Source organism: Amycolatopsis sp. NPDC052450 (assembly GCF_044547565.1).
Classification (GTDB): Bacteria; Actinomycetota; Actinomycetes; order Mycobacteriales; family Pseudonocardiaceae; genus Amycolatopsis.
Genome location: NZ_JBIUAQ010000001.1, coordinates 853,167 through 909,044, shown reverse-complemented (window position 1 = coordinate 909,044; position 55,878 = coordinate 853,167). Strand labels below are relative to the sequence as shown.

The 55,878-nt window shown below is 69.3% G+C and carries 54 protein-coding genes and 1 tRNA gene (2 of these 55 running past the window's edge); 30 read left to right on the top strand and 25 right to left on the bottom strand.

The annotated features are described in order from the left end of the window. A protein-coding gene (locus tag ACIHAO_RS04465; RefSeq protein ID WP_396554804.1) for a thiamine pyrophosphate-binding protein crosses the window boundary here: on the bottom strand, positions 1-190 show its start. It extends 1,472 nt beyond the left edge of the window; only the first 190 of its 1,662 coding nucleotides appear in the window; the start codon lies at positions 188-190; its stop codon lies off the left edge, out of view. Between the two features lie 171 nt (positions 191-361). Between ACIHAO_RS04465 and ACIHAO_RS04460 the strand changes: the two genes are divergently transcribed. Both ACIHAO_RS04460 and ACIHAO_RS04455 read left to right on the top strand, forming a co-directional pair. Next, entirely contained in the window at positions 362-1,594 is a 1,233-nt protein-coding gene (locus tag ACIHAO_RS04460) for a hydroxyacid-oxoacid transhydrogenase (RefSeq protein ID WP_396554697.1), read from the top strand. Continuing rightward, on the top strand, positions 1,588-2,007 hold the full coding sequence (locus ACIHAO_RS04455) for an acyl-CoA thioesterase (RefSeq protein ID WP_396554696.1): 420 nt from the start codon (positions 1,588-1,590) through the stop codon (positions 2,005-2,007). The genes ACIHAO_RS04460 and ACIHAO_RS04455 overlap by 7 nt, the downstream gene beginning before the upstream one ends. Here the strand turns inward: ACIHAO_RS04455 and ACIHAO_RS04450 are convergent. From ACIHAO_RS04450 to lanKC, 4 genes are all read right to left on the bottom strand, one after another. After that, on the bottom strand, positions 1,963-3,699 hold the full coding sequence (locus ACIHAO_RS04450) for an ABC transporter ATP-binding protein (protein WP_396554695.1): 1,737 nt from the start codon (positions 3,697-3,699) through the stop codon (positions 1,963-1,965). The two genes, ACIHAO_RS04455 and ACIHAO_RS04450, sit on opposite strands and share 45 nt — an antisense overlap. Continuing rightward, complete coding sequence (locus tag ACIHAO_RS04445) at positions 3,696-5,363, bottom strand: ABC transporter ATP-binding protein (RefSeq protein WP_396554694.1); 1,668 nt, start codon at positions 5,361-5,363, stop codon at positions 3,696-3,698. Before ACIHAO_RS04445 ends, ACIHAO_RS04450 begins: the two co-directional genes overlap by 4 nt. A gap of 150 nt (positions 5,364-5,513) precedes the next feature. Continuing rightward, complete coding sequence (locus tag ACIHAO_RS04440) at positions 5,514-5,657, bottom strand: SapB/AmfS family lanthipeptide (RefSeq protein ID WP_396554693.1); 144 nt, start codon at positions 5,655-5,657, stop codon at positions 5,514-5,516. A gap of 40 nt (positions 5,658-5,697) precedes the next feature. After that, the gene (gene lanKC, locus ACIHAO_RS04435) at positions 5,698-8,253 is read right to left on the bottom strand and encodes a class III lanthionine synthetase LanKC (RefSeq protein ID WP_396554692.1); all 2,556 of its coding nucleotides are present in this window, start codon (positions 8,251-8,253) and stop codon (positions 5,698-5,700) included. A gap of 425 nt (positions 8,254-8,678) precedes the next feature. Between lanKC and ACIHAO_RS04430 the strand changes: the two genes are divergently transcribed. Next, a complete protein-coding gene (locus ACIHAO_RS04430) occupies positions 8,679-9,044 on the top strand; it encodes a hypothetical protein (RefSeq protein ID WP_396554691.1) in 366 nt (121 codons plus the stop codon). Continuing rightward, on the top strand, positions 9,037-9,459 hold the full coding sequence (locus ACIHAO_RS04425; protein WP_396554803.1) for a hypothetical protein: 423 nt from the start codon (positions 9,037-9,039) through the stop codon (positions 9,457-9,459). Before ACIHAO_RS04430 ends, ACIHAO_RS04425 begins: the two co-directional genes overlap by 8 nt. 289 nt (positions 9,460-9,748) lie before the next feature. On the opposite strand, the gene ACIHAO_RS04420 is transcribed toward ACIHAO_RS04425, so the two are convergent. Together ACIHAO_RS04420 and ACIHAO_RS04415 are read right to left on the bottom strand one after the other, a co-directional pair. Next, positions 9,749-10,735 carry an MCE family protein gene (locus tag ACIHAO_RS04420; protein WP_396554690.1) on the bottom strand — a complete coding sequence of 329 codons (987 nt, stop codon included), beginning with the start codon at positions 10,733-10,735 and terminating at the stop codon, positions 9,749-9,751. Positions 10,736-11,013: 278 nt separating this feature from the next. Further along, on the bottom strand, positions 11,014-12,102 hold the full coding sequence (locus tag ACIHAO_RS04415) for an alpha/beta hydrolase family protein (protein ID WP_396554689.1): 1,089 nt from the start codon (positions 12,100-12,102) through the stop codon (positions 11,014-11,016). A 139-nt stretch (positions 12,103-12,241) separates the two neighbouring features. Between ACIHAO_RS04415 and ACIHAO_RS04410 the strand changes: the two genes are divergently transcribed. Next, positions 12,242-13,444, top strand: coding sequence for a sensor histidine kinase (locus ACIHAO_RS04410; RefSeq protein ID WP_396554688.1), 1,203 nt, complete (start codon positions 12,242-12,244; stop codon positions 13,442-13,444). Further along, positions 13,441-14,088: a response regulator gene (locus ACIHAO_RS04405; RefSeq protein ID WP_396554687.1), complete on the top strand. Its 648-nt coding sequence runs from the start codon at positions 13,441-13,443 to the stop codon at positions 14,086-14,088. The genes ACIHAO_RS04410 and ACIHAO_RS04405 overlap by 4 nt, the downstream gene beginning before the upstream one ends. On the opposite strand, the gene ACIHAO_RS04400 is transcribed toward ACIHAO_RS04405, so the two are convergent. Together ACIHAO_RS04400 and ACIHAO_RS04395 are read right to left on the bottom strand one after the other, a co-directional pair. Further along, entirely contained in the window at positions 14,078-14,722 is a 645-nt protein-coding gene (locus ACIHAO_RS04400; protein WP_396554686.1) for a GNAT family N-acetyltransferase, read from the bottom strand. The genes ACIHAO_RS04405 and ACIHAO_RS04400 overlap by 11 nt on opposite strands. A 102-nt stretch (positions 14,723-14,824) precedes the next feature. Then, positions 14,825-15,028, bottom strand: a complete 204-nt coding sequence (locus ACIHAO_RS04395; RefSeq protein WP_005149851.1) for a cold-shock protein — start codon at positions 15,026-15,028, stop codon at positions 14,825-14,827. A 222-nt stretch (positions 15,029-15,250) separates the two neighbouring features. Here ACIHAO_RS04395 and ACIHAO_RS04390 point away from each other — a divergent pair, with 222 nt between their 5' ends. Together ACIHAO_RS04390 and ACIHAO_RS04385 are read left to right on the top strand one after the other, a co-directional pair. Beyond that, a complete protein-coding gene (locus ACIHAO_RS04390) occupies positions 15,251-16,099 on the top strand; it encodes an alpha/beta fold hydrolase (protein WP_396554685.1) in 849 nt (282 codons plus the stop codon). A gap of 282 nt (positions 16,100-16,381) precedes the next feature. Continuing rightward, complete coding sequence (locus ACIHAO_RS04385) at positions 16,382-17,128, top strand: MerR family transcriptional regulator (protein WP_396554684.1); 747 nt, start codon at positions 16,382-16,384, stop codon at positions 17,126-17,128. Here the strand turns inward: ACIHAO_RS04385 and ACIHAO_RS04380 are convergent. After that, the gene (locus ACIHAO_RS04380) at positions 17,095-18,615 is read right to left on the bottom strand and encodes a nucleobase:cation symporter-2 family protein (protein WP_396554683.1); all 1,521 of its coding nucleotides are present in this window, start codon (positions 18,613-18,615) and stop codon (positions 17,095-17,097) included. The genes ACIHAO_RS04385 and ACIHAO_RS04380 overlap by 34 nt on opposite strands. A gap of 213 nt (positions 18,616-18,828) precedes the next feature. Here ACIHAO_RS04380 and ACIHAO_RS04375 point away from each other — a divergent pair, with 213 nt between their 5' ends. The 4 genes from ACIHAO_RS04375 to ACIHAO_RS04360 all read left to right on the top strand — a co-directional run bounded on the left by ACIHAO_RS04375 (position 18,829) and on the right by ACIHAO_RS04360 (position 26,410). Further along, entirely contained in the window at positions 18,829-23,295 is a 4,467-nt protein-coding gene (locus ACIHAO_RS04375) for a DUF6531 domain-containing protein (protein ID WP_396554682.1), read from the top strand. Between the two features lie 70 nt (positions 23,296-23,365). Continuing rightward, on the top strand, positions 23,366-24,574 hold the full coding sequence (locus tag ACIHAO_RS04370; RefSeq protein ID WP_396554681.1) for an amidohydrolase family protein: 1,209 nt from the start codon (positions 23,366-23,368) through the stop codon (positions 24,572-24,574). Positions 24,575-24,740: 166 nt separating this feature from the next. After that, a complete protein-coding gene (locus tag ACIHAO_RS04365) occupies positions 24,741-25,472 on the top strand; it encodes a dienelactone hydrolase family protein (protein ID WP_396554680.1) in 732 nt (243 codons plus the stop codon). A 134-nt stretch (positions 25,473-25,606) separates the two neighbouring features. Then, complete coding sequence (locus tag ACIHAO_RS04360; protein WP_396554802.1) at positions 25,607-26,410, top strand: MarR family transcriptional regulator; 804 nt, start codon at positions 25,607-25,609, stop codon at positions 26,408-26,410. Here the strand turns inward: ACIHAO_RS04360 and ACIHAO_RS04355 are convergent. After that, positions 26,378-26,965 carry a dihydrofolate reductase family protein gene (locus ACIHAO_RS04355; RefSeq protein ID WP_396554679.1) on the bottom strand — a complete coding sequence of 196 codons (588 nt, stop codon included), beginning with the start codon at positions 26,963-26,965 and terminating at the stop codon, positions 26,378-26,380. The genes ACIHAO_RS04360 and ACIHAO_RS04355 overlap by 33 nt on opposite strands. A 133-nt stretch (positions 26,966-27,098) precedes the next feature. Then, positions 27,099-27,431 carry a MerR family transcriptional regulator gene (locus ACIHAO_RS04350; RefSeq protein ID WP_396554678.1) on the bottom strand — a complete coding sequence of 111 codons (333 nt, stop codon included), beginning with the start codon at positions 27,429-27,431 and terminating at the stop codon, positions 27,099-27,101. 812 nt (positions 27,432-28,243) lie between these two features. Between ACIHAO_RS04350 and ACIHAO_RS04345 the strand changes: the two genes are divergently transcribed. Beyond that, positions 28,244-28,504, top strand: a complete 261-nt coding sequence (locus tag ACIHAO_RS04345; RefSeq protein ID WP_396554677.1) for a hypothetical protein — start codon at positions 28,244-28,246, stop codon at positions 28,502-28,504. Here ACIHAO_RS04345 and ACIHAO_RS04340 read toward each other — a convergent pair whose 3' ends face one another. After that, positions 28,505-29,383 carry an RNA polymerase sigma-70 factor gene (locus ACIHAO_RS04340; protein ID WP_396554801.1) on the bottom strand — a complete coding sequence of 293 codons (879 nt, stop codon included), beginning with the start codon at positions 29,381-29,383 and terminating at the stop codon, positions 28,505-28,507. 169 nt (positions 29,384-29,552) lie between these two features. On the opposite strand from ACIHAO_RS04340, the gene ACIHAO_RS04335 reads away from it, so the two are divergent. From ACIHAO_RS04335 to ACIHAO_RS04320, 4 genes are read left to right on the top strand one after another with little or no spacing between them, the layout of a single operon-like run. Next, positions 29,553-30,032, top strand: coding sequence for a carboxymuconolactone decarboxylase family protein (locus tag ACIHAO_RS04335; protein WP_396554676.1), 480 nt, complete (start codon positions 29,553-29,555; stop codon positions 30,030-30,032). A gap of 30 nt (positions 30,033-30,062) precedes the next feature. Further along, positions 30,063-30,809: an SDR family oxidoreductase gene (locus ACIHAO_RS04330; RefSeq protein ID WP_396554675.1), complete on the top strand. Its 747-nt coding sequence runs from the start codon at positions 30,063-30,065 to the stop codon at positions 30,807-30,809. 38 nt (positions 30,810-30,847) lie between these two features. Then, positions 30,848-31,981, top strand: a complete 1,134-nt coding sequence (locus ACIHAO_RS04325) for a cytochrome P450 (protein ID WP_396554674.1) — start codon at positions 30,848-30,850, stop codon at positions 31,979-31,981. Continuing rightward, positions 31,978-32,343, top strand: coding sequence for a hypothetical protein (locus ACIHAO_RS04320; RefSeq protein ID WP_396554673.1), 366 nt, complete (start codon positions 31,978-31,980; stop codon positions 32,341-32,343). The genes ACIHAO_RS04325 and ACIHAO_RS04320 overlap by 4 nt, the downstream gene beginning before the upstream one ends. A 351-nt stretch (positions 32,344-32,694) precedes the next feature. Here ACIHAO_RS04320 and ACIHAO_RS04315 read toward each other — a convergent pair whose 3' ends face one another. The 3 genes from ACIHAO_RS04315 to ACIHAO_RS04305 are packed head-to-tail and all read right to left on the bottom strand — an operon-like array spanning position 32,695 to position 34,269. Then, a complete protein-coding gene (locus ACIHAO_RS04315; RefSeq protein WP_396554672.1) occupies positions 32,695-33,879 on the bottom strand; it encodes an MFS transporter in 1,185 nt (394 codons plus the stop codon). A 47-nt stretch (positions 33,880-33,926) separates the two neighbouring features. After that, the gene (locus ACIHAO_RS04310) at positions 33,927-34,094 is read right to left on the bottom strand and encodes a hypothetical protein (protein WP_396554810.1); all 168 of its coding nucleotides are present in this window, start codon (positions 34,092-34,094) and stop codon (positions 33,927-33,929) included. Next, the gene (locus tag ACIHAO_RS04305; RefSeq protein ID WP_396554671.1) at positions 34,033-34,269 is read right to left on the bottom strand and encodes a hypothetical protein; all 237 of its coding nucleotides are present in this window, start codon (positions 34,267-34,269) and stop codon (positions 34,033-34,035) included. Before ACIHAO_RS04305 ends, ACIHAO_RS04310 begins: the two co-directional genes overlap by 62 nt. A gap of 198 nt (positions 34,270-34,467) precedes the next feature. Between ACIHAO_RS04305 and ACIHAO_RS04300 the strand changes: the two genes are divergently transcribed. Beyond that, a complete protein-coding gene (locus ACIHAO_RS04300; protein ID WP_396554670.1) occupies positions 34,468-35,346 on the top strand; it encodes a LysR family transcriptional regulator in 879 nt (292 codons plus the stop codon). A gap of 141 nt (positions 35,347-35,487) precedes the next feature. Here ACIHAO_RS04300 and ACIHAO_RS04295 read toward each other — a convergent pair. After that, positions 35,488-35,560: transfer RNA gene (locus ACIHAO_RS04295), tRNA-Lys, on the bottom strand. Positions 35,561-35,658: 98 nt separating this feature from the next. Here ACIHAO_RS04295 and ACIHAO_RS04290 point away from each other — a divergent pair. The 3 genes from ACIHAO_RS04290 to ACIHAO_RS04280 all read left to right on the top strand — a co-directional run bounded on the left by ACIHAO_RS04290 (position 35,659) and on the right by ACIHAO_RS04280 (position 38,678). Next, positions 35,659-36,198, top strand: coding sequence for a DinB family protein (locus tag ACIHAO_RS04290; protein ID WP_396554669.1), 540 nt, complete (start codon positions 35,659-35,661; stop codon positions 36,196-36,198). Between the two features lie 25 nt (positions 36,199-36,223). Beyond that, on the top strand, positions 36,224-37,597 hold the full coding sequence (locus ACIHAO_RS04285; protein ID WP_396554668.1) for an adenylosuccinate lyase family protein: 1,374 nt from the start codon (positions 36,224-36,226) through the stop codon (positions 37,595-37,597). A gap of 82 nt (positions 37,598-37,679) precedes the next feature. After that, the gene (locus ACIHAO_RS04280; protein WP_396554667.1) at positions 37,680-38,678 is read left to right on the top strand and encodes a hypothetical protein; all 999 of its coding nucleotides are present in this window, start codon (positions 37,680-37,682) and stop codon (positions 38,676-38,678) included. A gap of 3 nt (positions 38,679-38,681) precedes the next feature. Here the strand turns inward: ACIHAO_RS04280 and ACIHAO_RS04275 are convergent, their stop codons facing one another. Next, positions 38,682-39,278 carry a DUF4383 domain-containing protein gene (locus ACIHAO_RS04275; protein WP_396554666.1) on the bottom strand — a complete coding sequence of 199 codons (597 nt, stop codon included), beginning with the start codon at positions 39,276-39,278 and terminating at the stop codon, positions 38,682-38,684. A gap of 131 nt (positions 39,279-39,409) precedes the next feature. Here ACIHAO_RS04275 and ACIHAO_RS04270 point away from each other — a divergent pair, with 131 nt between their 5' ends. Further along, positions 39,410-40,300, top strand: a complete 891-nt coding sequence (locus tag ACIHAO_RS04270; RefSeq protein ID WP_396554665.1) for a hypothetical protein — start codon at positions 39,410-39,412, stop codon at positions 40,298-40,300. Between the two features lie 45 nt (positions 40,301-40,345). Then, positions 40,346-41,185: an oxygenase MpaB family protein gene (locus ACIHAO_RS04265; protein WP_396554664.1), complete on the top strand. Its 840-nt coding sequence runs from the start codon at positions 40,346-40,348 to the stop codon at positions 41,183-41,185. Here ACIHAO_RS04265 and ACIHAO_RS04260 read toward each other — a convergent pair whose 3' ends face one another. Further along, positions 41,186-42,403 carry an alpha/beta hydrolase gene (locus tag ACIHAO_RS04260; RefSeq protein WP_396554663.1) on the bottom strand — a complete coding sequence of 406 codons (1,218 nt, stop codon included), beginning with the start codon at positions 42,401-42,403 and terminating at the stop codon, positions 41,186-41,188. A 124-nt stretch (positions 42,404-42,527) separates the two neighbouring features. Continuing rightward, positions 42,528-43,475 carry an alpha/beta hydrolase gene (locus ACIHAO_RS04255; RefSeq protein ID WP_396554662.1) on the bottom strand — a complete coding sequence of 316 codons (948 nt, stop codon included), beginning with the start codon at positions 43,473-43,475 and terminating at the stop codon, positions 42,528-42,530. A 142-nt stretch (positions 43,476-43,617) separates the two neighbouring features. On the opposite strand from ACIHAO_RS04255, the gene ACIHAO_RS04250 reads away from it, so the two are divergent. The 5 genes from ACIHAO_RS04250 (at position 43,618) to ACIHAO_RS04230 (ending at position 48,709) form a co-directional block, all read left to right on the top strand. Continuing rightward, positions 43,618-44,085 carry a MarR family winged helix-turn-helix transcriptional regulator gene (locus ACIHAO_RS04250; RefSeq protein ID WP_396554661.1) on the top strand — a complete coding sequence of 156 codons (468 nt, stop codon included), beginning with the start codon at positions 43,618-43,620 and terminating at the stop codon, positions 44,083-44,085. 27 nt (positions 44,086-44,112) lie between these two features. Further along, positions 44,113-44,961: an SAM-dependent methyltransferase gene (locus ACIHAO_RS04245; RefSeq protein ID WP_396554660.1), complete on the top strand. Its 849-nt coding sequence runs from the start codon at positions 44,113-44,115 to the stop codon at positions 44,959-44,961. Between the two features lie 122 nt (positions 44,962-45,083). Continuing rightward, entirely contained in the window at positions 45,084-45,620 is a 537-nt protein-coding gene (locus ACIHAO_RS04240; protein WP_396554659.1) for a PadR family transcriptional regulator, read from the top strand. 9 nt (positions 45,621-45,629) lie between these two features. After that, positions 45,630-47,642, top strand: coding sequence for an FAD-dependent oxidoreductase (locus tag ACIHAO_RS04235; protein WP_396554658.1), 2,013 nt, complete (start codon positions 45,630-45,632; stop codon positions 47,640-47,642). 113 nt (positions 47,643-47,755) lie between these two features. Continuing rightward, entirely contained in the window at positions 47,756-48,709 is a 954-nt protein-coding gene (locus tag ACIHAO_RS04230; RefSeq protein ID WP_125791504.1) for a prephenate dehydrogenase, read from the top strand. Positions 48,710-48,778: 69 nt separating this feature from the next. Here the strand turns inward: ACIHAO_RS04230 and ACIHAO_RS04225 are convergent, their stop codons facing one another. From ACIHAO_RS04225 to ACIHAO_RS04215, 3 genes are all read right to left on the bottom strand, one after another. After that, positions 48,779-49,015 carry an antitoxin gene (locus tag ACIHAO_RS04225; RefSeq protein WP_396554657.1) on the bottom strand — a complete coding sequence of 79 codons (237 nt, stop codon included), beginning with the start codon at positions 49,013-49,015 and terminating at the stop codon, positions 48,779-48,781. 61 nt (positions 49,016-49,076) lie between these two features. Next, a complete protein-coding gene (locus ACIHAO_RS04220) occupies positions 49,077-50,009 on the bottom strand; it encodes a TauD/TfdA dioxygenase family protein (RefSeq protein ID WP_396554656.1) in 933 nt (310 codons plus the stop codon). Between the two features lie 202 nt (positions 50,010-50,211). Beyond that, positions 50,212-50,550: a hypothetical protein gene (locus tag ACIHAO_RS04215; protein ID WP_396554655.1), complete on the bottom strand. Its 339-nt coding sequence runs from the start codon at positions 50,548-50,550 to the stop codon at positions 50,212-50,214. 89 nt (positions 50,551-50,639) lie between these two features. Here ACIHAO_RS04215 and ACIHAO_RS04210 point away from each other — a divergent pair, with 89 nt between their 5' ends. Beyond that, complete coding sequence (locus tag ACIHAO_RS04210) at positions 50,640-51,263, top strand: AAA family ATPase (RefSeq protein WP_396554654.1); 624 nt, start codon at positions 50,640-50,642, stop codon at positions 51,261-51,263. Between the two features lie 3 nt (positions 51,264-51,266). Here ACIHAO_RS04210 and ACIHAO_RS04205 read toward each other — a convergent pair whose 3' ends face one another. Next, positions 51,267-53,231: an FUSC family protein gene (locus ACIHAO_RS04205; protein ID WP_396554653.1), complete on the bottom strand. Its 1,965-nt coding sequence runs from the start codon at positions 53,229-53,231 to the stop codon at positions 51,267-51,269. Between the two features lie 49 nt (positions 53,232-53,280). Here ACIHAO_RS04205 and ACIHAO_RS04200 point away from each other — a divergent pair, with 49 nt between their 5' ends. Next, entirely contained in the window at positions 53,281-53,721 is a 441-nt protein-coding gene (locus ACIHAO_RS04200) for an SRPBCC family protein (protein WP_125790412.1), read from the top strand. A 516-nt stretch (positions 53,722-54,237) separates the two neighbouring features. Here the strand turns inward: ACIHAO_RS04200 and ACIHAO_RS04195 are convergent. Further along, positions 54,238-55,878: the 3' portion of a CHAT domain-containing protein gene (locus ACIHAO_RS04195; RefSeq protein ID WP_396554652.1), read on the bottom strand. It continues 963 nt past the right edge of the window; only the last 1,641 of its 2,604 coding nucleotides appear in the window; the start codon falls outside the window, past its right edge; the stop codon is at positions 54,238-54,240.

Sequence of the window (55,878 nt, the reverse complement as noted above, 5' to 3'; positions counted from 1 at the left end):
CGGCCTCGGCCATGAACGCCGCGCCTGAGTCGTGCCTCGCCGAAACGAAGGTGATCGACCGCTCGCGTTGCAGCGCGTCGAGCAGATCCAGGAAGGACTCACCCACCACCGCGTACACGCGGTGGATCTGCGCCTCGGTCAGGATCCTCACGGCCGTCTGGGCGACGGACGCTCCCGGTTGGTATCTAATGAGAGAAGCTTAGGCGGGCGGTGATCGGTGCCGTCAAGCGATCTTTCGATCCGGCAACCCCGGAGCGGGGAGAATGTCCGAAATTCGGAACGTGTTCGAGCAAGGGAGCACGAAAACGTGACTTCAGCCACCGCCGGACGTGAAACTGTTTTCACTTACGGTGCACCGGCCTTGAAATACGGCGCCGGGTCGAGCGATGAGATCGGCTACGACCTCACCCAGTACGGCGCCCGGCGGGTGCTCGTCCTGACCGACGCGGGCGTCGCCGCGACGGGCTGGCCACAACGGATCGCCGAAGGCATCGAAACCTATGGCATCGAAGCCGTCGTCTTCGACGGCGTGCACGTCGAGCCGACCGACGTCAGCATGCGCAAGGCCGTCGACTTCGCCCGCGGACAGGGCGAGTGGGACGCCTTCGTCGCCGTCGGCGGCGGTTCGGCCATCGACACCGCGAAGGCGGTGAACCTGTTGACCAGCAACGACGGCGACCTGATGGACTACGTCAACGCCCCGGTCGGCGGCGGCCGGGCGCCCGCTTCGCCGCTGAAACCGCTGGTCGCGGTGCCGACCACCACCGGGACCGGCTCGGAGAGCACCACCGTCTGCGTACTGGACGTGTTGTCACTGCGGGTGAAGAGCGGCATCAGCCATCTCCGGATGCGGCCGAGCCTCGCCGTTGTCGACCCGCGGCTGACGGTCTCGCAGCCGCCCGAGGTCACCGCCGCGAGCGGGATGGACATCCTCTGCCACGCCGCCGAAAGTTACACGGCCAAGCCGTACACCGAGTTCGACCGGAAGCGCCCGGAGGACCGGGTTCCTTACTGTGGCTCGAATCCGCTGGCCGACATGTTCGCCGAGCAGTCGCTGCGGCTGCTGTCGTGGGCGCTGCCCGCGGCCGTGCGGGACGGCTCCGACATGAAGGCACGCGAAGCGATGGCGCTCGCGGCGACGTTCGCCGGCCTCGGCTTCGGCAACGCCGGGGTGCACATCCCGCACGCCAACGCGTATCCGATCGCCGGGCAGGTCCGGGAGTTCCATCCGTCCGGGTATCCGGGCGACGAAGCGATGGTGCCGCACGGGATGGCCGTCTCGCTGACGGCGCCCGCGGCGTTCCGGTTCACCTTCGACGCCGCCCCGGACCGGCACCTGCGGGTGGCACGGCTGCTCGCGCCGGACTACGAATGGCCGGGTGATCTGCGGGATCACCTGCCCGCGGTGCTGCGGCAGATCATGCGGGAGATCGGGATTCCCAACGGGATCGGCGCCGTCGGCTACACGGAGTCCGATGTGGACTCGCTGGTTTCCGGCACGGTGAAACAACAACGGCTGCTGGCGACGGCGCCACGCGAGGCGTCCGAAGCGGATCTCGCCGTCATCCTGCGGGAGTCGGTGACGCTGTGGTGAACGACCAGTACCCGCACTGGCAGACGGTTCCGTTGCGGTGGAAGGACAACGACGTCTACGGGCACGTCAACAACGTCGTCCACTATTCGGTGATGGACACCGTGATCAACACACTCTTGATCGAACGCGGCGGTCTCGACATCGAGACCGGCGGCATCATCGGGTTGTGCGTGGAATCGCAGTGCAAGTACCACGCTTCGGTGTCGTTCCCGGGAGAGCTCGAAGTCGGCCTGCGGGTGGGGCATCTCGGCCGGTCCAGTGTCCGCTACGAGGTCGGGATGTACTCGAAGGAGACGGTGATCGCAGAGGGGCACTTCGTGCACGTCTTCGTCGATCGCGAGTCCCGGCGCCCGGTCCCCGTCGAAGGTCTACTCAGGAGCGCGCTGGAAGAACTGGGCACTGGGCTGGGGTAGCCGCGGCGCCCACGCGTGCATGAGCTGGGCGTAGCGCGTGGACCGGTCCATGAGTTCGAGATGGGTGCCCAGCGCGGTCTCCTTCCCGTCCATCACCAGGACCCGGTCCGCGCGCAACGCCGACGTCAGCCGGTGCGCGATCACCACCAGCACCCCGCCCCGCTCGGCGAACGCCCGCTCCGCGCGGGCTTCGGCGGGCGGGTCGAGGTGCGAGGTCGCCTCGTCGAGGACGACGACGCCCGCGTCGCTCGCGTACACCCGCGCGAGCGCGATCAGCTGCGCCTCACCGGCGGACAGCATTCCGTGCCCGATCTCGCCGTCGAGTCCGCCCAGCCGCGTCACCAGCGGTTCCGCGCCGACGGCGGCCACCGCCGCGGCCAGTTCGCCGTCCGTCGCGGTCTGCGCGAACAGGCCGACGTTGTCCCGCACGGTCCCGGCGAAGACGTAGGCCTCCTGTGGGATCAACGCCACCATCCGGTGCCGCAGCGCCGCCGGGATCTCCCGGACCGGTGCCCCGCCCAGCAGCACGCGACCGGCCTGCGGTTCGAGCATCCCGGTCAGGAGCCCGGCCAAGGTCGACTTGCCGATCCCGCTCGGCCCCACCACCGCGAGCCGTTCACCCGGCCGCAGGTGCAGGTCGAGGCCGCGCACCACCGGTTGCGCCGCCGCTCCCCAGCTGAAAGTCAGGTCGCGCACGTAGATCGCGGTCCCGTCGGGTTCGGCCGTGCCGTCGGGTTCCGGTTCGGCCTGCGCGGTCTCCGCCAGCCGCCGCAGCGCGACGATCAGCCGCAGCACCACGGTGCTCGCCGTCGCGGCCAGCCCGCGCAACGCCGGCTGCATCGTCGTCGCCAGGTAGACGAGCGCGCCGAGCGCGGCGCCGGCGGTGAGCGTGCCGTCCTTGACCATGCCCGGCGCCACCAGCAACGCCAGGAGCAGCGGCACGAAACCGCCGGTCGCGATCACCACCGTCCTGGCCGCCCCGGACCGCGCCACCCGCACGGCGGCATCCGCCTGCGTGTCGACGGCGTCGTAGAGTTCGAGCGCTGCCAAGGGTTCCGCGCCGCACGCGACGACGTCACGCATACCGGACAGCGACGCGCCCGCGACCTCGGCGGTCCGCTCGTCGGCCAGCGCGAGCGCGCGCTGACGGCGGGCCAGCGACGGGAGCAGGCAGGCGAACACCCCGACCGCGACCACCACCGGGATCGAGACGATCAGCGCGAGCGAACCGGCGACGGTGAACAGGCCCGCCAGCGCCGCCACCGTCGTCACGATCATCCCGCGTGCCTGCACCAGTAGCCCGGCCGTGGCGTCGCGGACCACTTCGACGTGCTGGGTGATGCGGGCGACGCCGCTGGCGTCCGGCTGGTTCCGCGGCGGCGAGGGATCGTGCAGGACCCCGCGGACGACGGCGGTCACCAGCGCGTCGCGCAACGGCTCGACGACCTTGCCGAGCTGATGCCACACCAGCCGCGAACCCAGCGCGCCGATCACGGCGACCAGCCCGAAGACCGCGAGCCAACGCAGTCCGGTGCCCGGCCGATCCGCGGCAAACCCCTCGTCAACCGCGAGTTCGACCAGGCGACCGGACAAGAACGCGGGCGCGCTTTCCAGTACGGAGCACGCCAGCAGGACCAGGCCGCCCTTCCACTGCCCGGCCAGCGTCGAGCGGTAGAGCCCCCAGACGCTCATTGCGCAGCCTCGGTGAAAACGGCCTGATAAGCAGGATTCCGCCACAGCTCGTCATGCGTGCCGACCGCGCGGACCCGCCCGTCTTCCAGCCACACCACGGCGTCCGCCCGCGACGCGGTGGCCGCGCGATGCGTCACCACCACCCGCGTCCGGCCGGGCAGGGTGCGTTCGATCGCTTCTTCCACGGCGGCTTCGGTGACCGTGTCGAGGCTGGCCGTGGCGTCGTCGAGGATGAGCACCCTCGGCGCGTGCGCGATCGCGCGCGCCAGCCCGATCCGCTGTGCCTCACCGCCGGAAAGCGGCGTCTTCGAAAGCGGCGTCCGGTAGCCGTCCGGCAGCCGGACGATCAGGTCGTCGACCTGGGCGGACCGGCAGGCGGCGCGCACCGCCGCCTCGCCTGCCCACGAGCCGTAGCCGACGGCGTCGCCGATGGTCGCGCCGAGCAGTGCCGGCCGTTCGAAGGCGAACCCGACGACCGCGCGGAGTTCGTGCGGCCGCAGCCGCTCCAGCGGACGGCCGTCGAGCGTCGCCGTCCCCTCGTCCGGGGTCAGCAGCCCGCCGAGGACGTTGACCAGCACGGACTTCCCCGAACCGGACCGGCCGACGACCGCGGTGAACCGGCCACCCGCTACGACCAGGTCGACGTCCCGCAACGCCCCTTCGACCGTGACACCGCGCAGTTCGAGCGTGCCCTGCCCGGCGACGACACCGAGGTCACCCGGTTCGGGGACCGGCGAGTCGAGCACCTCGTTGATCCGCCGCGCACACGAGCGCGCGCGGGAAAGTGTGGTGAGCAACGGAATCTGGGTGATCAGGCCCATGCCGAGCGCGACGTAGCCGAGCGCCGCGAGGACCTGCCCGACGGACAGTCTGCCTTCCATCACACCGAAACCGGCGGCGGCGAGCACGGCGAGTTCCACCGCGGGCAGCAGCAGACCGGAACGCCACACCATCTTGGCCTGGGTGCGCCACATCCCGCGGCCGGCGAGGCTCAGTTTCGGCAGCGGCCGCAGCACCCGTTCGGCCTCGCGGTCGGCGGTGCCCGACGCGGCGATCGTGCGGAGCCCGGCGACCGCGTCGACCATTCTCGCCGCCAGTTCGCCGGAAACCTCTTGATAGGTGAGGACGTCGTCGGCGGTGTTCCTCAGGTGGGTGCGCGCGAGCATCAGGCCGAACGGGATGCTGCCGAGGAAGACGAGCGCGAGCCGCCAGTCCATCAGCGCGAGCAGGACGACGGCCCCGCCGGAGATCAGGGTGGTCGATCCGAGCTGGACGACGACCGAGGCGACCATTCCCGCGCCGGTGCAGTCACCGGTGAGCCTGCTGATCGCGTCGCCGTCGGCGAAGGTCGATCGGGTGCCGAGGGCGAGGTGGCCGTCGGTGAGCTTGCGGCGCAGCCAGGCTGTCGCGGAGGAGGTCATCCGCGCGGTGAGGATCCCGCCGATCAGGCCGACGGCGATCTCGGTGACGCCGAGGACGATGAGCCAGGAGACTTCGGGAAGGCTGGGACGGCCCGCCACGACGGCGTCGACCGCCGCCGCCAGCGCGCCGGGCAGGAGCAGTCCCGCCGCCGTCCCGGCGAGCGCGCTGAGGATCAGCGCGATCAGGCGGGGGCGATCGAGCAAGGTCACGGTGACCAGCAGGCGATCGGCGGAACCCGCCATTCCACTCCTTTCGTCGAGCCGGAGTTGAGGGGCTCACGTCCCACTTCGTGATCCGTGATCCCAACGAGATGAACCGGAAGGCAAAATGAAGGCGCGGGAGCGGCGCACTTGGCCTGTGCCGCTCCCGCACCCTCAGTGATCAGCCGGTGATCAGTGGCAGGTCAGCAGGCTGATCGTGCTGTTGGCGCAGGAGGCCAGCAGGCTCAGGTTGCTCGCGCCGCCGTGGGAGCCGCCGCCGCCACCCTCGAGAACCTCGGGGGTTTCCAGGGCCTGCAGGTCGAGAACCATCTCCATGATCATGTTCCCTTTCGTTGTTTTTCTCTTCCGCCGATCGTCAACGACCGGCAGTTCGGGAGGACAGGAAAGGCAGCGCGGCCTTCCCGTCCAGAGTGGCGGCGAGGGCGAGCAGAACGCCCGCGCCACCGGTGACGACGTCCATCGACAGCCGCAGCAGCTGGTTGCCGGGGAACGCCAGGCCGCCCTTGTACGGCACCGCGTACCAGGCCAGCCGGGAAAGGTGCAGGTCGATGGCGTCACGGACGCGCCGGTCCGGTTCGGCACCCATGGCCAGCGCGGTCATCAGCCCGCCCCGTCCGAACAGCAGACCGGGGTGGATGACGAACTCGCCGCGGCACGCTTCACGCAGGCCGGGAAGGCTCTTCAACGCCTTCGCGTCGGGACGGTGCTTCGCCAGCTCCTCGGCGACCATGAGGATGCCGGCGCTGCCGACACCCGCGTAGGGCAGCGTCCGGGTCTCGCCGTCGCGGACCTGCAGCGAGCCGTCGTCGGACTCGGTGCACTCCTCGATGTCCCGCTCCAGCGCCTGGTCGGCGAAGGACAGCCAGCCCTGTTCGCGAGTGCGCTCGAACAGCCGGATGAACAGCAGCGCCGGACCGGACCAGCCGTTGAGCAGCCCGGCCCTGGCGAAGTCGCCCGGCGGGTCGGCGGTTTCGAGTGCTTCGGCGAGCCGGACGGCGGTGGCGAGCGCCTGCCTGCCGAATTCGTTGTCCTTGCGGGCCACCGCGAAGTGCAGCTGGGTGAGCCCGATGCCGGACAGGCCGCCTTCCAGGCCGTGGTCGGTGGTCTGCTCGACCAGCGTCGCCGACGCCGACAGCAGTTTGGTGGCCTCGTCCCGGTATCCGAGCTCTTCGAGGACGTACGCGATGCCGTAGGAGCCGTCGTAGAACCCCGGGCGTCCCGGCGGATCGCGGCGGATCGAGTCCAGCAGCCAGCGTTCGTGCTCCTGGTGACGCTCGCCGCCGACCGCTTTCAGCGCGTGGAGGACGCCGGCCGCGCCGTAGCCGAAGCACGCTCCGCCGACGCGGAACTGTTCGATGTCGCCGGGGAAGAGCCGGTCGGTGCGGTCAGGGGTCGCGCTGGCGAGGATCGCCTCGATGATCTGCTTGCGGACCAGCGCCCAGTCCGGCTTGTCCTGGTCGAGCTCGGTCGCGCTCGACAGCGAAGGGCCGTTCCGGGGCGCGAGCTCGGCGACGATCGAGTCGGCGTAGCCCTCCGGGACGTCGAAGCGCTGCTGGACGAAGTCCGCGAGCCCGCGCAGCTTCGCCGGGGCGAGCTCGAGGAGCGTCGTGAGCGGCAAGAAGATCCAGAGCTTCAGGACGGCGAGCGCGTACTCGTCGACCTCGAACCCGTTCCGGTCCCGCGGGGCGCGGAAACCGGGGGCGCCGAGAGCGGGCCGCGTGCCGGCTTCGACGTCGGACGCCATCTCGAAGTCGATCAGCGAGACGGCGTCGTCCTTCCCGTCGTCGTCGCCGTCGATCAGGATGTTCTGGGAGTGCAGGTCGCCGAAGACGATGCCGCGGCCGTGCACCTCGCCGACCATCGCCTCCACCCGCCGGACCAGCGCCAGCGCGCGTTCGGTGTACGCGGCGATGTCGGCCTCGGTGGTGTCGCGCCGGGTGAGCGGGTAGTTGCGGGCGAGCCAGTTGCCGAGCGAGACGCCCGGCATGTACTCCATCGCCAGGAAGTGGTGCTCCCAGACGGTGAAGCGGTCGAAGGCGGTGGGGATGCCGTCGATGCCCTTCAGCCGGTCCAGCACCTCGTGCTCGCGGCGGAGGCGTTCGACGGCGTCGACCTCGTCGCGGTCCAGGCCGGCGAACGGCCTGGCCTCCTTGAGGACCACCCGCTCGTCATCGGCCTTCCGGTCGGCGAGGTACACGCCGCCGCCGTTGGAGAAGTGCAGCGAGCTTTTCACCTGATAGGGGAACCGATCCGCGCCGCCGCCCTTGCGAGCCGCGAGATGAGGGGCGAGGAACTCCGGAATCGTCACCCAGTCAGGTACGGAGAAGGTCGGCTCGCGCTTATCCGGCACCAGCGTGCCGTCCGGTTTACGGATCGCGAGGACCCGCTTGCCGTCGAGTTCGACCCATTGCTCGGCGAATCCGCCGTAGCGGACGTAGAGCGGCCCGGCACCGTACCGGAGATCACTGAGAATGTATGCCCCTGCTTCACCGTCGAGCTTGGCGGACAACTCGGCGAGAACGCGCTCGAGCTCGTTGTTGTCAGCTGGATAAAGAGTGAGCAACTTTCCGCTTCCGTCACGCGGAGCGTATTTCGAATTCCTTGCCAGCAGGGTGCCCCGCGAACGCAGATGCTTGTAGGACACCTCGTGCTCGACACAATGCTCGTGCACCTTCACGAGCACGCGCTCGGCGTTGTCCAAACCTGCGGAAACGTGGATTTTCCAGCCCTGCAAGGGAAGGTTTCGAGCAACAGGGTGCAGCAGCCGCCACACTCCACGCACTCCGGTGCGCCAGCCCGGCCCGGGAGCGGGCAGCAGGGAGGCGAAATCGTCGGCGGCGTCCCCGTTTTCCCGCTGCTCATCGAAGAACAGAGGATCGGCGAAGCAATACGCTTCGTACCGGACGTCCATCGAGCGCCCCCTCCTTGGCACCAATCGGATGGGCCATGTGCACCATCGCGATGAAGAATATTCCACCCGCCGGATAGCGAACGGCCAATCCGCCATACCGGGGGTTCGGATGGGCTGTTCAGGGACGTGAATTCGAAACCTACCGAAAGGTAGGGGTACCCAGGGTGAGATCAACTCGGATTTCAACCACCCGGTCGGTGTGTAACAGGAACGGACCGACGTCGTAATCCCTGGTCGCAGCGTCGAAAACAATAACCGCGGCCGAATTGGCCGAACGCCAACTCAACGCGCTTCGTGATCTATTCACCCGAGGTCTGGACCACTTCCGCGCCTCGTGGTGCCCGCCACGCGGGCCACCGGTCGCCCGTCGGCGGAGATCAGCCCGGAGGTACGTTGTCGCCGGTGGAGCAGTCAAGGAGGCGGACGTGATCACAGGCTTCGCGGTGACCGTCGCGATCTGCGCGACGCTGGTCGCGATATGGAGTTTCGTGCAGTCCGCGCGCAAGAAGCTGCCGGACAACGCACTGCTCGGCGGCCTCGCCGTGGTCGAGCTCCTCCTGCTGGCGCAGCTCGTGATCGGCGTCGTACAGCTGATCGGCGGCGGCCGCCCCGGCAGCATGGCCACCTACCTCGCGTACCTGATCGGCTGCCTGGTCGTGCTCCCGCTCGGGACCTTCTGGGCGCTGGCCGAGCGCACCCGGTCGAGCACCGCGATCCTCGGCATCGCCTGCCTCGCCATCCCGGTGATGGTGCTCCGGCTGCACGAGGTCTGGGCGGGTGCCAGTGCCTGAAGAAACCGAGGAGAAGACGGTGGACACCGCAGCGGACAAGGCGTCCGGCCCGGGACGGATCCTGGTCGCCGTGTACGCGATCTTCGCGCTGGCGGCGACCTCACGCGCCGCCGTGCAGATCAGCACCAAATTCCACGAGGCCCCGCTGGCCTACGCGCTCTCCGCGTTCGCGGCCGTCGTCTACCTCCTGGCCACCGTGGCACTGGCCCGCCGCGGCGCGGGATGGTGGCGGATCGCGCTGGTCGCCTGCGGCGTCGAACTGCTCGGCGTGCTGACCGTCGGCACGTTCAGCCTCTTCGACCGCGAGGCCTTCCCGCACGCCACCGTGTGGTCGGTGTACGGACAGGGCTACCTCTTCATCCCGCTGGTGCTGCCGGTGATCGGGCTCTTCTGGCTGCGGCGGACGAAGCCCTGACGGGTCCGGGGCTCGTGAGTGGCCGCGTTCGTGGCATGTCGTGCTCAACGCCGGGCCATCGGAAGCACTGAAGGAGCCGCCCGCTCATCCTCGCGTCTCGTGTACCGGCGATATCACGTGACTGAACGGACGACACACGTGATCCAGCGGACGACACACGTGACTGGATGGACGACACGACCGCGGCCGGGTTCCCCCACGAGTCGTCCGTTCAGTCACGCGAAACCGCCACCCGCGCACCCGGCAGTACGTACCTAAGGCACCCTTGGCTCTAACCGTCCTCGAACCCTCACTTGTCGAAGCAGCCCTTTTCGTTGAGCGGGCCGAAGGTGGGCAGGACGAGCCCGCACAGGTAGCCGTCGATCCAGCGCCCGTTGCCCGCGACGTTGGTCAGCACCCGGATCGCCGGCGCGAACGCGGCGATCCCCTTGGCCAGCGAATCCTGGTTGCGCTGCAGCATCGACGTCAGCCGGTCGAGTTGTTCGAGCACCGGCCCGAGCTGCCCGTCGTTGTCGGCGACGATGCCGTCGAGCGCGGTCGCGAGCCGTTTCGAGCCGTCGAGCAGGTCTTTGATCGCCTGCTGCCGGGTGGCGATGGCGCGCAGCAGCGCGTTGCCGTCCTGGAGCAGCCGCTGGACCTCGGCGTCGCGGTCGACGAGGGTCTGCGAGACCTGCCGCGTGTTCGCGACCAGCGTCCGGAGTTGCCGGTCGCGGGAGGCGATGGTGCCGGAAAGTTTCGAGATCCCGTCGAGCGCGGCGCGGACGTCGGACGGCGTATCGGCGAAGGTCGCCGAAATCGTGTCGAAGCTTTTCGCGAGCTGGTCGACGTCGATCGCGTCGACGGTTTTCGACAAATCCCGAAACGCTTCAAGGACGTCGTACGGCGCGGTGGTCCGCCGTAGCGGGATCGGGTCGCCCGGATCGAGGATCACTTCGCCGCGCGGATCGAGCGCCAAATACTTCTGCCCCAGGACGTTCTTGATCTGAATGGACGCGCTTGTCGCGTCGCCGACCCACGCGTCCTTCACCCGGAAGGAGATGAGCACGCGATCGCCTTCGAGGTCGATCTCGGACACCTTGCCGACCTTCACCCCGGCGATCCGGACGTCGTTGTCCACGCGCAACCCGCCCGCGTCGGAGAATTCGGCGGAATAGGTGACGCCGCCGCCGATCACGGGCAGGGCGTCGGCATTCAGTGCCGCCGCCATCCCGAGGGCCATCGTGGCGAGACCGGCGATCGCCGTCTTGACCGGATCCATCGCGCCGAAGGACCTCATCGCCTCACCTCGCAGGTCACGAGCGGCAAAGCTTAGGGGTCGCTCCTGCCCGTCGCCAGGCGAAACGTTGCACCGATCGGGTAAGAACGTCCGTCCATTGTGGACTGGGACGGAGCCGCCGCACGAAACGTGACGGCTACCGCCAGAGCTCGTTCGCGCTGAAGTCGCCGAAGTCGCCGCCGAAGAGGGCGAGTGGGTGGGCGCCCGTACGCGATCGACGCCGGTGAGGCCGCGCGTCTCTGGGAGCTCTCCGAAAACCTCACCGGCGCCTCCCGTGCCTAGTTCCAGAACTTGATCTCGGGGTTGCCCGCCACCGGTCCGTCGAGCAGCGGCTGATGCCCGCCGCGCAGGTTCTTGTCGAAGAACGCGGAGACGTACGCCCTGGTCAGCTCCATGCCGCGCTCGCCACCGAGCAGACCGGGCCAGCCGAGGCCGAGCTGCTCACCGAGTACGCCGACGTCGGTGAAGGACGCGTGCCCGGCCGCCGCGACGCTGATCCAGCGCTTCCAGCCGGTGAGGTTCGGCCAGCTGCCCGCCCACGTCGTGTCCGGGCCGGCCGGGGTGTACTCACTCTCGCGGCCGAGCAGCAGGAACGGCCGGTCGATCCCGGACGAGGGGATCGGCGACCACAGCCTGCCGTCCAGGTCGGCGCCCGCGCGGATCCGCTGGTCGCCGATCATCGCGGCCGGCGTGCTGTACCCGCCGATGGAATGGCCCGCCATGCCGATGCGGGTCCGGTCGATCAGCCGCGACCAGGGGGACGAAGTCCTGGTCAGCGTGTCGAGGACGAAGGAGACGTCCGCGGAGCGGATCGGCGGGAGCAGTTTCGAGTCGGAGCCGCACGCTGCGCATTCGGTGACGTGGCCGTCCGGAAACGCCGTGCCGTGAGACTCGTAGTTGTGGCCGATGAGCGCGACGACGAACCCCTTGCTCGCCAGCTCTTCCGCGAGCCCGGTGAGCGTCGTGCGCGGTTTGCCGAATCCCGGCGACAGGACGACGAGCGCGCGCTTTCCGGGCCGGGCCGGGGCGTCGACCCTGGCGCTGGTCCGGATCCCGGAGACCAGGCCGGGGTCGATGTCGGGCAGACCCGATTCGGTCAGGAACGCCTTGGCCTCGGCGAAGGTGAGGTACGGCCGCTTCGGGCCGATCGGCAGCAGCGCCGGATAGAACATCGACACCATCAGCTCGCGCGGCCCGGACGGCACCCACGGGTCCTTGCGCGAAGTGTCGACGAGGTGCAGGTCGGTGGAACCGAGGGGATGCGAGCCGGTCGGCGGTGGCAACGTCAGTCGCGGGGCCGCCGCGGCCGGGATCGCCATGGCCGCCATGCCGGCGAGGGCGAGCAGTGCGACGAGAAGCCTTCTCATGAGGGTTCCGTTTCTGTCGAGGATCTTCCTTCCCCCAGCCTGGAGCCCGGCGACGTATTCGCGCGTCTGTCGTAAGACATACCCCGGGGTCTGCCGTAAGAGGGATCCGCGCCGCCCGACGCGGGATTACGCTCGACTGGTGCCGGCCTTCCTCAGAAATCACCCGAGAGCCGTCGACCACGGCCTGACCCTCCTCATCGGACTGTCCACTGTGGTCACCGCCGATGACCCGGAGGGCTTCGAGTGGTGGCTGGCCTCCTTGGTGGCCTTGGCTTCTTTGCTCGTCCGGCACCGGAATCCCACGATCACCTTCGCGGCCGGGGGCACGGTCTCGCTGCTTCATCTGGCGATGGGCAACGATCTCAAACCCGTCGACGTCGTGGCGTTGATCGGCCTCTTCTCCGTCGCGGCCTGGGGATCGCGCCGGCTTTCACTAGGCCTGCTGGCGGCCGGACTGTTCGTCGCTGGAGCTTGGTCGTTCTATGCCTCCGAAGCGAACACGCGGACCCCGGGCCCGACGCCACCGCGACTCATCATCATCGACCGCCTGGCACCGGCCGACACCGACGCCGAAGACCACCAAGTGCAGGACTGGGGCGGTTTTCCGGCTATCGGCCTGTCTCTTGGCGTGGCATGGCTGGCCGGGCTGAACACGCGGCAGCGCCGGATCCGGCTGTCGGTGCTGGAACAGCGGGCCGCCGATCTCGAACGCGAGCGCGACACCCAGGCCGCGCTGGCCGTGGCGGCCGAACGCGGCCGGATCAGCCGCGAACTGCACGACGTCGTCGCGCACGCGCTTTCCGTCGTGGTCCTGCAGGCGCAGGGTGCCCAGGCCGAACTGGACCGGCGGCCCGAGCGATCGCGGGAGGCGCTGGACGCCATCGTCGACACCGGGCGGACCGCGTTGAGCGAGATCCGGCGGCTGCTGGGCGCGCTCGGCCAGGAAGAGCCGGACTGGGAACCCCGGCCCGGTGCGGAACGCCTGCCGCGGCTGGCCGCCGACATCCGGGCCGCGGGCACGCCGGTCGAGTTCCGCGTCGAAGGGGATCCCCGGCCACTTCCGTCCACAGTGGACCTCGCGGCCTACCGGATCGTGCAGGAGTCGCTGACGAACGTGCTGAAACACGCCGGTCCGGAGGCGGCGGTGACTATCGTGATGCGATACGAGCCCGGGACACTGGAGATCGAGGTGACCGACGACGGCGTCGCGGCGGAAGCGCCGTCCGGCACCGGGCACGGCCTCGAAGGGATGCGGGAGCGAGTGAACGTACTGGGCGGCACCTTCGACGCGGGACCACGGGCGGAGCGCGGCTTCGCCGTCCGCGCGTCCCTGCCGTCATGACGATCCGGGTGGTCATCGCCGACGACCAGGCGCTCGTGCGCACCGGCCTGCGGATGATCCTGGACAACGCCGACGACATCGACGTCGTCGGCGAGGCGGGTGACGGCGCGGAGGCCGTCGCGCTGGTGGCGGAGCTCGATCCCGACGTCGTGCTCATGGACATCCGGATGCCCGAAATGGACGGCGTCGAGGCCACCGCCGCGATCGCCGCGGCCTATCGCGCCCGCGTGCTGGTGCTGACCACCTTCGACCTGGACGAATACGTCTACGCCGCGCTCCAGGCGGGCGCGAGCGGCTTCCTGCTCAAGGACTCGCTGGCACCGGATCTGCTCGCCGGCGTCCGCGTGGTCGCCGGCGGCGAGGCCACCCTCGCGCCCACCGTCACCCGGCGGCTGCTCGACCGCGTCGTCACCGGCCTGCCCACGTCGCCACCGGACGACCGGCTCGCGCTGCTCACCGGACGCGAACACGAGGTGCTCCAGCAGCTGGCGCGCGGCCTGTCCAACGCCGAGATCGCCGGACTGCTGTATCTCTCGCCGGGGACGGTGAAGACGCACGTCGGCCGGATCCTCACGAAACTGGGCCTCCGCGACCGCGTCCAGGCCGTCGTCTTCGCCTACGAGTCCGGGATGATCAGCCGCTGACCGCGGCGGGCGTGCGCCAGTGCTTGCCGCGACGGGGCCGCCGGTGCTGGCCGCGCCCGCGGAGTTCACGCAGGTCGTCCGAAGGGCGGGCGGCGAACTCCTCGGCGGTGATGCCCATCCGCACGAGGTACTTGATCTCGCCGCGCACCACCTCGGTGTCGCGCAGCCTGCCTTCCTCGCGGAAGCCGAGCCCGCCGTGCAGCGAAAGCGACGCGAGGTTGCCGCCGTACACGGTGACCTCGCATTTGCGGAAGCCGCGCCGGCCGAACATATGCGCCAACAGGACGGTGATGGCGTCCGTGGCGTAGCCGCAGCGCTGGTGGCGAGGGGCGATCCCGATGCCGTAGCCGAACCGGCCGGTCACCGGGTCGGCGCCGATGGTGCAGACCGACCCGACCAGCATCCGGCCGCGCACCGTCTCGATGCCGAAGTGGATGTCGTCGCCCGAGGATCCCGAACGGTGTGAGGCCCAGTGCCGGTGTCCGCCGCCGATCAGCGGCGTCGCCTCGCGGGCCATGTCACGGTCGAACCCCATCAGGACCCGGCGGTCGCGGAGACCGACCTCGCGCAACCGCACCTTCCGCCCGACCTGCTCGGGCTCCAGGGCGGTGCGGCTCACCGCGTCCGGCCGCACGACTGCTCACGAACGATCACAAGCATGCTTGGACGATATCGGTACCCGAAACGCCCGAAGGCCCCCACCCGGTACGGATGGAGGCCTTCGGCGTGAAGAAAGTCAGATGGCGACGACGCGCTGGGCCTGCGGGCCCTTCTGACCTTGGCCGATCTCGAACTCGACGCGCTGCCCTTCGTCCAGGGACTTGAAACCGCTGCCCTGGATCTCCGAGTAGTGCACGAAAACGTCCGGTCCGCCGTCGTCCTGAGCGATGAAGCCGAAGCCCTTTTCGCCGTTGAACCACTTAACGCTGCCCTGAGCCATACTTTTCTACCTGCTCTTCATAGCGAGTCTGAGCCCATTCGATGCCCCGATCTCGCCGTCTATTGTCGCAGGTCTTGCCGAGATGCACACGTCGCCGTCCCAAATTAATACAGATCGCCTGGTCAACGGCACCCTCGGCGGGTCGCCCGGCGGGTCGGATCGCCGATTTTCGCCGTCTTCGGGCTTGACCTTGACCCTGCGTCAGGGTCGGAGCCTTGCCGCATGACGACCACACCCCCGCTCGGAGAGTTCCAGGAGATCGACGGCCGCCGCCTGTTCGTGCACCGGTCGGGCCACGGCGGGCCCGCCGTCGTGTTCTTGCCGGGGGCGAGCGCGGTCGGCTTGGACTACTTCGGTGTCCACCAGGAGGTCGCGCGGTTCACCACCGCCGTGCTGTACGACCGCGGCGGCACGGGCTACAGCGACGCGCTCCCCCTGCCCCGCGGCGCCACCGCGGTCGCCACGGAACTGCGCGAGCTGCTCCTCGCCCAGGGCGTCGCCGCCCCGTATGTGCTGGCAGCGCACTCCCTCGGCGGCCTCTACGCGCATCGGTTCGCGCAGCTGTACCCCCGAGAGGTGGCCGGACTGGTCTTCCTGGACGCCCTCCACCCCGGCTGGGACGACTTCATGCCGCCCGCGGCGAGCCTGGCCGAGGCCGAGCGGCCGGGACCCGAGCCGGACCGCCAGGCGCTCCGCGCGATGCACGCCGAGCTGCGCGCGGGCTACCCGGACGACGTGGGCCTGCCGCTGATCGAGGCCAAGGTGAGCGACGAATGGCTCCGTGCCGGTGCCGCTGAACGCACCGGGCTGGTCGCGCTCGCCGACGAACTGCGAGGCGGGCCGGACCTCCCCGACGTCCCGGCGATCGCGCTCACCGTCGTCGGTACCGACCTCGGGCATCCGTCGCAGGAGATCAACGAGGCCAAGACGAAGATGGACGCCGCGAGGATGAGCGGGTTCTCCCGCGGGGAGCAGCGAGTGATCTTCGACACGCTCCACCACCGGCTCTGCTTCGACCGCCCCGATGCCGTGGTCCAGGCGATCCGCGACGTCGTCGACCGCTCCCGCTGAGGGGAAGCGGGTGGTCCGGCGCCGGTGCGGTGGGCTTGAGCGTCTCCGATGCGACCGGTATTTGCTTACCTACACTTGGCCAGGGCGAAGGGGAAGCGTCAGCGGCGGCTCGGATCACACGACCACCTGGCCTGCACGAGGGTGACGGCTCAGCGTGTGCCGGGTGCTGACGATGTGAGAATTGGGACGTTGAGTGTCCCAATTCCCACATCGTCGAGGAGGTTCGTCGCCACCAATGCGCCATTGGGGGCACTGGAGCCCGGGGTATGGACAGGAGGACGGGTGCTCACGATCGGCAGGCTCGCGGCGACCGCCGGGGTGACCGTGCGTGCCGTTCGTCACTACCACCACATCGGCCTGCTGCCCGAGCCCGAACGCGACGCCTCCGGTTACCGCCGCTACAGCGCCCAGGCGGCGGTGGACCTCATCCGGATCAAGACGCTCGCGGACGCGGGGGTGCCCTTGGCCCGCGTCGACGCGCTGCTGCACGCGGAGCCTGCCGGGTTCGCCACCGCCATCGCCGACATCGACGCCGAACTGCGGCGCAAGATCGACCGGCTCACCGAAAACCGCCACCGGATCGCCGAACTGACCGGCGGCGAACGGCTCATCCTGCCGCCTGGCGTGGTCGCCCTCCTGGAGCGGATGCGTGGCCTCGGCGTCAGCGAGCAGCGGGTGCTGCTCGAACGTGACGCGTGGATCCTGATGCAGGCGCTGGATCCGCGCGCCATGCCGGAGCGGCTGCGGGACAAGAACGCCGCCTTCGACGATCCCGAGACGCTGCGTGTTCACCTGGCCTGCGATCAGGCGGTCGGCTGGGATCCGCGCGATCCCCGTCTCGACCGGCTCATCGAAGACCTGGACGCCTGGGAGATCGAACACGAACGGGACGGCGGGCGGCCGGGACACCGCGAACTGGTGGTGTCCCGGATCTCCGAGGCGTCACCGGCGTGGCAACGCATCGTCGGCGAACTCGCCCACCGCGCCCGGTCGCGTCAGTGCCCTTCGGGTTCGGAGCCGATCCGGTAGGGCACGGGCTTGCCGTCCGCGTCCCGCACCGGCACCGGATTGCCGTCGGCGTCCACGATCTTGCCGTCGACGATCCGGTCGCCGTCCTTGAGCCGCGAGAAGGCCTTGAGATCGGAGTAGTCGATCACCCTGGTCGCCGTCGCGAACACCGACGGGTCGCGGCCCTTGCCCGGCTTCAGGTGGTTGAACAGCAGGTTCAGCACGACGGCCATGAGCGCGGCGGAGCTGATCCCCGAGTGGAAGATGGTGCCGACCCACGCCGGGAAGTGGTGGTAGAACTCCGGCGCCGCGATCGGGACCATGCCCAGCCCGACGGAGGCCGCGACGATCACCAGGTTCATGTTCCCGTTGTAGTCCACTTTGGACAGTGTCCTGATCCCGGAGGCCGCGACCGTGCCGAACAGCACGAGGCCTGCCCCGCCCAGCACCGGGTACGGGATCGCGGCGACCACCCTGCCGAGTACCGGGAGCATGCCGAGGACCAGCAGGATCACGCCGCCCGCGGTCACCACGAACCGGCTCCGGACCCCGGTGATCGCGACGAGGCCGACGTTCTGGGCGAACGCGCTCTGCATGAACCCGTTGAAGACCGGCGCGATCGCCGAGGACGCCATGTCGGCGCGCAGCCCGTCGCCGATCCGGCGTTTGCCGACCCGCGTGCCGACGATCTCCCCCACCGCGAGCATGTCGGCCGTGGTCTCGGTGAGGGTCACGAGCACGACGATGAACATCGACACGATCGCGGCGACGTCGAAGGTCGGCGCGCCGAAACCGAACGGGGCCGGCACGGCGAAGATCGGGCCGTCCCAGACCTGCGAGAAGTCGGCCTTGCCCAGCACCGCGGCCAGCACGGTGCCCACCACGATCGACAGGAGGATCGAGAGCCGGGAGATGGCCGGGACGGCGACCTTGCTGAGCAGCAGCACGATCGCCAGCGTCATCGCGGCCAGCCCGACGTTGGAGACCGAGCCGAACTCCGGCGACTTGGTGTTGTTGCCCATCGCCCACTGGGCCGCGACCGGCATCAGGCTGAGCCCGATCACGGTGATCACCGTCCCGGTGACGACCGGCGGGAAGTACTTCACCAGCCGGGAGAACACCGGCGTGACGAGCAGGCCGAGCAGCGCGGACGCGATCACGGAGCCGAACACGGCCGGCAGCCCGCCGTCGGCCACGATCGCGGTCATCGTCGCCACGCCCGCGAAGGAGGTGCCCTGGACCAGCGGCAGCCGGGAGCCGAAGAAGGGGACGCCGAACGACTGCAGGATCGTCGCCAAACCGCCGATGAACAGGCATGACGCCACGAGCAGCCCGATCTCGGCCGTCGAAACACCCGCGGCGCCGCCGATGATCAGGGGCGGCGCGATGATCCCGCCGTACATCGTCAGGACGTGCTGGATGCCGTAAGTGAAACTCTTGCCGATCCCGAGCCGTTCGTCCTCGGGCCTGCCACTTGCCGCCCGTTCGGCCTGCGTCCTCTTCACCATGGATCCGCCTCTCCGTCGAAGCGAGCGATGCGGGGCAATTTCAATCTGCGGAGGTTAACTTCCACATCGCAGAACTTGCAAGACCCTGCCTGTAGGGGTCGTCCTCCCGGCGGGCGGACAAAGATCCTTTCCGCACAGGGGCACCGGAACGCGGCGATGGTAGAAATCAGCTGCCCTGTCGGCGAGGGTCCCGAGGCAGAAAGACGGCAACACATGGCGAATCCGCTGGTCGCTGAACGTCAGGACTCCACCAAGGGCCACTCCGGTGTCCCGCTGCTGGAATCGGCGATCGACCTCAAAGAGGGCATCGAAAAGGGCGACTGGGCCGCGGTCGCGATGGGTGCCGTCGGGACCGCTCTCGACGCGCTGTCGATGGCCATGGATCCGTTCGGTTCGATCCTCGCCGCGGGCGTCGGCTGGCTGCTGGAACACGTCGGCCCGCTGTCCGACGCGCTCGACGCCCTGACCGGCGACGCGGATCAGATCAAGGCGCAAGCCGAAACCTGGTCCAACATCGCCAAGGAACTCGGCGCCATCGGCACGGATCTGTCCGATCTGGTCGAGGCCGACCTGAAGACGTGGGCGGGCGACGCCGCCGACCGTTACCGCGAACGGTCCCAGGACACGGTCACCGTGCTCACCGCCGCGCAGAAGGGCTGCGAAGGCGCCTCGAGCGGAGTCAAGACCGCGGGCGAGGTCGTCGCCGCCGTCCGCACGCTCGTCCGCGACATCATCGCCGAACTCGTCGGCCACCTCATCAGCTGGGCGCTGCAGGTGCTGTTCACCCTCGGCATCGGCCTGACCTGGGTGGTGCCGCAGGTCGTGACCGCGGTCGCCAAGACCGCCTCGAAGATCGCCGACCTCACCACCAAACTCGTCAAGGCGCTCAAGGGCCTGATGCCGCTGCTGAAGAAGGCCGACACGCTCTTCGACGACGCCGCCAAAGCCCTGCGCAAGCTTCAGGGCGGCAAGGTGGACGCTCCGCCGCCGCCCAAGACCAAGGGCGGGAACGACCGCGGGATCGACCCCAAGAAGGACAAGGACGACGAAAGCACCACCACCTCCAGCACCGACGGCAACGGCGGTGGTGGCGGCGGCAAGGGCGGCGACAGCGGCACCAACGACAAGGGCAACAACAGCAAGAACGACAACGACCAGACGAACACCAGCGGCACCGGGAACGGCGGCACCCGCGACCGGGGCGGCAACAACGACTCCACGAAGAAGGACGGCAACGGCGACCGGTCGACGTCGTCGGATTCCAAGAACTACTGCGGTGACCCCGTCGACGTCGCGACCGGCGAGGTCGTGATGACCCAGGTCGACGTGACGCTGCCCGGTGACGCGGCGGATCTGGAGCTTTCCCGCACGCATCTGTCGTCCTACGGCGCCGGCCGGTGGTTCGGTCCATCTTGGACGTCCACAATGGACCAAAGATTGGTCTTCGCGGGAAACCGGATCCGGTTCCACGCCGAAGACGGGATGGTGCTGGATTACCCCATCCCGGCCCACGAACCCGTTTTGCCGCGGCAAGGCCCGCGCCATCGGCTGCGCCGCGCTCCGGACGGCTACCGGCTGTCGATCGGCGATCGCGAGCTGCTCTTCGCCGGTGACCGCGGCGTCCTGCCGCTCAGGGCCATCGAACAGAACGGAAGCCGCACGGAGTTCGGCTACGCGGCCGACGGCACGCCCGCGAGCATCCGCCGTGACGACGGCGTCGAACTCGCGATCGGCACCGCGAAGGGGCGGATCGTCGCGCTCGGGGCTCCGGGGCAGCCGCCGCTGGTGAGTTTCTCGTACAACCGGCTCGGCCAGCTGAGCACGGTCACCGACTACGCCGGTCGCCCCATGGCACTCGACTACGACTTCAGCCACCGCCTCGTCGGCTGGCGTGACCGCACGGGCACTTGGTACCGCTACGTCTACGACGACGCCGGCCGCTGCGTCCGCGCCGTGGGCGCGAACGGCTACTACAACGCGACGTTCGTCTACGAGCCCGGCGCGACCCGGCACACCGACGCCCTCGGCCACACGTGGACGTATCGCCTCAATGACGCCAAGCAGCTGATCGAACGCGTCGACCCGCTGGGCAACTCCCGGCGCTACAGCTGGAACCGGCGCGACGAGCTTCTGTCCCAAGTGGACGAACTCGGCCACGAGACCGGCTACGAGTACGGCGACGACGGTGAACTGGTGGCCGTCCACCGTCCCGCGGGCTCCACCGTGCGGCTGACCCACGCCGCCGACGGCGAGGTCCGGCTGTCGGCGGGCGAAGCCCAGCGGGTGGTCCCCGAATTCGACCCGGCCACCACCCTGGCGGGCACCGGGCTGCCGGTGCACATCCCGGACGCGCCGAATCCGCTCGACGACGAACCCGTGACGGACCGCCCCGGCGACCGCGACCTGTTCGGCCGCCCGCGTCTCACGTACACGGCTTCCGGCGGCGAAGCGCGGCTCGGCTGGACGGCCGACGGCCGCCGTGCCTGGCGGCTCGGCCCGCACGGCGGTCGCGAGACGTGGGTGCACGACGCGGAAGGTCACGTCGTCGAGCACCGTGACGCGACGGGTGCCGCGCGGCGGCGCAAGTACGGCCCGTTCGGTCTCGTCATGGAGGAGACCGACGCCGCGGGCGCGCGCACGCTGTACGCCTACGACGGCGAGCTGCGGCTCACCTCGGTGACCAACCCGAACGGCCTCACCTGGCACTACGTCCGCGACGCGGCGGGCAGGCTCGTCGAGGAGGTCGACTACGACGGCCGCCGGATCGGTTACGCCTACGACGCGGCGGGCCGGCTGCTCCGCATGACCAACGGCACGGGTGACGCGACCGAGTACGACTACGACCTTCAGGGCAACATCGTGGCCCGCCGTACCCCGGACGACGTCACGCGGTACGAATACGACGCGCTCGGCAGGATGACCGTCGCCGAGAACGCCGAGTCGCGGGTCGAACTGGTCCACGACGGCGATCAGGTCGTCATCGACACGATCAACGGGCTCGGCGTGTGCCTGCGCCACGACGGCGAAACGCTCGTCCGCCGCACATCGTCCGGTGTGGACAGTGAGTGGCGCTTCACCGAAGCGGGACTGCCGAGTTCCCTGCGGATCGCCGGTCACGAGGTCGGCTTCGCCTACGACGCCGCCGGACGCGAGATCACGCGCAGCGTCGACGGCGCCGTGGTGCTCCAGCGGCGATTCGACGCGGAAGACCGGCTCGCCGAAGAGGACATCGTGGGTGTCGGGCGGCGCGTCTACCGCTACCGCCCGGACGGCAGGCTCGCCGCCGTCGACGACGCGATCCGGCCCTGGCAGCTCTCCTTCGACCCCGCGGGCCGGGTCAGCGAGGCACGCGGGCCCGCCGGGGTCGAACGGTTCAAACATGACGCGGCGGGCAACCTCGCCGTCGACGAGACCCACTACAGCGATGACGAGCGGGGCAGAGTCACCGCCGACCGGTCGTGCGCCTACGAATGGGACCACCTCGACCGGCTGCGTTCCGCGCGCACACCCGACGGCGCGTTCTGGACCTACCACTACGACCCGCTCGGACGGCGGTTCGCCAAACGCCGCTGGCTGCTCGGCCCGGAAGGGGAAGCAGAGCTCACCTTCGACGTCCGGTTCCTGTGGAGCGGGATGAACGTCGTCGAGCGGATGGATTACGACCCCGCCGACGAGTCCTACCGGCTCTTCACCTGGGAGCGCTACGACGACGACCGTCCCGTCGTCCAGGTCGAGCGCACCGGCGCCCTCGAAGACGCCGCCTTCCGTGCCGTGATCACGTCGCCCGCCGGAACGCCGACCGAGTTGCTCGACGAGCACGGCGCGCTGGTCTGGCAGGACCGCAGCAGTTTCTGGGGCGTGCCGTTGCCCGGCGCGGACACCGCGGCGATGCCGCTGGCGTTCCCCGGCCAGCATCGCGACGAGGAAACCGGGCTGCACTACAACGTTTTCCGGTACTACGACCCGCGAACCTCGCGATACCTCAGCCAGGACCCGCTCGGACTCGCCGCCGCGGCCAACCCCGTCGGCTATGTCGAGCAGCCGCTGCTCATCGGCGATCCGCTCGGCCTGGCCGGTTCCTGCGGCAAGACCGGGCCGGGCAGTCAGCAGCGGCCCCAGCCGGCCGGCCCCAGTGCGCAGCCGCCGCCACCGCGAAGGAGCCCGAGGAAACCTCCCATCAACGTCGACAAGATGTCGAAGGAGGAATTCGACAAGTTCAAGCCGAAACTCGACGAGATCCTGAAGGCCGACAAGCACTTCTTCTGGTCCGGCGGCACCAAGAAACGCAAACGCGGCGAAGAGGACGAGTACCTCGGCTCGGTCGAGGAGAAGGCCACCAAGATCGCGAAGCAGAACGGCGGCAACACCCTCGAAGGAACGCTCAAGGACAACAACATCAAGATGCCCGGGTGGATCAACGATCCCCACGACCCGAGGAAACCACTCGTCCAGGAGAAATGGGACTACGTCTCCGAGACCTTCGCCAAGAACTCCAACAAGGACACGCACGTGGTCTTCCCCTACTGGCCGGGCAAGGGACACGACATCTACCCGCATCGCCGCGAGGACAACGTGTTCGACGTGACCGAGTACCCGAGGCTCGAAAAGATGGGGATCGACGACATCACCAAGCACAACGCGGAAACCGGGCACACCCGCCCGTACCGTCACACCAAGTGAGTCACCTGACGTTGCTCCAGCTCCCCCGCTTTGGTATACCAAAGGGAGTGCGTCGAGAAAGGTGTTCACCGTGTTGATCCGTGACGTCCGCCCGTGGGGTGGACAGCACAGCGACGTCGAAGTGGCCGATGGCCGGATCACCGCGGTACGGCCGCACGATCCCGCCGCCACGACGGCACCCGGCACGGTCGACGGTCGCGGGCGGCTGCTGTTCCCGTCGTTCAGCGACGTGCACGTCCACCTGGACTCGACCCGGATCGGCCTGCCGTTCCGGCCGCATACGGGTGCGCCGGGCGTGTGGGCGATGATGCTGAACGACCGCGAGAACTGGCGCGACGCCGAGGTTCCGCTGCCCGAACGCGTCGCCGGGACGCTGGAGCGGATGATCGCCAACGGCACCACGCGGGTGCGCACATACGCGCAGGTGGACGTCGACTGCCGGCTCGAGAAGCTCGACGCCGTACTCGCCGCGAAGGAGCGCTTCGCCAAGCACGCGGACGTCGAGATCATGGCGTTCCCGCAGGCCGGGATCCTGCGCGAACCCGGCACCGTGGACGTGCTGGAGGCCTCGCTGCGGTCGGGCGCCACGGTCGTCGGCGGAATCGACCCGTGCTCACTGGACAAGGACCCCAAGGGGCATCTCGACGTCGTGTTCGGGCTCGCCGAGAAGTACGGCGTCGAGGTGGACATCCACCTGCACGAACCGGGGCACCTCGGCGTCTTCTCGACCGATCTGGTGATCGAACGGGTCCGCGCGCTGGACATGCGCGGCAAGGTGACGATGTCGCACGCGTACGAACTGGGCTCGATCTCGGAGTCGGTGAGCCGCCGCCTGATCGACACCTTCGCGGAGCTGGACATCGCGATGGCCACCGTCGCGCCGTCCGTCGACGGCCAGTTGTCCCTCGCGGACCTCACGACCGCGGGCGTGCGCGTCGGCCTCGGCGAGGACGGCCAGCGGGACTACTGGAGCCCGTACGGCAACTGCGACCTGCTCGACCGCACCTGGCAGCTGGCCTTCACGAACGGTTTCCGCCGCGACGACCTGATCGAAATGGCGCTGGCCGTCGCCACGATGGGCGGCGCGTCGATCATGAGCCACGACGTCCCGCGGCTCGCGGGTATCGCCGACCGGCCCGGCGTGGCCGTCGGCGACCGCGCCGACCTGGTGCTGGTGGACGGTGAGACCCCGACGAGCGCGGTGATGGACCGCGGCAAGGACCGCACGGTCCTGCACGACGGCGTCGTCGTGGCGGACGGGCTTTCGGTGCTCGGTTAAAGCGCTGGCGGACGACGGCCGGCCGCTGCTAACTTGCCGGAGGCCGTGCGAGAGAACGAGGAGGTGGTACCCGTGAACATTTCGACAGGGGTGCTCTCCTCCGGGGTCACGGTCGGACGATAGGTCGTCCGGGAGCGCCGTCCGCGCACTCCCGAAAGGCACGACCATGCACTTCACTTCCGAAAAACGCCTCGAAGACGGCGTCCTCGAACGCGAATTCGTCCTCGGCGAGGTCCCCGGTGTCCTGTGGACGCCCGAGTCCGTGTCCACCCCGGTCCCCTTGATCCTGAACGGCCACCCCGGCGGGCTCCGCAAGATGTACCCGCGGCTCGCGGGCCGGGCGCGGAGCTGCGTGGCGGGGGGCTACGCCGCTGCCACCATCGAACTCCCGGGAGCCGGCGACCGGCCTCCTCTCCCCACCGTCGACGAGGCCCGCGCCGACCTGCGACGGGCACTGAAAGCCGGCGAGCCGGTCACCGGCGACATCGTCGACAGGCTCGTCCTCCCGCTGGTCGAGCAGGCGGTCCCGGAGTGGCGGGCCACCCTGGACGCCCTTCTCGAACTGCCCGAAATCGGCGGCCCGGTCGGCTATTCGGGCGGGGTGATCTCCATCGGCACCAGGCTGGCGGTCGTCGAGCCGCGAATCTCGGCCGCCGTGCTGTTCGCCGGCAGTTACGTGCCTCGCAGCATGCTCGATGAGGCACGGCAGGTGACCATCCCGGTGCACGTCATGCTGCAGTGGGACGACGAAGGCAACGACCGGCAGCACGCCCTTGACCTGTTCGACGCCTTCGGCTCCAAGGAGAAGACGTTGCACGCCAACATGGGCGGGCACACCGGCATCCCACCGTATGAAGCTGAGGCCGCGGGCCGCTTCTTGGCCCGGCACCTGAAGTAGGGCGCGATCGGGCCGCGGCGATACCGGCCGCGGCCCGATGTCGAATCCCGGACGACGCGTTCGTGGAGTAAGTGAGCGGCCGCCACGAGGAGGCCGCCACGACCACAGGGGATGAGATGTCGCTCGCCCGCCGTATGTACGACTTGATCGAGCCCATCGGCCTGGTGCCCTACTTCGCCGACGAGTCGGACGAAGCCTTGATGGCGCTGGGCCTGCGCAACCAGTGGGACGCCTATTTCGCCGGGCGGGCCGCGCCGTTCGGCCGGTCGGTTCCGGCCGAGGTGATCCACGCGATCTTCTACAACTTCGCCCCCGGCGAGGTGGCGCGTCACATCCCGCGGGTCTGGGAGCTGACCACGCCCGAAGAGGCGCTGGCCGCCCGCGAGCGGGGATGCGTCACCGGAATCCGGCGGATCCTCGGCGACCTCGCCGACGACCCCGGTGTCGCGCGCGCCGGCGACCTGCTGATGACAGCCGCGACCAGCGCACCGATCGAGGGACGCGCCCTCTACGCCGCCCTTCGCACCGTTCCGGCCCCGGAAGAACCCGTGGCCCGGCTGTGGCACGCGGCCAACTTGCTGCGCGAGCACCGCGGCGACGGCCACACCGTCGCCTTGGTGACCGAGGGCATCGGCGGGACCGAGGCCCACGTGCTGCACGCCTTGTCCATCGACATGCCCGCGAAGGAGTTCGGCCGGGTCGGCCACCTCCCCGCCGCGCAGCTCACCGCGGTCATCGACGGTATGCGCGACCGCGGTCTGGTCGGGACCGACGGCTGGCTCACCGCCGACGGCCGGGCCGCGAAGGAACGGGTCGAAGCGCTGACCGACAAGCTCGCGGAAGCGCCGTACAACGCCTTGAGCCCCGGCGAACTCGACCGCCTCGTCACCGACCTCGAACCGGCCTCAGCGGTTCTCCGTGCGGCCTTTCCCTGGTAGCCGCCCGACGCGATAGCGCAGGTGGGTAGCGGTCCCGGCGACGGGTTCGCCCTGCGGGACCAGCTCGCCGAGGTTCCCGGCGAACACGGCGGTCCCCTGCCCCAGCACCACTGGGGAGAGGTGGAGATAGATCTCGTCGAGCAGACCCAAGGCGAGCAGTTGCCCGGCGACGTCTGCACCCAGCACGAGTACGTCCTTGTCGCCCGCGGCTTCCTTGGCGCGCCGGACCGCGGCCTCCAGCCCGTCGAAGGCGAACGTGCCGCCGTTGTCGCCGAGCAGGTCTTCCCTGGTCCGATGGGTGACCACGAAACTCGGGACGCCAGGCCACGGCGTTCCGCCCCACGGCCGCAGACCGAGGTCGAAGGTGTGTCTCCCGATGACGGTCGCCCCGGCCATCGCGTTCACTTCGTCGCGAACGCGGGCGTCGGGCCCTTCACCGGCCATCCATTCGTGCAGTCGTTCGCCGCCGTCACCCATGGGCTCGTCGGCCCGCACGTTCGGTCCGGCGGTGAATCCGTCCAGCGACATCGACACGTCCAGCACCACCTTGCTCATCGCAAGGCCTCCTTCGCTCCTGGGGCGCCGCTGCCCGGCGCTTCAGGAGGGGGTCGGAGCCGAGCCGTCCGTTTCGACATCCACGCCCGAACGCCCTCGTCCTGTCCGGACAAGGGCGTTCTCAGCAGGGTTTTCAGTCCTCGGCGCGGAGTTCGGCGTTCGCGCGCTGGGCTTCGTGGAGCTGATCCTCAAGGGTGACGATGCGGCAGGCGGCATCGACGGCGGTGCCCTGATCCACCAGTTCCCGCACCCGCGCGGCCAGGCGAAGCTGGTACCGGGAGTAACGGCGATGGCCGCCGGCGGAACGCTGCGGGGTGATCAGGCCGGCCTCGTCGAGGCTGCGAAGGAAGCCTTGAGTGGCGCCGAGCATGTCGGCGGCACGGCCCATCGTGTAGGCGGGGTAATGCTCGTCATCGAACCTGTCGGCCCCGCTGGGCGTGGCCGGTCCTTCTTGGTCAGGGATCATTCCACCTCCACATCACAAAGGACCCCGGGTGCCGAAACGGCACCCGGGGTCCTCAGGGTTGGGTTTCACCATTGTCTACCGGCGCGACCGCCGGCTTCCTGCACCCGCGTCCGGTGAACAACCGGATTGCGCGGGGATCGCTGATTCGTGACCGCGAACCACCTCCGTACTCGATGGAACTACGGCACCCGCGCGGCGCTACCTTGCCGCTGCGGGCGATCCAATGATGTCGCCGTTCCCTTCTTTCCTGTGTTTTCACCTTGCTGGGTACTGCTACTTCACCTACTGCGAGCGACACTGCCGGAACCCTTTCACTGATCGGTCCCAGCACGCTGACGCCGCTGGTCACTGCCCGGAGCCCTGTTCACCGATCGGCTCCGGCCACCTGACCGGTCCTGCAACTGCACTGCTTACTTACTGCAACTTCTGACTACTTACTTCACTACTGCTTACTTACTGACTTACTGAACTACTGACTTACTGCGACTACATGTTCTTCACGGGCGCGACTGCTCCGCCCGCGTCCTGCACTTTCCTTCCAGGGCCGGTACTACCTGGTCGAACCTTCTTCACAACACGGCCCTGAGATCCTGCTCCCGATCACCGTCCGGGACCTGTTCCTTGATCGGCCCCGTGCCGCCTGACCGGCTTGTCTCACCTCGCGGGTAGTTACGTCATCTCCCGCGCCTGCTTGACGTTGTCTTTCTCGGTACGAGGAGAACATTACACACACCCGGCGTTGAATGTCTACCCCAGCCAGCATAGATTTTCTGAAGCGCGTCGGACGGGTGAACGCAGAAGGGGAGACGACCATGAGTGACGACCTCGCCGGGGATTCGCTCGACGAGCGGTACGGCCTGGCTGTGGTGCGCGACCTGGAGGAATACGCCGAAACGCTGTCACGGCTGGTCGAGAAGGGGCTCCAGGACCGGCCCGCGCCACTGCTCTCCGAGGCCGAGGCCTACGCGGCGGCGGAACTCCTCGGCCGGTTCGCGCTCGATGAACCTTGGAGCGCCTTGAACCAGCTGGCCGCCACCCTGGCCAGCCGGATCTACAACCGTCTCGGCGCCTGATCACCGGCTGACCGGGATCTCCCGCTCCACATTCGCCAGCTTCTCCGGATTGCGCACGTGGTAGGCGCCGGTGACCAAGCCGTTCTCGACCCGCACCGCCAGCACGCCGTCGATCTCCCCGTCGACACGGATGAGCAGCCCCGGTCCACCGTTGATCTGAACCGGCTCGACCGACCTTTCCGCGTCCCGTTTCCACCAGCCGACGGCCAGCAGACGCGCCACCTTGTCCACGCCCACGACCGGCCGCAGCAGGGCGTGTTTGACCCCGCCGCCGTCGCTGAGGGCGACGACGTCCGGCGCGAGGATGTCGAGCAAACCCTGCAAGTCGCCGGTTTCGACCGCTGCCTGGAAGGCCTGGAGCGCGGCCCGGTGTTCGGCGGGAGAGCCGGCGCCACGCGGCCTGCGCGCGGCGACGTGCGCCCGCGCCCGATGCGCGATCTGGCGCACGGTACTTGGAGTTTTGCCGACCGCTTCGGCGATCTCGTCGTAGTCGAGCGCGAAGACCTCGCGTAGCACGAACACCGCTCGCTCGGTCGGCGCGAGCGTCTCGAGCACCAGCAGCATCGCCATCGAGACGCTGTCGGCCAGCTCGACGTCCTCGGCCACGTCCGGCGCGGTCAGCAGCGGCTCGGGCAGCCACGGGCCGACGTAGGACTCCTTGCGCCTGCCGAGCGTCCGCAGCCGTTTGAGCGCTTGCCGGGTGGTGATCCGGACCAGGAACGCACGCGGGGCCAGCACCGTCGCGAAGTCCACGCCGACCCACCGCATCCACGTCTCCTGCAGGACGTCCTCGGCGTCGGTGGCCGAACCGAGCATCTCGTAGGCCACGGTGAAAAGCAGGTTGCGATGGGCCACGAACGCCTCGGTGGCCGACTCCATGGCGGTGTCTCTTTCGATCGTCACCGGTTCCTGCCTTTCTCGAGCGTGCCCATACGACCCCGGCCCTCCTCCTTTTGTGACGGTGGCTTGCGTCACAAGGCCGACCTGTCACGGGGATCGCGTCGCCGGGATCTCTTGGTCGCAACGCCAAAGAGAAAGGAAACCCGCCATGCCCCCGCGGTCACGCATGCCCAACCCGATCCCCTTCGTACCCGAGATGGCCGAAGTCGCCGGCGGCCTGCACAAGGTCCTCAAGAACGGCGCGATCCCCTCCACGACCATCAGCCTGCTGCAACTGCGCGCCGGACAGCTGCTCGGCAGCACGTACTTCACCATTCGCGAAACCGGCAATCTCCGCCAGGCCGGGGAGCCCGAGGAGCGCATCACCGGGGTGGCGACCTGGCATGACGCCACCTGCTTCACCGACCCCGAACGTATCGCGCTGGAGCTCGTGGAGGCCGTCCTCACCCCGAATCCGTCCGGCGAACGTGTCCCCGACTCGTTGTACGCCAAGGCATCCGAGTGCTACGACGCCAAGGCGCTCTGGACGCTCGTCATGGCGATCGCGCATATCGGCTTCTTCGCCCCCGCCGCGCTCATCGCCAAGCCGATTCCCGGCATGCCGCCCGGCCTCAACTACACCGACTGACTTCCCCACCCTCGAGAAAGGTTCTGGATCATGAGCAAGTTCGCAGTGGCCGGCGCGACCGGACGGCTGGGGCAGCACGTCGTCGACGTCCTCGCCGAACGAGGACACCACGTCGTGCCGATGTCCCGCGCCACCGGCGTGGACATCATCACCGGTGAGGGGCTCGCCGAAGCACTCGGCGGCGTCGACGTCATCATCGACGTCGCCTCATGGCACGGCTCCGAGCAGGAGGCGGCGACGGAGTTCTTCCGCACCTCGGCCCGCAACCTGCACGAAGCGGGCCGCCAGGCGGGAGTCGCCCGGATCGTGGCGGCGTCCATAATCGGCGCCGACAAGGCCACCGCCGGTTTCATCGCCGCCAAGAAGGTGCACGAGGAACTCCTTCTGGCGGGCCCTCTCCCCGTCCGCCTCCTGCGGGCCGCACAGTTCCACGAGTTCGTCGGCCAGCTCCTGGACTGGCAGCAGAGCGACGTCGTCCACCTGCCCGCCCTGCCCACGCAGCTCGTGGCCTGCCGCACCGTCGCGGAGGAACTGGTCGACCTCGCCGTCGACCCGAGCGACCCGGGAACGCCGATCCCCGAAATCGCGGGGCCACGCAAGGAGATCATGGCGGACGCCGCCCGCCTCCTCGGCGCCCGCCGGGGCATCGAAGTCATCGGCGTCGACGGCTCCGGCATGCCCGACGCCGACATCGCCGCCGCCGGCGGCTTCCTGCCCAGCCCGCACGCCAAGCTCGCGGGACCCACGTTCTCAGAGTGGCTCGACGCCCAGTCCTGAACGGAAGGCAGAAGATGACCGAAACCATGCCGCTTCACATGCGAAGGAACGGTCTCGACCCGATCGGGGAATTGGCGCGGGCTCGCGACGGCGAGGGGGTCGTACAAGTCGAGACGCCGTTCGGCGTGCCCGCGTACCTGGTCTGCCGTAAGGAAGACGTCCGCCAGGTGCTGGCGGATCCGGCCCGGTTCAGCAGCGCCACGCCGCTGACGGGAGCCGGACAAGACGACGTCACGGCGGGACAGCTGATCAGGCTCGACCCGCCCGACCACACGCGCCTGCGACGGCTGCTCACCCCGGAGTTCACCGTACGGCGGATGAACAGACTCGAGCCGCGGATCACCGAGATCGTCGAAGCGGCCCTGGACAACCTGGAGCAAGCCGGTGAACCCGCCGATCTGGTGGCGCACTTCGCGTTGCCGGTGCCGTCGCTGGTGATCTGCGAACTGCTGGGCGTCCCGTATGCCGACCGCGGCGAGTTCCACGCGCGCGCCGCGCGGATCCTCGACACGTCGTTGCCGGTGGACCAGCGGGTCGCGGCGCAACGGGAGGACCACGACTACATGGCGGGCTTGGTCGCCCGCGCCCGGGCGGATCCGGGCGAGGACATGCTGGGCATGCTCGTCCGCGAGCACGGCGACGAGCTCACTTCGGATGAGCTGACCGGCATCGCGGGGCTTCTGCTGCTCGCCGGACACGAGACGACCGCGAACATGCTCGGCCTCGGCACCCTGGCCCTGCTGTGGCATCCCGATCAGCTGACCTTGCTCCGCGAGGATCCCGGCCTGATCGAGCCCGCCGTCGAAGAACTGCTGCGCTGGCTTTCCGTCGTCCAGTCGCTGCCGCCGCGGACGACCACGACGGACGTGGAGGTCGGCGGGCACCGCATCCCCGCCGGATCGCTCGTGATCTGCTCGATCCCGGCCGCCAACCGCGACCCCGCCCTGATCGACGATCCCGAGACCCTCGACATCACCCGGGGAACGACCGGCCACGTCGCCTTCGGACATGGCGCCCACCATTGCCTGGGGGCACCACTCGCACGCATGGAACTGCGCATCGCCCTCCCGGCACTGCTGCGGCGCTTCCCCCGGCTCGCCTTGGCAGGCCAAGTGGAATTCCGCGAGTTCAGCCTCGTCTACGGCGTGCGCGCTTTGCGGGTGACGTGGTGAACGTGCGGTTCTTCGGCCTGCTGAAGGCGAGCACGGTGTTCCTCGCGGCCACGCTGCTGGTGCAGGGGATCACCGCCGGCCAGCTCCTTTCCGGCGGGAGCGGCGGGTTGCACCACGCCACCGGCCCCTTCGTCACCGTGGCGATGGTGTTCCAGATCGTCGCCGCGGTTTTGGTATGGCGGGTCGGCAACGGATCGGCGCGGTATCTGGTCGTCAGCACGGTTCTTTTGGTGTTGGTGAGCGTGCAGTTCCTGGTCGGCGGCAGCGGTGATCTCGCCGTCCATGTGCCGCTTGGGGTGGCGTTGTTCGGGGCGAGCACGGTGCTGGTGGCGCAGGTTTGGGCGCCTCGCGCCAGGGAGTGAGCGCGTTGGTTCTCGACCGGTGACGTGATCTTGGCCTGGGTGGCCCACTAAGCGTCGACCTGGCGAAAGAGTGGGCCGCCTGGGGCTCGAACCCAGAACCTGAGCGACGGCGACCCCGCAATGTCAACCTCGCGTCGCCCCGCTCCTGACGCCGCTTCCGTGGTCCACGCGGTGAATTCCCGATTAGCGCCCATATCGCGGGTTGCGCCCGACCAGGGTCGAAGGCTCCCTTCACCACATCAGACGCGGTGAAGGGAGCCTTCACCCACCACCAATCGGAGCCAGCGTGCTCCAACGATGGTCAGCTCAAGAGGCACCGGCTGTGCATGCTGGTGTTGACGTGTGCCCCTTTCAGGCGTGCGCGGCGTCGCGGTGCGAGCCGAAGGCGGTCAGCAGTGCGGTCACCGTCAGCGCGACGCCGAACCACACCGCGCCGGTGGCCCCGAAGCCGCCCGCGAACAGTCCGCCGAGCAGCGCGCCGAGTGCGATCGAGATGTTGTATCCCATCGTGTTGAGCGACATGGCGGCCTCGAAGGTGTCCGGGGCCGCGGCGAGCATCATGTTGACCTGGCAGAGGTTGGCGGCGCCGAAGGAGACTCCCCACACCACCACGGCGGCGGCCACGCCCGCCAGGCTGCCGCCGAACACCAGGAGCAGCAGCAACGAAACGACGAGTCCGGCGCAGGCGACGACAAACGTCGCGCGCATGTTCTTGTTGACCGTGTGCCCGGCGACGAAGTTGCCGACCGCGCCGCCGACCCCGAACACGATCAGCAGCCCGGTCACCCACGCCGTCGACGCCCCGGCGCGCTGCTCCATGAAGGGGCGGATGAACGTATACGCGCCGAAGTGCCCGAGCACGTAAAGCGCGACGGTGGTCATCACGACCCGCAGCCGCCCGTTCCGGATCGGCAGCGCGAACACCTCCCGCACCGGGATGGCGCTCTGGGACGGCAGTGACGGAAGCGTGAGCACGATGGCCAAAAGCACCGCCAGGCTCAGGCCGCTCCAGATGAGGAACGTGGTGCGCCAATCGGTGAGGCTCTCGATGAACGTGCCCAGCGGCATGCCCACGACGGTGGCGATCGACATGCCGGAAAGGACGACCGCGGCGGCCTTGCCTGCCTTCTTGCCGGGGACGAGCCGCATCGCCATGGCGACACCGATCGCCCAGAAAACGCCGTGCGCGAACCCGGTGACGAGCCGGGCGGCCAGGATGATCGGGAAGTTCGGCGACACGGCCGTGACGAGGTTGCCGACCGCCATGATCGCCAGCAGCGTGGTGAGGAGGGCGCGGCGATTCACTGTGCGGCTCCACGCGACCAGGAACGGCACCCCGACGCCCGCGGAAATGCCGTACAGCGTCACCATCATGCCCGCGAGGCCGACGGAGACGGACAATCCCGCGCTGACCGGGGTGAGCAGCCCGATGGGCATCAGCTCGGTGGTGACGAAGACGAACAAGCTCGCGGTGATGGCCGCGACGCCCAGCCACGCCCGGAACTGTGAGTGCGGTTCAGTACTGACAGTGGTCATACGTGTCCTTAAGAACGTCCCCGCACGAGCGGGGAAAGAGGGCGGGGTCAGGAGAAGGTGGGTTCGCGGTCGCGGCTCAGCTCGAAGAACCCGTCCCACAGCGCGCCTGCTCCCGGCGCCGCGCGGCGCCGGGACCGAAGAACGCGATCCGATTCACCGGCGGGGCCGGGAACGTGGGTGACCGGGGTGCCCACGCCGCCGCCGATCGGAGCCATCCCGCGTGGTGGCCGGCGCGCAACGCCGTGCCGTAATCGGCAGGGCGACGGCATGCGGTGCGGCGAGTATCAGGCCCCGGCCCAGCCGGGCCCTCGAGATGGATCCGCACCCGATCGCTTCGTACAGCGGGCGCTGCACCGCTTCCCCGTGCTGTTGTGCCGCGGCGACGCACATCCGCGCCGGGCCCCGGCCCCCGAGTCACACCTCTTTGTTCTCGTTGAGCACCGAGCGGCTCATGGTTGTGGAACGTGTCCGCACGAGTTCACCTCCGAAGTCCCGATGTGGCCTTGCCACGACTCGAGTCTTGCGGCACCCTGACGATGAGTCCAACGCAATGTTGGCACTCCAGCGATGCCGTGTCAGCATTGACAAATGGAGCTCCAGCAGATGCGTTACGTCCTCGCCGTCGCCGAGACGAACAGCTTCACCCGCGCCGCGGAGCAGTGCCTGGTCGTCCAGTCGGCGCTAAGCCGCCAAATCGCCGCCCTCGAACGGGAACTGGGCGCACGACTGTTCGACCGCACCAGCCGCCATGTGCGCATCACCCCGGCCGGGAAGGCATTCGTGGCCGCGGCCCGCGAGAGCCTCAACGCCGCGGAGCGGGCGGCCGCCGACGTCGCGGCGGTGACCGGCGAGGTGCGCGGCAGACTCGCCCTCGGCCTCATCCCCACCGTGGCCGCCGTCGACGTCCCGGACGCGCTGAGCCGGTTCCGCGACAGGTATCCCCAGGTCCAACTGAACATCCGCGTCGGCGGGAGCGAAGAACTCACCGAGCAGGTCAGACAGGGCCGGATCGAGGTCGCCTTCCTCGGCTTGCCCACCAGCGTGCGACCGGTGGGCGTCAACGCTCGTGAACTCGCCCGGGACCGACTGGTCGCCGTCGTCGCCCCCGACCACCCGCTGGCGGGCGAACCAGCCGTCGACCTCGCCCGGCTCTCCACCGAGACCTTCATCGACCTGCCGCCGCACTCGGCCGCGCGGGCGCAGTCGGACGAGGCGTTCGCCGCCGCGGGTCTGAACCGTGAGGTCGCGTTCGAGGTCACCACCGCGGATTTCATGATGGCCCGGCTCGTGCGGAGGGGGCTGGCGATCGCGCTGCTGCCCTCGACCTACGTCCCCTACCTGACCGGCCTGGCCACCGTCGAGATCACCGACGCACCTGTGCGCGTCGAGTACCTCATCTGGAGCGGCGTCGGACGCACCCCGGCAGCGACCGCGTTCCTCGATCTGCTGGACCTATCGGACCGCTGAGTACCGGGGGATGCCTGCGCTCGCGCAACACCATCCGGAACGCAGGTCTGAGCACCCACAGAGCCCAGCCAAGACCATGTCAAGTCGTACAAGATCCACAACCAAGAACATCCCCGCTGGTCAGCGAGGATGTCGAGTGAGTGGGCCGCCTGGGGCTCGAACCCAGAACCTACGGATTAAAAGTCCGCAGCTCTACCAATTGAGCTAACGGCCCGTGCGGCTGAGTCTAGTAGACCGCCGCCGACCACCAGGATGGCGGGGCCGCCGCCGGAGCGCCACGGAATTGTCGGGGGTCTCTGCCAAGGTCGGGGCATGGACACGATCCCTGACGAGAACTACTCGGCCACGTGGGAGGGCGACCGTTCAGAGCCTCCGCGGGTGGCGAGTGAGCGCGAGATCTTGACGTCCACGCTCGACTGGCATCGTCGCACGTTCGAGCTGAAGTGCCGGGGTCTGACGCCGGAGCAGCTGGCTCTGCGGGCGATCGAGCCGTCGGGGTTGTCGCTGCATGGGCTGCTCAGGCACCTCACGGGCACTGAGCGCTGGTGGTTCCGCCTGCAGTTCGCGGGTGAGGACGTCCCGATGCTCTATTACTCCGACGAGTGGCCTGAGCAGGATTTCGAGGACACGGGTGGCGACGTCGAGGCCGCGTGGGCGGCTTGGCGTGAGGAGTGTGCGCGGTCGCGGGAGATCGTGGCGGCCGCTTCGCTCGAAGACACGGGCAAGAGCCGACGTGACGGGAAGCCGTTCTCGCTGCGGTGGCTGCTGACGCATCACATCGCCGAGTACGCGCGCCACGCCGGGCACGCTGATCTGCTGCGCGAGCGCATCGACGGGAGGACGGGCCACTGAGACCTTGAAATGCGATGCTGGGGCGATGAACGCCGATCCCGACTCCGGCCTTTTGTCCCCGGTCCGTGCCGGCACGCCCGCCGAGGCGGCGACGGGTGATCTCGCCTGGTTGCGGGCCCTTCTGGACACGGAGGCGGCGCTCGCCAGGGCGCAGGCCGGCACGGGGCTGATTCCGCAGGCCGCCGCGGAGGCGATCACCGAGGCCGCCGCGTCGGTCGAGATCGACGTGGTCGCGTTGGCGAAGGCGGCCCGTGAGACGGCGAATCCGGTCGTGGGGCTGATCAAGGAGCTGACCGAGGCGGCCGGGACGGAGTACGTGCATCGCGGCTCCACCAGCCAGGACATCTTCGACACCGCGATGATGCTGGTCGCCGCGCGGACCCGGGCGCTCGTCACCGCGGACCTCGAGGCGACGGCGAACGCGCTGGCGGATCTCGCCCGCGCGCATCGCGACACGATCATGGCCGGGCGCACCCTCACGGCCCACGCGGTCCCGACCACGTTCGGGCTCAAGGCGGCGGGCTGGCGTCAGCTGGCTCTCGACGCGCTCGACAGGCTGAACCGCGTCGTCCTGCCGGTCTCGCTCGGGGGCGCGGCGGGCACGAGGGCGGCGTACGCCGAGTACGCGCGGCTCGCCGAGCTGCCCGACGGCTATCCGCAGCGGCTTCAGACGGCGTTCGCCGAGGAGACCGGCCTCGCCGAGACCACGCTCCCCTGGCACACGCTCCGCACCCCGACGGCCGACCTCGCGGCCGCTCTCTCCTTCACCGCCGCCGCGCTGGGGAAGATCGCGGTCGACGTTCAGTTCCTGACGCGCACCGAGGTCGGGGAGGTCACCGAGCCCGCGGGCGAGGGCCGTGGCGGTTCCTCGGCGATGCCGCACAAACGCAATCCGGTGCTAGCGACGCTGATCCGTTCGGCCGCGTTGCAGGTCCCGGTGCTGGCCACCGGCGTCACCCAGGCCCTGCTCTCCGAGGACGAACGGTCCGCGGGCGCGTGGCACGCCGAGTGGCAGCTGCTGCGCGAGTGCCTGCGCCTGACCGGCGGCGCCGCGCATACGGCGGCCGAGCTCGCCCGCGGTCTGGTCGTCGACGACGACCGCATGCGCGAGAACCTCGGCTTCACGCACGGCCAGATCGTCTCCGAGCGGCTTTCGACGGTGCTCGCCCCGCTGCTCGGGAAGGCGCGGGCCAAGGAGGTCCTCGGCCAGGCGTCCAAGCTGGCGCTGGAGCAGGACAGGGCTCTCGGTGACGTACTTTCCGAACTGCCGGAGATAACCGGAGTGCTCTCCGCGGAATCCCTCGCCGACCTGCTGGATCCCGCGAACTACACCGGTTCGGCCGGGGTGCTCACGGACGCCGCGCTGGAGGTCCGCGAAGAAAATCCGCGAACTCCTTGAACCGGTCCCGCGAGGGCTCCGTGTAGGGGGTACAAGCTCACCGCGCCAAGCCGCGGAACCCCTACGAACAAGGAGAAATCCCATGCTTCGCAAGCGTTTCGTCGTCGCAGCGGCGTCCGCGGCCGTGGGCCTGGTGGTGTTGTCGGCCTGCTCCGGCGGCACCGAGACGGCGGCGCCCGCGGTCGCTCCCGCCGCCGCGGTGGCCGGGGCGGGCGGGAACGCCCCGGCGGCCAAGGGCGAGACCAAGGTGGCCGTGGCCGAAGCCGGGAACCTCGGCCAGGTGCTCGTCGACAAGGACGGGTTCACGTTGTACCGCTTCGACAAGGACAGCGCGAAGCCGCCGAAGTCCACTTGCGACGGTGACTGCGCGAAGGCTTGGCCGCCGGTGCTCGCGGAAGGCGAGGTCCAGATCGAAGGTGTGGATCAGGCCCTGGTCGGCGAGCTGACCCGCGCCGACGGCCGCAAGCAGGTGACCGTCGGCGGCTGGGCGCTTTACCGCTACGCCAAGGATGCGAAGGCGGGCGAGGCGAAGGGCCAGGGCGTCGGCAGCACCTGGTACGCCGCGAACGTCAAGGGCGGCAAGGCGGGCCAGGCGGCGAAGGAGGCCGAGGCGGCTCCGGCCGACAAGAAGGCAGAGCAGAATGCGGACGGCGCCACGAAGCTGGTCGCGAGCAACGTCGACGGCATCGGACCGGCCATTGTGGACCAGGAGGGGTTCACCCTCTACATGTTCACCAAGGACAAGAAGAACAAGCAGCCGACCTGCAACGGTGACTGCGCGAAGGCCTGGCCGCCGGTGCTCGCCGAGGGCGACGTCCAGCTCGAAGGCATCGACCAGAAGCTGCTCGGCACGGTGAAGCGCGCGGACGGCACCACGCAGGTCACCGTCGGCGGGTGGGCCGTCTACCGCTACGCCAAGGACGCGAACGCCGGCGAGGCGAACGGTCACGGCGTCGGCGGCACCTGGTTCGTCATCGAGCCCGCGGGCTGCAAGAGCACCGCGCCGGTGAAGAACAAGGCGGCACAGAGCGGGAACGCCTCCGAGAAGAAGGAAGACGCTCCCGCCCAGTCCGGTTACTGAGACCTAGTGGGCGAGGCCCGGTGGTCGCTCTTCGCGAGCGACGGCCGGGCCTTTCTCATGCTTCGGCCGTCGCGGATCGTCGTGGACGGGCTGGACGACCGTGGCGCTGTCCGCCCGGTCCCCGGCCACTGTTTCGTCCTCGTCCTCCGGCAGCAGCACCTTGTGCCGCGCGGGCAGGAACGCGATCACCAGCCCGAGTGCGGCGAGGCCGAGGTGCAGCCAGTTGTCCGGCCCGTTGAGGTTGAACGGGTTCCCCGCCTGTGACACCGGGTTCGTGGATACGGTCCCGGCGATCATGAGGCCCCAGACGAACAGCGCCCCGAAGGCGACGAACGTCAGGAAACCGAAGGCCCGGGACCGGCCAGAGCCGAAGGTCAGCAGAAGACCGATCGCGCCCAGCAGGACGAACCCGAGGTTGTAGAGCGGGTTCACCGAGAATCCGAGAACGGTCTCGTCGTGACGGCCGGCGAAATCGGCGAGCCCGGTCCTGGTGAAGCCCACGATCCCGAACACCAGGAATGCCAGGCTCGCCAGGCCGGCGAGGACCTGGGCGGGTTGGAGTCCCGCCGTTCGGATCCGAGCGCGTTGTGCACGTGCCATTGCTCCGCCTCCCAGAGTTGGCGAACTGAATTCACGCTGGAGCCCGGGTACCCCGAGGCCCTCCCGGGCAAACCGAGGCGGCCGAATGGCCTAGCCGTGAACACGAAAGGGTGATGCGGGCAAGAACTCGTGTGGGCAAAGCAAGCGGGGTCTTCCTCCTGGTGGGGCTGTGCCTGGGTGCGATCGTCGCGATGACGCTGGTTCCGCCGTCGCGTTCCGGTCCGGCGGCGATCGCGGCGTCGAGGGCCGCGGCGCTGACGATCGAGGACGAAGCGGTGCCGGCCGAATCCCCGCCCCCGTCCTCCTCGGCGGTGCCGGGTCCACCGCCGAGGACCGTCGACATTCAGGCCCTCGCGGACCTCGTCCCCGGCGGGCAGGTGAGCGTGGCCGTCTACGACCGCACGGCCGAGAAGACCACGGTTTCCCTCAAATCCGAGCGTTCCTACACCTCGGCGTCGCTCGTGAAGCTCCTCATCGCGCTGGAAGCGCTTCATGCGGGCACACCGGCGAGCACCGTGCAGCAGATGCTCTCGGCCAGCGACGACGACATCGCCAGCAGGCTGTGGTCGGCCCACGGCGGGCCGGTCATCGTCACCCGGTGGGCGGCCAAGATCGGCCTCGCCGGCACGCGTCCGCCCGAGGATCCCGGCCGCTGGGGTGACACCAGGATCACCGCCGCGGACGTCGTGAAGATCTACCGCTACCTGCTGGACCAGGCGGGCGCGGGCACGCGGGCGACGATCATGCGCGCGTTGAGCGGCGCGACCGAGAGCGGCTCCGACGGGATCCGGCAGTACTTCGGCATCCCCGACGCCGTCGGCAGCCTTCCCTGGTCGATCAAGCAGGGCTGGGCGTGCTGCCGCGGTTCCCGGATCCTGCACAGCTCCGGCGTCGTCGGCGAAGAAGACCGCTACCTCGTCGTCGTACTGACTTCCCAACCGACGTCCACCACCTATTCCGGCGCCGGAAAGCGGGTGACCGACGTGGTGGAGGCACTGCTCCCCGCTATTGACGGCCTGTAAACAAGGTGGGACAGTGGCCGTACGCCACTCTTCCGGGAGGTCGTCATGAGCACCGAAGCCCGCCTGCCCGCCGCGGCCCCGCTCGGCCCGGATTCCGTTGCCTGGCAAGTGGCCGGCGACCGGAGGCTGCTGCTCGGCGCGGGGACGGCGTTGCTGCTGCAGGTCGCGCATCCGGTGGTCGGCGCGGGCGTCCACGACCATTCGAACTACACCGAGGACCCGTGGGGCCGTCTCGACCGGACCATCGATTCCTTGCTGTGCCAGGTTTTCGGCGGCCGGAAGGCGATCGCGGAGGCCGAGCGGCTCCGCGAGATGCACAAGGCGATCAAGGGCGTCGACCACCACGGCGAGCGCTATCACGCGCTGAACCCCGAGGCCTATCGGTGGGTGCACGGATCGACGTTCTGGACGACCGTCCGCATGCACGAGGTCTTCGTCCATCCCTTGTCCCGCACGGATAAACACCGCTTCTACGCGGAATGGCGACGACTGGGCCTGCTGCTCGGCCTCCGCGAGCACCACATGCCGGAGGACCTCGAAGGATTCGATGCCTACTTCGACGACGTTGTCGCGAACCGGCTCGAGGACAACCACACGGTCCGAGAACTGCTCCGCTCGCTCACCATGCGAGACACCCCATCGCCGCCTTGGTGGTTCTTGCCGGATGCCTTCTGGCGGCCCGTCCGGCCCGCGGGCGGGAACGTGCTGACGCTGTGCGCGATCGGCTTGCTACCTCAGGCTCTTCGCGATCGCTTGAGTCTCAAGTGGACAGACCGCGACGAACGCCGGCTCCGACGGTTGGGCGCGGTCACGAGAGCGGCCGGTAACCGGGTTCCCGACCGGCTTCGCTTGTACCCCAAGGCTTATCGCGCCAAGCGCGGCTAGCTATTCGACGACGTCGACCAGCGCGCCCTTGGCGCCGGTGTTGGGCAGCGGCCACGGGGTGACCCCGCCGTTGGTGACGATCTTCTTGTCCTGCGGCGCGCACGGCGGCACGGTCCGCGCGCCGATCCACGCCAGCACGTCGGGAACCTGCGCCTTGAAGGTGTTCATGTTGTGCCCGGCGTCGGGGATCCGCCACGACGAGAGCGTCGCGGGCGCGCGGACGGCCGCCTGGATCTGGTCGATCGAGAAGCTCTCGAAGCTTTCCTTGTCCCCAGCGATCGCGAGGATGTCGACCGGCGACGGATGCTTCTGCAGGTTCACCGTGACCGTGTTCGCGTCGGCGATGTCCTGCCTGCCCTTGAAGAGGTTCTCGGTCTCCGCGTCCACCGAAGCCTTGTAGTAGCCGCTGACGCTCGCCGCCTGGCCGTACCACTGCGGATGCCGGGTCACCAGGTTCATCGCGCAGTATCCGCCCGAGGACCAGCCCGCCATCGTCCACGCCTTCCGCTGCGGATTGGCGCCGAGTTTCTCGATCGCCCAGTCGCGGATGTCGGCGGTCAGGTAGGTGTCGTTTGCGGTGCCGTTGACCTCGTCGATGCATTCGGTGTCGTGGCCGACCTTCGGTTTCCCGGTCGGGTCCGGGATGATCACCAGGGTCGGCGGGAGCACGTGCTTCGCGATGGCCGCGTCCAGTTTGGCGGGCAGTTCGTACGGGCCGGTGACCACTTCCGGGCCGGACGGGTAGTTCGGGATCCATTCGATGACCGGGAATTTGAGCGCCCGGTACGCGGGATCGTAGTACTGCGGCGGGAAGTACACCGAGACGTCGCGCGTGAGGCCGGTGCGCTTGCCGGTCACCGTCATGTGCACGACGGATCCCTTGCCCTCCTTGGCCCGCATCGCCCCGGCGTCCCGCAGTTTGTCGAGGTCCGAACCGTTCTGGCCGGCGACGGCGTCGACGCTCTCCCCCGAGTACACGCCGGTGCCGATCAGGGCGCCGACCGTCGGGAAGAACCCGCCGATCATGTTCCCGCCCATCGCGGTGCTGACCACGACGAGCACCACCGCGGCGAGGATCGTGGTGCTGCGGCCGAGGACCTTGCGGCGCCAGCGTTCCCAGAGGAACGGCACGGCGATGATCGCGAGCAGCGTCAGCACCACGACGATGACGAGGTTCAGTGTGGAATCGAGCCGGATGGCACTCAGTCCCAGTCCCATGGCGATCGTGTCCCTCTCCGGCGGCGGCACGCCCCCGCACCGCGCTTCCCACATCTGGATCAAGAGACGTGCGGCCACCGGAAAGTGTTGTCCGGGGTGACGCGTGTCACCCTGGACAAGCCACTCAGTCTTCGAGTGCGGTGCGCAGCACCCCGATCGCCTGCGTGATCGCGGCTTCCGCGGCGTGCGTTCCCCGCAGCGTGTTGAGCATGACGAAGTCGTGGACGATGCCCTGGTATCGCACGGCCGTCACCGGAACTCCGGCCTGACGCAGCTTCGCGGCGTACGCCTCGCCTTCGTCGCGCAGGACGTCGGCCTCGCCGGTGATCACCAGCGCGGGCGGCAGGCCCGCCAGCTCGTCGAGGCTCGCGCGCAGCGGCGACGCGGTGATTTCCGCACGCTGCACGGGGTCGGTCGTGTACTGGTTCCAGAACCACTTCATGCCGTCGAGGGCGAGGAAGTAGCCCTCGGCGAACTGCTTGTACGACTCGGTGTCGAAGTTCGCGTCGGTGACCGGGTAGAAGAGCACCTGCTGCCGGAAGGTGACGTCGCCGCGCTGCTTCGCCATGAGGGTGAGCGCGGCGGTCATGTTGCCGCCTACGGAGTCACCGGCGATCGCGATCCGCGTGCTGTCGAGGCCGTTCTCGGCGCCGTGCTCGGCGACCCACTTGGCCACGGCGTAGTTCTGCTCGATGGCGACCGGGTAGCGCGCCTCCGGCGAGCGGTCGTATTCGGGGAAGACGACGGCCGCGCCCGCGCCGACGGCGAGCTCGCGGACCAGGCGCTCGTGGGTGTGGAAGTTCCCGAAGACCCAGCCGGCGCCGTGGATGTAGACGATCACGGGCAGCGGGCCGGTGACGCCCTCGGGGCGGACGATGCGGACCTCGACGCCGTCGACGTGCGTGGTCTCGACGGCCGCGGCGGGCAGTTCGACGTCCCCGCCTTGCACCTCGTCGACGGCCTTACGGCCCTCTTCCGGCGGCAGCTGGAAGAGGAAGGGCGGGTTGGCGGTGGCCTCGACGAAGGCCTGCGCGGCGGGTTCGAGGGCCAGGTTGTGCGGGTTGGCGGTCATTTCTGCCTCCTGGGAGCGAAGTCGATGAGTTGAAGGTAACCCTCAACTCAGTTGTGCACAACTTAAATGTGCCCAAGGAGATTTAGGCCACTCAAGTGGCGGACTGAGGCATGATCGACGCACCATGGGACGAGGAGGACCGATGCCAACGGACAACACGGGCTCGCTGTGCCTGGACGACCAGCTGTGCTTCGGGCTCTACGCGGCGTCGCGGGCCGTGACCGCGCTTTATCGCGTGGTGCTCGAAGACCTGGGCCTGACCTACCCGCAGTACCTGGTGATGCTCGCGCTCTGGGAGGAGGACGAGCGGCTGGTCAAGGAACTCGGCACCGTGCTGAACCTCGACTCCGGCACGCTTTCGCCCCTGCTCAAACGGCTGGAGAAGACCGGACTGGTCCGGCGTGACCGGCAGGCCGACGACGAACGGTCCGTTCGTGTCAGCCTGACCGAGGACGGCGCCCGGCTCCGGGAGCGCGCGACCGGCATCCCGAAGATCATCGGCGACGCGATGGGCCTCGACGCGGCCGGTCTCGCCCGCACCCGCGCGGAACTCGATCGCTTGACAGAATCCGTGAACGCCTACCGCGAGGCCTACGTCCCGGCCGGTTAGCATGGAATTTCCGGCGCGGACAAAGGGATGACGATGATCGATCACGACGCGGCGCTCAAGGCCGTCGAGAACAGCTTGGACCGGCCGTCCGCGGCCCGCGTCTACGACTACTTCATCGGCGGCGACACGCACTACGCCATCGACCGCAACTTCGCCGAGAAGGTGCGCGAGCGCCTGCCGCTCATGGGCGACTACTGCAAGACCAGCAGGCAGTTCCTCGGCCGGGCCGTGCGGCACTGCGCCGAACTGGGCATCCGCCAGTTCGTCGACATCGGCTCCGGCCTGCCGACGGCGGGCAACGTGCACGAGGTCGCCGACGAGACGCGGCCGCAGGAGGACACGCACGTCCTCTACATCGACAACGAGCCGATCGCCCTCGCGCATTCGACGCTGCTGCTCGCCGACACCGCCGACCCGGACCGGCACCACGCGATCGCCGCGGACCTGTTCGACCCCGAGGGCCTGTGGGAACGGGTGATGGACTCCGGGATCATCGACGTCCGTGAGCCCGTCGCGCTGGTGATCAACGCGGTCATGCACTTCATCAAGGACGAGCAGGATCCGGACGCGCTGCTGGACTTCTACCGCGACCGGCTCGCGCCGGGTTCGCTGCTGGTGCTCTCGCAGATGACCAACGAGAACCCGGCCAACGACGAGGAACGGCAGGCGCTGCTCGACATCCTCGAGTACTACGAGACCACCACGAACCCCGGTTTCCTGCGCACCATGGACGAGTTCAGGCGGTTCTTCGGCGGCTGGCCGCTGCTGGAGCCGGGGCTGGTCTACGCGCCGGCGTGGCACCCGGACGAGAAGACGATCTTCGCCGCGACCCCGTCGGAGTCCCGCGTCATCGGCGGTGTCGCCCGCAAGCCGTAGCTCTTTCCCTTTCCGGTCCGTGAAGGCCTCCTTGAGGGACCCTGGGTCCCTCAAGGAGGCCTTCACGGACTTGTGACCCACGTCGCCTTGCAGTGCAACTAGGTGCATATGAAACTAGGTGCATGGCACTGGAGCACGCGATCCTCGTTTCACTGTCCGAGCGGTCCGGCTCGGGCTACGAGCTGACGCGTCGCTTCGAGAAGTCCATCGGACTGTGGTGGAGCGCCACCCACCAGCAGATCTACCGCGTCCTCAAGCGGATGGAGGACGCGGGCTGGGTCGCCGTCGACCAGGTCGCGCAGTCCGGGAAACCCGACAAGAAGGTCTACACCGTCGGCGACGCGGGGCGGGCCGAACTGGCCCGCTGGCTCGCCGAACCCGATCCGTCGGCCACCGCCAGGGAACTCGCCGTGAAGATCCGCGGCGCGACACTCGGCGATCCGGCCGCCGTCGCCGCCGAGGTCACCCGGCATCGCGACGCGCACGCGGCACAGCTCGACGCGTACCTGCTGATCGAGAAGCACGACTTCCCCGACCCGAGCGTCCTCAGTGGACAGTCGTTGCACCAGTTCCTCGTGCTGCGCGGAGGAATCCGAACCGAACAGGGCCATGTCGAATGGCTCGAAGAAGTCCTCCGGGCATTCCACCACGATGCGTAAGGACCAGCGATGAGCCAGTACCCGAACCTGCTGTCCCCCCTCGATCTCGGCTTCACCACCCTGCGCAACAGGGTGATCATGGGTTCGATGCACACCGGCCTCGAGGACAAGGAAGCGCATTTCCCGCAACTGGCCGAGTACTACGCAGAACGCGCCCGCGGTGGCGTCGGGCTGATCGTCACCGGCGGCTTCGCGCCGAACCGGACCGGCTGGCTCCTGCCGCTGGCGTCGAAGCTCTCGACACGCGCGGAAGCCAAGGCGCACAGGCGACTCACCGATCCGGTGCATGAGGCGGGCGGCAAGATCGCGCTGCAGATCCTGCACGCGGGCCGGTATTCCTACCATCCGCTGAGCGTCTCCGCGTCGGGTATCAAGGCGCCGATCAACCCCTTCAAACCGCGGGCCCTTTCCGGGTACGGCGTGCTGCGCCAGATCCGCGCGTTCGCCGATTGTGCCTTCCTGGCCAAGGAAGCGGGTTACGACGGCGTCGAGATCATGGGGTCCGAGGGCTACTTCATCAACCAGTTCCTCGCCGAACGGACCAACAAGCGCACCGACCAATGGGGCGGCAGCGCGGAAAACCGCCGCCGGATCGCCGTCGAGATCGTGCGCCGCACGCGTGAGGCGGTCGGCGAGGACTTCATCATCATCTACCGGCTGTCCATGTTGGACCTCGTCGAAGGTGGCCAAAGCTGGGAAGACGTCGTCGCGTTGGCCAAGGAGGTCGAAGAGGCGGGCGCGACGATCATCAACACCGGCATCGGCTGGCACGAGGCGAGGGTGCCGACGATCGTGACTTCCGTGCCGCGCGCGGCGTTCACCTGGGTGACAGGGAAGCTCAAACCGCACGTCGGGATCCCGGTGGTCACGTCGAACCGGATCAACATGCCCGAGGTCGCCGAGGAGGCGCTGGCGAGCGGTGACGCGGACCTGGTGTCGATGGCGCGGCCGTTCCTCGCCGACCCGGAATGGATCCGGAAGGCGGAGACCGGACGCGAGGACGAGATCAACACCTGCATCGCCTGCAACCAGGCATGCCTCGACCACGCGTTCAAGCGGAAACTCGTGTCGTGCATGGTGAATCCGCGTGCGGGCCACGAGACCACGCTGACGCTTTCGCCCACGCGGAAGACCAAACGCGTCGCCGTCGTCGGCGCCGGTCCCGCCGGGCTCGCCGCCGCGACCGGCCTCGCCGAGCGCGGGCACGCCGTCGAACTGTTCGAGGCGGACGACGAGATCGGCGGCCAGTTCGGGATCGCGCGGAAGATCCCCGGCAAGGAAGAGTTCGCGGAGACCATCCGCTACTACACGCGACGGCTGGAGGTCACCGGCGTCAAGGTCCACCTCGGTACCCGCGCGACCGTCGCGGACCTCGTCGGGTTCGACGAGGTCGTGCTGGCCACCGGCGTGACCCCGCGGGTGCCGTCGCTCCCGGGTATCGACCACCCCAAGGTCCTGTCCTATGTGGACGTCGTCCGGCACGGGAAACCGGTGGGCGGCAAGGTCGCCGTGATCGGCGCCGGCGGGATCGGCGTGGACGTCAGCGAGTTCCTGACGCACACCACCTCGCCCGCGCTCGATCTGGACGCGTGGATGGCCGAATGGGGTGTCACCGATCCCGAGCACGCCGTGGGCGGGCTGACCGAACGGAAGGTCGAGCCGTCACCGCGGCAGGTCTTCCTGCTGCAGCGCAAGAAGTCCGGTATCGGCGCGGGGCTGGGCAAGACCACCGGCTGGGTGCACCGGGCCGCGCTGAAGGCCAAACGCGTCGAACAGCTCACCGGGGTGACCTACGACCGGATCGACGACGACGGCCTGCACATCACCGTCGGTGACAAGCCGCGTCTGCTCGACGTGGACACCGTCGTCGTCTGCGCGGGCCAGGAGCCGGTGCGTGAGCTCGCCGACGACCTGCGGACGGCCGGTTTGCCGGTGCATCTGATCGGCGGCGCCGACGTCGCGGCCGAACTGGACGCCAAACGGGCCATCGATCAGGGAACCCGCCTCGCCGCCGTTCTCTGAGTATCTGCTGGTGAACCCGCCGGTCGCTTTCCGATTCCCTCTTCGACTCCGTCGTCAGGCTCTGACGAGTGGCCTCGTAGATGGCAGGATGAACCCTTGTGCGGGACGTATGCGTGATCGGGCTCGGGTTGATCGGTGGTTCGCTGCTGCGCGCGGCGCATTCGATCGGCCGCACCACGTTCGGGGCGACGACCTCCGAAGCTGACGCGGACGCCGCCAGCAGAGCGGGTTTCGACGTGACGACGCAGGTCGAGGCGGCGCTGAGCAAGGCGGCGGAGCGGGACGCGATGATCGTGCTCGCGGTGCCGCTGCCCGCGGTCGAAGAGGTGCTCCGGACCGTTTCGCGGGTCGCCGGGCACTGCGTGCTCACCGACGTGACCAGCGTGAAGGGCCCGGTGCTCGACTCGGTCCGCCGCCGCGCGCCGTACGCGAAGTTCGTCGGCGGGCATCCGATGGCCGGGACGGCGAACTCCGGCTGGAAGGCGAGCGATCCGGCGCTGTTCGATGGCGCCGCGTGGGTGCTGGGCGTCGAGCACGACACCGACCTGACGGCGTGGGCGGAGGTCGCCCGGCTGGTGCTGGACCTCGGCGCGCACGTCGTGCCGCTGCCCGCGGACTCGCACGACGAGACGGTCGCGCGGATCTCGCATCTGCCGCATATCTTCGCGGCCATCCTGGCCACGATCGGCGCGCAGGGCGGTCCGCTGGCGATGGCGCTGGCCGCCGGGTCCTACACGGACGGCACGCGCGTGGCCGGGTCGAGCCCGGCGCTGGTGCGGGCGATGACCGAGGGCAACCGGGACGCGCTGCTGCCGATCGTCGACGAGGCGCTCGGGCGGCTCGGCGCCGCGCGGGGTTCGCTGGCTTCGACGGGCGGCCTCGCGGTGACGGTCAACGCGGGCAACGAAGGGGCGCAAGCGTTCGCGGCCGCCAAGGACGCGGAACGCGCGGGGGTGCGCGTCAGCCTGACCGCTCCGGACGCGCGCGACGGCCTGATCGCGCTCGGCGAGCGTGGCGGCCGGATCACCGCGATCGACGGCGACACCGCGATCGGCGACGTCTCCTGACGCGATTCGGCACCTACTTGCGGTCCTTGCACGCGCAACGATCGCAAGTAGGTGCCGAATTGCGGGGGGTTACTGGCCCTGCGGCGGCTGCGGCCGACCCTGCTGGGGCGGGTTGTCCGGGGTGTCGTCGAACTTGTTGATGAAGCCCTTCGCCTTGTCCACGCCGGAGTCGATCTTCGAGTCGTGGCCGGAGAACTTCGACTTGGCGAAGTCCGCCGCCTTGTCCAGGCCGCCCTCGATCTTGTCGTTGTGCTCACGGAGAGCGTCGGTGGCCTTGTTCTTCAATTCATCGAAGTTGATGCCCATGGCCTCATCGTCACACAGGTACCGGCGAACCCGCCCCGGCGATCACCCGTCACGGGGACGCTCAGAACGGCCGGTCGCCCACGATGGCGACGCGTTCGACCACCCGCGCGTGCGGGTGGTAGTCGTTGACGGCGTAGTGCTGCGTGGCGCGGTTGTCCCAGAAGGCCACCGAACCGGGCCGCCAGGCGAAGCGCACCTGGAACTCCGGCGTGTGCGCGCGGCTGAACAGGTACCGCAGGAGCCGGTCGCTCTCGTCGCGGTCGATGCCGACGATGTGGGTCGTGAAGGCCTGGTTGACGAAGAGGGTGCGCCGCCCGGTCTCCGGATGGGTGCGGACGACCGGATGCTCGACCGGCGGGAAGGCTTCTTGGTGACGCAGCAGCACTTCCGGGTCGGAGAAGCGGTCGAAGCCGGGGATGTAGTCGTGCACCGCGGTCAACCCGTCGATACGTTCACGGATCTCTTCCGGCAGGTTGTCGTAGGCGGCGGCCATGTCGGCCCACATCGTGTCGCCGCCGACCGGCGGGACCTCGATCAGCCGCAGGACCGAACCGAGCGCCGGCGCGGGCCGGAACGTGACGTCCACGTGCCAGATGTTCTCGAACGCGGGCATGCTCGCCGACCGGGCGAACCGGGTGGTGTCCTCGGTCTCGCCCTTCGGGATGAACGGGTTCGTCTCCAGTTCACCCCAGTTGGCGGCGAACGCGCGCTGATGCGCCGAAGTGATGTCCTGATCGCGGAAGAACAGCACCTTCCACTCCAGCAGCGCGCGGTTCAGTTCCGCGTGGAGAGCGGGCGTGAGTGGCCGGGCGAGGTCGACGCCGCCGATCTCGGCACCGATCAGCCGTCCCAGCGGTCGCAGTGCGAAAAGCTCGTACGGGCGTTCTTCGACGCCCTCCGGCAGGCGCCGCAGCAGGCGCGGCCCTTCGAGGATCCCGCCGTCGGGGACGGTCGCGGGGCGAAGGCGGACACGGCCGGGCAGTGCGATGGACATACGTGCTCCCTGGATTCACCGTCGGCTGACTTGGCGAGATGAGGAGCTACGCGGGCGGGGAACCCAAACGTCCACGGCGCAGGAGCAATGCGGCAATGCCTTCGCCGGCCGAACGGGTCGGCGCGGACTCCCAGTGGACGGACACGGGGTCATCGTGGGCGCGTTTTGGCGTGCGGTCAACACCGTCCACGGGACGGGAAGATCATCGTCTCCGCTCGGAGGGGTAGCTACCCGACCAGGTGTTCCGTTCCTCGCGCGGCCGCAGCGCCTCGGCCAGCACCCACTGCGAGTGCGTCGTACCGCCTCGGCCGACCGGACCGAGCTGGAAGGTGACCCAGCCGACCCAGTGCGCCGTCGTCGTCGCCCGCCACATCCCCAGCAGCCCGGGGACCGTGGCGGTCAGGTCCAGGCCGTCGGGCAGGCGGGTCTTCGTCGCGCCCACCGGGTACACCAGCTTGAGATCGACCCAAACGGGCTGGTTGGGCCGGACCATGTGCAGGTGACGCGGCCCCGGCGGCAGCGTGTCACCAGTGTCGAGCATGCGTCGATTATGCGTGAAAACTCGAACATTAGTTCGAGACGATGCTCACCCTCCCCCATCCGGGTGGTTGCGTCGCTAGGGTCGGCGACATGCTCGTCTGGATCAACGGCCCGTTCGGCGGTGGCAAGACGCAGACCGCGCACGAACTGCACCGGCGCTTGCCCGGCAGTGTCCTGTCCGATCCCGAGATCGCGGGTTTCGGCCTGCATCGGATGATGCCGCCGCGGCTGCGTACCGACTTCCAGGACCTGTCCGCGTGGCGTCGGGGCGTTTTCGAGGTACTCGACCTGGTACTCCGCGAGCAGGAAGGGCCGGTGGTCGTGCCGATGACACTGGTGGAGCCCCGGTACTTCGACGAGATCGTCGGCGGGTTGCGGGAGCGCGGGCACGACGTCCGGCACTTCGCGCTGCTGGCCCGGCGCGAGACCGTGCTGCGACGGCTGAGCGAACGCGGCATCGTCCACTCCGTGCGGCGGAAGGGCGTCCCGCCGAAACGCGAGAGCTTCGCGGTGTCGAAGCTCGACCTCTGCTTGGACCGGCTGAGCGGCGTCGAGTTCGGCGAACACATCCAGACGGACACGCTCACCGTCGCGCAGGTCGCCGATCGGGTCGCCGCGTCGGCCGGGCTGGCGCTCGCGCCGAACACGGACACCGCGCTGCGGGGCTTCGTCCGTCGCAAGTGGACGAGCGTCAAGCACATCCGGTTCGGCTGACGCTCAGGCGCGGCGGTGGTACGGCAGGAACCGCCGGACCAGCCGCAGCGGCGCGCGTTCGACGAGGTCGGGGCCGCGCACGGCGTCGAAGGCCGCGCCGATCTGGTCGACGACGCCGGACAGTTGCTCGCTTTCGGGCATCGGCATCTCCGCCGGGTCCCGTTCCTCGCGGACGGCGGCCGCTAGTTCGGTGAGGGCGGCCGTCAGGAGGGCGATGTCGGCGTCGGCCGGGGCGGGGGCGCCGCGGCCGAGGGTGACGCCGACCTCGGTGACGGCGTCCGCGACGCGTTCGAGTCCGGCGATCACCGGCCACCAGGCGACGGCTTGGCGTCCGGCGGCGGAGGGTTCGACGACGACCTGCTGGAACGCGGTCCGCAGGTCGGCCAGCGCGCGGTAGGCGCGGCGACGGGCACGTGAGCGTTCCAAGCGCGCTTCGCCCGACGGCGCGAGCACGAGGCCCTTGTCGACGTATTTCACCAGGCAGTCGAGGCTGTCGGCGAGCCGTCCGCCGACCTGCGGCCGTCGGCTGCCCGGCCAGAGCAGGTAGCCGAAGAGCAGGACGATCGCGCAGCCGAGCACGGTGTCGACGAGCCGCGCGAGCACGATGTCCCAGCTTCCGGTGCTGGCGAGGTCCATCTGCAGGATGATCAGCGGCGTCACGAAGGCGCTGAGGATGCCGTAGTTGCGGACCTTGCCGACCGCGACGCCACCCGCGAACACGGCGATCAGCAGGACCAGCAGCCAGCCTTCGCCGCCCGCGGCGAGCACGGCCGCGCCGATGCCGACGCCGATCACCGTGCCGATGCCGCGCAGCACGGCGCGGCCGAAGACCGAGCCGAAGTCCGGTTTGAGGACGATGCCGACGGTGAGCGTGATCCAGTAGGAGCGTTCGAACGGGACGAGCAGCGCGACGACTTCGGCGATCGCGACGCACAGCGTGAGGCGCAGCGCGGCGAACCAGGTGAGCGGACCGGAGACGAGCGAACCCGCCCAGCCGCGGAGGCGCTTGTGCCACGGCTGCACCTCGCGCCGTTTCCGGTTGTCGCCCTTGCCTATCCGGGCGAGTCCGGCGTAGAGCGCGGCGAGGACCGGGTCGGCGTCTTCGGGCGCTTGGGGAGGTTCCGGCAGTTCCTGGTTCGCGAGCACGGCGGCCGAGGTCGCGATGAAGTGGTCGATCACGTCTTCCGGGGCGCGGCGGCCGGCGTTGACCATCGCGACCGACGCCTCGACGGCCGGGGTGCTGGCCGAGAGCAGGTTGAGCAGCTGGCGGTAGGTGGCGTCGCGGCCCGACAGCCAGGATCGCGCGGTGAGCAGCCGGTCGTACGCGGTGTTCATCGCGGTCGTGAGCTGGTGGCGCGCGACGCGGGAGGTGGCTTCGTCGGTCGCGGACAGCATCGCGGCGAGTTCGACGTAGACGTGGGCGACGGCGCCGCGTTCGGGGCTGGTGGCGCGGAAGGTCCAGGTGGCGAGCGCGATCAGCAGGCTCCAGGCGGCGCCGATACAGAAGTAGCCGAGGAGGATTTCGACGCGCAGGCCGGTGACGTGCTGGCCGGTGCCGAGCACGCAGAAGACGAACATCTGCAAGCCGGCGACCGACGCGTTGCTGCCCGCCGCGCTGATCAGCGCGGACACCGCCGCGACCCCGACGACGACCGGGATGGACGCGGCCGGGACGCCGCCGGTGATCAGCCCGGCGAAGTAGCCGAGGGCGGCGGCCGCGGTGGCGCCGCCGAGCCGGCGGGCGCGGTAGCGGTACGGGCCGGCGGATTCGGAGAGGACGGTGGGCAGGGCGCCGGTGGAGACGAGCGCGCCGACGCCGATGTCGCCGAGCGCGTAGCCGACGGCCAGCGGTACGGCGAGGGCGAGGACGGCGCGGGCGACCATGTTCCACGGAATGGGAACCGGCGTGCTGCGGAGCAGCTGCACCAGCCAATGTGGTGCGGCGATCTCGCGGCGCGACGTGCTCACGCCCCTATCTTGACTTATCCGTGGCGGCCGGAGCGGTTATCGTCGCCACATGGGCAAGACGTACTCCTTCGAGATCAACCGGACGAGCAGCGCCTCGCCCGCTTCCCTGTTCGCGCTGGAGGCCGACGGTTCCCGGTGGTCGGAGTGGGCGAAGCCGGTGGTGTTCCACTCGCGCTGGGCGCGGGAACCGGACGCGGACGGGGTGGGCGCCGTCCGGGCCGTCGGCCTGTGGCCGGTGTATCTCCACGAGGAGACGCTCGAGTACGAACAGGACCGAAAGCACGTCTACGGCTTCGCGGGCCTCGCGCCGCTGAAGGACTACCGCGCCGAGGTGTCGTTCACGCCGAACGCTTCCGGTGGCACGGATCTGCGGTGGACCGGCCGGTTCACCGAACCGCTGCCCGGCACCGGCGCCGCCGTCCGCACCGCTCTGCGCACGGTGATCTCGATCCTGGCCACCCGCCTGGTGAAACACGCCGAACGCGCCTGACCCCACCCCCCGCCCTTCCCAGGGGGGCGGCCCCGAGTCCAGTCTACCGGCGATGGGCGCTCGGAAGGGCTGGTCGGCGGGGTTGTCCACAGGTGGCGATGGTTGTGGACAACTCCTGTGGGGAACTGAAGGACGCCATAGCCGCATCGGACGCGGCGAAGGACGCCTTCACCCCTTGGGTCTTACGGTGGCGAGCCCAACGCCCGGGGTGGCGGGCGGCGCGAAGGCGTAACTCGCGTGTTTGAAGACGTAACTCGCGTTTGATCACGCATCACGAGGTCCGGCACCAGGGATGTCACGTGACTGAACGGACGACACGCGTGATCCGGCGGACGACACACGTGACTGGACGAACGACACGACCGCGGCCGAGGGTTCCGCAGCGAGTCGTCCGCCTGATCACGTGTGTCGTCCCTCTGATCACGTGTGTCGTCCGTTCAGGCACGTGAAAGCGCCATCCGTGCACCTGCAAGACACGGTTGACCTAACCGTCCTTACCCACTCACGCCGTCCCCTTCAGCCCGCGCCAAGGCAAAGGAAGGGCCGCCGCAGCGGGTCGGCGGCGGTCGCTTCGGCGAGTGCCAGGGCGGGTGCGGTTCCCGAGGCCAGCCGCCGGTGCAGGTCGGCCATCGCTTCGGCGGCGGCCTTGTCCCCGACCCGCGCGATCGCGCCGATGACCGTCCGCGATCCGCTGGCGAGCAGCGTCCCGGCGAAACCGAGCGCCTCCTCGCCGGGCCGGATGTGACTCATCGCGAGTTCGCACGCGGCCAGCACCACCCGTTCCGGCGGCTTCGCGAGCCGCGCGGTTTCGTGCGCGTACAACGGTCCGTCGACGAGTTCCAGCCGCGAGAACAACGCGTTCGCCGGTTCGTGCGCGCCGTGCGCGACCAGATGCGCCATCCCGGAACCGTCCAAAGCGGACAGTACGGCTTCGCTGGTCGCGGCCTTCCCGTCGACGAGCCTGGCGTGCGGGTACACCGTCCGCAGGTTCCGCACCTCACCGACCGAACCCGGCACACCGGGTCCGCCGGCGAGCAGGACCGGGCCGGAGTTCCGCCGTCCCGACGCGCTCACCCATGCGGTCGCCGACGGCGCGATCGACACCGGATGTCCGTGCAGTGACGGCAAAGCACCCCACGGCAACGCGTACAGCGAGCCGATCGGCACGATGATCAGCTCGCGGTTCTGCAGTGTTTTCGCCAGCGACGCCGAGATCAGCGTGTCCAGTTTGGCCGCCCGGCGCCGCGCGGAACCGGTGACGACCTCGACGAGCGGCGCGGGCAGGTTGTCCGGGGCCAGCGCGTCGAGGTCCGCGTGCAACTGCCGCGCGGTCTCGACGATCTCCGCGAGCGGCCCCAGCTTCAGCAGCCGGAACCGGCCGTGGTCGACGACCACCGCGTACAAGGTGTCGCGATACCCCATGAGGCTGACCAGCACGCGATCGCCGAGCCGCTCCACCACCTCTTCGGGTGTCGACACCGGCCGCGGACGACCCCATTGGCTGGTGTACCACCCGAGCCGGGTCGCCTCCTGCTGCAACCGGTCGTAGCGTTCCTCGAGCTTCCCGACCGGTTCGCCGGACAACCGCCGCGCCTGGATCGTCCCCTGCACGTGCCGCATTTCGTTGATGTGTCGGGCGAGCGCCGGATCTTCGATGACCGGGAGCGGTTCGTAGCGGTACACCTGCGCGCGCGTGCGTTCCAGCCACGCGAACAGGCTCTTCGCCCCGGCGCCGCTGCGCCTCGCCTTCTTGAGCACCAGTGTGAGCGCGAGTTTGCCCAGTTCTTCGCCGTGCGCCGCCGTCCCGCAGACGAGGTCGAGCCCGCCCATGCGGTCGCGGATCTGCCCGAGTTCCGCCAGCCCGGCCCGCGCCTGCGCGAGCGCCGAACGCGGCCGATGCGACGCCACCGCGAGTTCGGCCCGGCACAACCGCAACTGCATCCGGTGGTCGATCGGCGTCGTCTGCCGCGGTTTCGGTACCTGCGCCAGGAGTTCCTGCGCGGCGACCGTCTCTTCGCGACGGATCAGCAACCGCACCGCGAACATCCGGGCGGCGCCGGCTTCGTCGCGCAGACCGAGTCCGGCCAGCCGGATGGCGAGATCGGCCAGCCGCCCCGGCAGTTTCGCGGACGGCCTCTTCTCCCGGTCCGCCAGCAC

Bases quoted from the DNA above. Each gene is read 5' to 3' on its own strand.
- ACIHAO_RS04450 (WP_396554695.1), bottom strand. From the start codon at position 3,699: ATGAGCGTCTGGGGGCTCTACCGCTCGACGCTGGCCGGGCAGTGGAAG.
- ACIHAO_RS04445 (WP_396554694.1), bottom strand. From the start codon at position 5,363: ATGGCGGGTTCCGCCGATCGCCTGCTGGTCACCGTGACCTTGCTCGAT.
- ACIHAO_RS04440 (WP_396554693.1), bottom strand. From the start codon at position 5,657: ATGGAGATGGTTCTCGACCTGCAGGCCCTGGAAACCCCCGAGGTTCTC.
- lanKC (WP_396554692.1), bottom strand. From the start codon at position 8,253: ATGGACGTCCGGTACGAAGCGTATTGCTTCGCCGATCCTCTGTTCTTC.
- ACIHAO_RS04420 (WP_396554690.1), bottom strand. From the start codon at position 10,735: ATGAGGTCCTTCGGCGCGATGGATCCGGTCAAGACGGCGATCGCCGGT.
- ACIHAO_RS04415 (WP_396554689.1), bottom strand. From the start codon at position 12,102: ATGAGAAGGCTTCTCGTCGCACTGCTCGCCCTCGCCGGCATGGCGGCC.
- ACIHAO_RS04405 (WP_396554687.1), top strand. From the start codon at position 13,441: ATGACGATCCGGGTGGTCATCGCCGACGACCAGGCGCTCGTGCGCACC.
- ACIHAO_RS04395 (WP_005149851.1), bottom strand. From the start codon at position 15,028: ATGGCTCAGGGCAGCGTTAAGTGGTTCAACGGCGAAAAGGGCTTCGGC.
- ACIHAO_RS04390 (WP_396554685.1), top strand. From the start codon at position 15,251: ATGACGACCACACCCCCGCTCGGAGAGTTCCAGGAGATCGACGGCCGC.
- ACIHAO_RS04380 (WP_396554683.1), bottom strand. From the start codon at position 18,615: ATGGTGAAGAGGACGCAGGCCGAACGGGCGGCAAGTGGCAGGCCCGAG.
- ACIHAO_RS04375 (WP_396554682.1), top strand. From the start codon at position 18,829: ATGGCGAATCCGCTGGTCGCTGAACGTCAGGACTCCACCAAGGGCCAC.
- ACIHAO_RS04365 (WP_396554680.1), top strand. From the start codon at position 24,741: ATGCACTTCACTTCCGAAAAACGCCTCGAAGACGGCGTCCTCGAACGC.
- ACIHAO_RS04360 (WP_396554802.1), top strand. From the start codon at position 25,607: ATGTACGACTTGATCGAGCCCATCGGCCTGGTGCCCTACTTCGCCGAC.
- ACIHAO_RS04355 (WP_396554679.1), bottom strand. From the start codon at position 26,965: ATGAGCAAGGTGGTGCTGGACGTGTCGATGTCGCTGGACGGATTCACC.
- ACIHAO_RS04350 (WP_396554678.1), bottom strand. From the start codon at position 27,431: ATGATCCCTGACCAAGAAGGACCGGCCACGCCCAGCGGGGCCGACAGG.
- ACIHAO_RS04345 (WP_396554677.1), top strand. From the start codon at position 28,244: ATGAGTGACGACCTCGCCGGGGATTCGCTCGACGAGCGGTACGGCCTG.
- ACIHAO_RS04340 (WP_396554801.1), bottom strand. From the start codon at position 29,383: ATGGAGTCGGCCACCGAGGCGTTCGTGGCCCATCGCAACCTGCTTTTC.
- ACIHAO_RS04335 (WP_396554676.1), top strand. From the start codon at position 29,553: ATGCCCCCGCGGTCACGCATGCCCAACCCGATCCCCTTCGTACCCGAG.
- ACIHAO_RS04330 (WP_396554675.1), top strand. From the start codon at position 30,063: ATGAGCAAGTTCGCAGTGGCCGGCGCGACCGGACGGCTGGGGCAGCAC.
- ACIHAO_RS04325 (WP_396554674.1), top strand. From the start codon at position 30,848: ATGCGAAGGAACGGTCTCGACCCGATCGGGGAATTGGCGCGGGCTCGC.
- ACIHAO_RS04315 (WP_396554672.1), bottom strand. From the start codon at position 33,879: ATGACCACTGTCAGTACTGAACCGCACTCACAGTTCCGGGCGTGGCTG.
- ACIHAO_RS04310 (WP_396554810.1), bottom strand. From the start codon at position 34,094: ATGGCTCCGATCGGCGGCGGCGTGGGCACCCCGGTCACCCACGTTCCC.
- ACIHAO_RS04305 (WP_396554671.1), bottom strand. From the start codon at position 34,269: ATGTGCGTCGCCGCGGCACAACAGCACGGGGAAGCGGTGCAGCGCCCG.
- ACIHAO_RS04300 (WP_396554670.1), top strand. From the start codon at position 34,468: ATGGAGCTCCAGCAGATGCGTTACGTCCTCGCCGTCGCCGAGACGAAC.
- ACIHAO_RS04290 (WP_396554669.1), top strand. From the start codon at position 35,659: ATGGACACGATCCCTGACGAGAACTACTCGGCCACGTGGGAGGGCGAC.
- ACIHAO_RS04285 (WP_396554668.1), top strand. From the start codon at position 36,224: ATGAACGCCGATCCCGACTCCGGCCTTTTGTCCCCGGTCCGTGCCGGC.
- ACIHAO_RS04280 (WP_396554667.1), top strand. From the start codon at position 37,680: ATGCTTCGCAAGCGTTTCGTCGTCGCAGCGGCGTCCGCGGCCGTGGGC.
- ACIHAO_RS04275 (WP_396554666.1), bottom strand. From the start codon at position 39,278: ATGGCACGTGCACAACGCGCTCGGATCCGAACGGCGGGACTCCAACCC.
- ACIHAO_RS04265 (WP_396554664.1), top strand. From the start codon at position 40,346: ATGAGCACCGAAGCCCGCCTGCCCGCCGCGGCCCCGCTCGGCCCGGAT.
- ACIHAO_RS04260 (WP_396554663.1), bottom strand. From the start codon at position 42,403: ATGGGACTGGGACTGAGTGCCATCCGGCTCGATTCCACACTGAACCTC.
- ACIHAO_RS04255 (WP_396554662.1), bottom strand. From the start codon at position 43,475: ATGACCGCCAACCCGCACAACCTGGCCCTCGAACCCGCCGCGCAGGCC.
- ACIHAO_RS04250 (WP_396554661.1), top strand. From the start codon at position 43,618: ATGCCAACGGACAACACGGGCTCGCTGTGCCTGGACGACCAGCTGTGC.
- ACIHAO_RS04245 (WP_396554660.1), top strand. From the start codon at position 44,113: ATGACGATGATCGATCACGACGCGGCGCTCAAGGCCGTCGAGAACAGC.
- ACIHAO_RS04240 (WP_396554659.1), top strand. From the start codon at position 45,084: ATGGCACTGGAGCACGCGATCCTCGTTTCACTGTCCGAGCGGTCCGGC.
- ACIHAO_RS04235 (WP_396554658.1), top strand. From the start codon at position 45,630: ATGAGCCAGTACCCGAACCTGCTGTCCCCCCTCGATCTCGGCTTCACC.
- ACIHAO_RS04225 (WP_396554657.1), bottom strand. From the start codon at position 49,015: ATGGGCATCAACTTCGATGAATTGAAGAACAAGGCCACCGACGCTCTC.
- ACIHAO_RS04220 (WP_396554656.1), bottom strand. From the start codon at position 50,009: ATGTCCATCGCACTGCCCGGCCGTGTCCGCCTTCGCCCCGCGACCGTC.
- ACIHAO_RS04215 (WP_396554655.1), bottom strand. From the start codon at position 50,550: ATGCTCGACACTGGTGACACGCTGCCGCCGGGGCCGCGTCACCTGCAC.
- ACIHAO_RS04210 (WP_396554654.1), top strand. From the start codon at position 50,640: ATGCTCGTCTGGATCAACGGCCCGTTCGGCGGTGGCAAGACGCAGACC.
- ACIHAO_RS04200 (WP_125790412.1), top strand. From the start codon at position 53,281: ATGGGCAAGACGTACTCCTTCGAGATCAACCGGACGAGCAGCGCCTCG.